Genomic DNA, 57,259 nt, shown 5'->3' with positions numbered 1-57,259 from the left:
GTGATCTTCGCGCACGACGTCCCCGTACGCGACAAGGACCGCTTCGCCGGCAAGCCGACGGTCGACGTCGGCGTGAAGGCGGGCATCAACCGCCCGGCGGAACTCATCACGGAGGTGCGCGGGAAGGCGGCACGCGGAGAGGTGAGCGCGGGAGCGCCCGCCGGAGCGGGCACGCCGGTGGAGCGCGCCGGTGACGCCGGCGAGGGCTATGGCACGAAGCTGCGCAAGTGGCTGATGTCCGGCGTCAGCTACATGGTCCCGTTCGTCGCAGCGGGCGGCCTGCTCATCGCCCTCGCCTTCGCGATCGGCGGCTACGAGATCAACAAGGCGCCGTCGGTGATGGACCACTTCGTGTGGACCCAGGCCGACAGCTGGGGCGCCCTGCTCTTCCAGATCGGCGGCGTGGCCTTCGGCTTCCTCGTCCCGGTGCTGGCCGGTTACATCGCTTACGGCATGGCGGACAGGCCGGGCCTGGTGCCCGGATTCGTCGGCGGCGCGATCTCGCTGACCATCAACGCGGGCTTCCTCGGCGGCCTGGCGGCCGGTCTGATCGCCGGTGGCGTGGTGCTGGCGATCCAGCGGCTGAAGATCCCGTCGGCGCTGCGCGGCATCATGCCGGTGGTGGTGATCCCGCTGATCTCCTCGGCGATCGTCGGATTCCTGATGTTCGTCGTCATCGGCAAGCCCATCGCCGAGGCTCAGAAGGCCATGACGGACTGGCTGAACGGCCTGACGGGCACCAACGCCATCCTCCTCGGCGTCCTGCTCGGCCTGATGATGTGCTTCGACCTCGGCGGCCCGGTCAACAAGGTCGCCTACGCCTTCGCCGCGGCCGGAATCGCCGTCGCCGACCCGAGCGACTCCGCGATGAAGGTCATGGCCGCGGTGATGGCCGCCGGTATGGTCCCGCCGCTGGCGATGGCGCTGGCCACCACGGTCCGCGGCAAGCTCTTCACGCAGACCGAGCGCGAGAACGGCAAGGCCGCCTGGGTCCTGGGCGCCTCCTTCATCTCCGAGGGTGCCATCCCGTTCGCCGCGGCGGACCCGCTGCGCGTGATCCCGGCCTCGATGGCGGGCGGCGCGGTCACCGGTGCGCTGTCGATGGCCTTCGACGCCACTCTGCGTGCCCCGCACGGCGGCATCTTCGTGGTCCCGCTGATCGGCAACCCGCTGCTGTACCTGGTCGCCATCGCGGCGGGCGTCTGCGTCACCACCGCCCTGGTGGTCGCCCTGAAGGGCATGCGAAAGCCCGCGCCGGGCGCAACGCCCACCGGCACCGGCGCTGCCACCGTGCCCTCGACCTCGGAGCCCAAGCAGCCCGTGGCCGCCTGAACCCGGGGGCGAGGTGCCCCTATTAAGGAGCTGTGAGTCGTTCACGGCACCTGCGAGATACGTCACGGTCCGGGGCCAAAGTCCCGGACCGTGGTGTGTACTGGGGCGCATGCCTGAGGACGTCTCGATCTTCCAGCTGCTGGGCGTCGGCCTGCTCGCCCTGCTGACTGTCGTCTGGGCGATCGGCCTGGCCCGCGTCCTGCGCGCGAGCCGCCCCGACGCCGCACGCCGGCCCACCGACCCCGCGCTGTCCGCGCTCCCGCACCAGCGGCAGGCGGGCCCGCACCTGGAGTCGGTACAGCTCACCCCGGCCGAACAGGACGCGTTCGCAGGCCTGGTACGGCAGCTCAGCGACGGGCGCTGAGCCGCGCGCGCCGGCGCACGCTACGACACCTGCGCCGCGCGCCGCTCCATCGCGTCCCGCGCCGCGTCCTCGCTGACGTACACCTCGCACATGTGCCGCCCGTCCGGCGTCGCCGTGTGCTCGACCTCCCACAGGGAGATCTCCTTGCCGTCGCGCAGCAGGAAGGCGTGCTCGTAGAGCGAGAAGCACAACCCGGCGCGCCCCGCACGGCACGGGCGCCCGAAAGCTTGCGTGATCTGGTGCGCGAACGCCGTGGTCAGCAGCGCGGCGGTGTCCGCGTCCGGCCGGTCGGCGTTCTCCGCGCGGCGCAGGAGCCGACGCGCGTGGTCGGCGGAGTCGTCCGGCACGTACGCGTGGCGCGGTGCGTGCACCGGCGACAACTGCACCGTCACCGGCAGCTCGAAGTCCGGGGCGTCCGGCGGCAACGGCAGGCGCGCGGTGGCGGCGCGCAACTCCTCCTCGTCGACGTACACCTCGTGCTGCGGCGCGCTGCCCGGCGCGGTGTTGTGAACGAGCTCCCACAGGGTGAGCGCCGAGCCGTCCGCGAGCAGCCAGGTGTGCCGGTACGTCTCACGGTGCCGGCCCGCGCTGTGGTGCGCGGAGTGCAGCGAACTGTCGTGCGCCAGCGCGCAGTCGAGTCGCCGTATCACCTCGTCGGGCAGCTCGAAGGAGTTCAGGGCGCGGCCGAGCAGTCGCGCGAGGTGCTCCTCCGGAGACTCCGGCGACTCGTGGGGTTCGTACGCTGCCGTCTCGTACGGAACGCTCAAGGCTTCTCCCGGCGTTGCTGCATGTCACCTTGTGGGTGCATACCGTAGCCCCTCGGTCGGACATCATGTCCGGGAACCGAGAAAACGTACGCACTTAAAACGTCGAGGCCGCGCGGATGGTTCCCGCGCGGCCCGACGAACCGTCAAAATGCCCTGCTCAGGCGCCACTTCCGGCAATCCACTCGCTCCACGGCAGGTTCCACCCGTTGAGCCCGTTGTCCGGTGCCACCGACTTGTCGGGGGAGTTCTTGACGATCACCACATCGCCGATGAGCGAGTTGTCGTAGAACCACTTCGCCGTTGTGTCGCCCTGCGCGCCTTGCACGTCCTGCAACCCGACACAGCCGTGACTGGTCCCCGCCTGCCCGAAGGGCGGGTTGGCCTTGTTGTACCAGTAGTTGCCGTGCAGGAACGTCCCGGAGGTCGTCAGACGCATCGCGTGCGGCACGTCCGGGATGTCGTACGCGTCGGCCAGATTCACCGTCTGGCTGTTCATCCGCGTCTCCACGAGCTTCTCGGAGATCACCATCTGCCCGTTGTACGTCGGGAACTCCGCGCTGCCCGCCGAGATCGGCACCGACTTGATCGTCTTGCCGTCCCGCGTGACCGTCATGGTCTGCGTGTTGACGTCGACCGTGGAGACCTGCGACCGCCCGATGGCGAAGGTCACGGTCTTCTTCTGCACCCCGTGGACGCCGTTCGCGCCCTCGACCCCGTCCAGGTCGATCTTCATCGTGACCTTGGAGCCGGCCTTCCAGTACTCCTCGGGCCGGAAGTCGAGCCGCTGCTCCCCGAACCAGTGCCCGACGACCTTCTGCCCGCTGCTCGACGTGACGGTGATACCCGACTGCACGGCCTTCTTGTCGCTGATCGCCTTGTCGAAGGTGAACGACACCGGCATCCCGACGCCCACCGTCGCCCCGTTGTCCGGCGTGTACGTCCCGATGAAGCTGTTCTCCGGCGACACCGTGGTGAAGCTGGACTTGGCGGCGGTGTTCTTCCCGTCCGCGCCCTTCGCCTTCGCCGCTATCTCGTACTCGGTCCCGCGCTCCAGCTGCTCCTTCGGCTTCCAGCTGCCGCCGTCCGCCGATATCGCCCCCGGCACGGCCTGGCCCGTCTCCGCCACCGTCATCTTCACGTCGGTGAGCTGGCCGCCGCTGACCTTCACGCCGGTCGAATTGATCGAGGCCCCCGACGAACCGTTCTTCGCAGAGATCACGATCTTCGCGCCCGACGTCTTGCCGGCGTCGCCACCCTTGTCGTCGTTCTCGGCGTTGGCGTTGCCACCACAAGCGGTCAACGTGAGGGCGCCGACCACCAGGACGGCACAGGTCCCCAGTACGCGCCGCGCTGTTTTGTCCGGCGTTGTCACAGGCTGCTCCATGTTCGCGTGATGTGCGTGGTCCGATCCAGTGCGTGCAGATAGAGGGAATCCCCGAGGGCTCGGGTTCCCTCCATTCGCGATGAACGCCATCGCGTGACAGAACCGGGACATTCAGGGGTGGGGGTGGGACGGATGTGACCTGGGAGGCGGGGCGCGGCGCACGCCGGTGGGCACGCAACCTGCCTGACCAGCAAGCCGGTTGGAGCACCGCTCCGCGCCGCGCACGCCACTCGCGTCGGACCCCTGTCAGCCCTGCACGCGGGGCACCCTTACGGTGCCCCGTGCTCCCTCAGTACCGCCCGCTGTCCCCGTACAACTCCCCGTACGACGGCCACACCCCACCCGGCCCGTCCACGGCCCCTGCCGCGCGCACCGCACGCACAATCGCGCGCGTCACGGCATCCGCGCCCGCGGCCAGGATCTCGTTCAGCGCGAGCGGGCTCGCGGCATCGAGCGCGCGCTCCCCGGTCGCCAGCGCGAACACCGTGTCGCCGTCGTTGAGGAGATGCACCGGCCGCACGGCGCGCGCGATGCCGTCGTGCGCCGTACCGGCCAGCTTCTGCGCCTGCGCCTTGGAGAGCGCCGCGTCGGTCGCGACGACGGCGAGCGTCGTGTTCAGCGGCGGAGGCGCGTTCTTGGCCGCGCTCTCCGCGAGGCGCAGGCGCGCGGCTTCCTGGACACGCGCCTCCGGGTACTCCACGCGCCCCTGGAAGAACTCGCCGTACAGCACGCCGGTTTCCGGATCCAGCGCGCTCCCCACCGCGTTCGTTACCACCAGCGCCCCCACGGTGATCCCCGAGCCGAGCACCATGCTCGCCGTCCCGACCCCGCCCTTCAACGCCCCGACCGCCGCCCCCGTCCCGGCGCCCACACACCCTTCCTCCACGGGGGCACCCGACGCACTGGCCGCGGCCGCCTCGACCGCCGCCCGCCCCGTCATCGCGTCCGGCCGTGCCCGGAAGTCGCCGCCGCGCCCCAGATCGAACACACACGCCGCGGGCACCACGGGCACGACGTGCGCCGGATCCGGCCCGACGCGCACCCCGCGGCCCTGCTCCTCCAGCCAGGCCATCACACCGGAAGCCGCGTCGAGCCCGTACGCGCTGCCCCCGGTGAGGACGATCGCCTCGACCTTCTGCACGACGTTGCGTGGGTCGAGGGCGTCGGTCTCCTTGGTACCGGGCCCGCCGCCCCGCACATCGACCGCGGCGACGGCCCCGCCCTCCGGGGCGAGGACGACAGTGGTGCCGGTGAGCCAACCGTCGCCGATGCGCGTGGCGTGACCCACCCGCACACCGGCGACGTCCGTCAATGCGTCAACTGTCATGGAGCCAGTGTCGTCCAGTCCCGGCCGCGGCTCCGTGACATCAGCCGGTCGGCGTCGTGGCCGAGCGTGCCGCGGGCCGGTTCTCCCGCGCGGTCATGCGCGACGTCAGCGTCGTGCCGACCGCCACCGCCAGCGCCGAGGCGACCCCGGCCGCGAGCACCGCCCAGTCGCCGAAGAAGGTGCAGGCGATGACGACCAGTGCCGTCGTCGGCAGCACCAACTGCTGGGCCGTGCCCACCTTGAAGTGCCGCGAGTGCAGCGCCCACACCGTGAGCAGATACAGCGCCGTAGGCAGCGTCACCGCCGCCGACGCTGCCAGCGTGGAGATGTGCGCCTTGCCGACCGTCTGCTCGACAGCGACCTCCAGGCCGGCGCCGATCGCGGCCGCCGACGCGAAGATCACGTAGTGGCCGTAGCCCCAGAGGAAGGACTGCCTGTTGGAGCGCAGATGGCCGTGGATCGGCACCACGAAGTAGATCCACCAGGCGGAGAAGATGATCAGGAGTCCGCCCGCGGCGATCGGCAGCAGTTCGCCGAGCGCGTCGTTCTCGTCGAGGGCGGTCTTCACGGCGACCGTGGCCGCGGCGATCGTCTCGCCGAGCACGATGATCGTGAACAGGCCGTACCGCTCGGCGATGTGGTGCGGATGCCAGGCCGTCGGCTGGTCCTTCTCCGCGTACGCCGGCACGCACATCTCCAGGATCGCCATCACCAGGAACACCCAGGGCCGGGCGTCCTCGGGCAGGATCAGCAGTCCCAGCCAGCCGATCTGACAGAGGAACACCCCGCCCGCGTACCGCAGGGCCGTCGTTCTCTCCGGGCCGTGACCACAGGAGCGCGCCACGCGCAACCACTGAGCCGTCATCGCGAGCCGCATGATCAGGTAGCCCAGCCATACGGCCAGGAATTCATGGTCCTCGAACGCCTTGGAGACCCCGGCCGCCAGGACGAGCACGCCGGAGATCTGCACCAGGGTGACGACCCGGTAGAGGACGTCATCGTTGTCGTAGGCGGAGGCGAACCAGGTGAAGTTCATCCACGCCCACCAGATCGCGAAGAAGATCATCGCGTAGTTGAGGATGCCCTCACCGGTGTGCGCCTCCGCCACGGAGTGCACCAGCTGCACGCCCGCCTGGGCGATGGCCACGACGAAACACAGGTCGAAGAAGAGCTCGAGCGGTGTGGAGGCGCGGTGCGCCTCGTGCCGGCCCCGGGCCGTGAGCCTGCGCAGGGGGCGGTTGTTTCCGGGCGCGCCGGGCGTGGGCGACGCGGGAGTCGAACTGGACGTCATGAGTCCAAGCACAGCAGATAGGACGCCGAATTTCTTGTGAACGAATTCACAAGTGCGCGAGGGGCCTAAGTCCTGTCGAAAAGGCCAGGTCAGACGACTTGGTCGCCGAGGTGACGGCGCGCGGCCGGGACCTTCGGGCCGCGATCGAGGACCAACGCGGTGCCCTGGCCGCTCCGCGCGGGCGTGCAATGGAGTTGTACCGGCGAAGCCGAGCGGAAGGTGCCCGTCATGACTGCCAGCCCTGCGGAGACCACGACCACCCCTGCCGCGCAGACGGTCCCTGAGACGGCGGCGGACGCCTGGTCCGGCTTCCGGGGCGGGCTGTGGCGCGACGCCATTGACGTGCGGGACTTCGTCCAGAGCAACTACACCCCCTACGAGGGCGACGGCGCCTTCCTCGCCGGACCCACCGAGCGCACCACCAAGGTCTGGGACAAGCTCCTCGCGATGTTCCCCACCGAGATCGAACGGGGCGTCCACGACGTCGATGTCACCACCCCGTCGCGCATCGACGCCTTCGCTCCCGGCTACATCGACCGCCGCCTCGACCTGATCGTCGGCCTTCAGACCGACGCTCCCCTCAAGCGCGCCATCATGCCCAACGGCGGCTGGCGCATGGTCGAGAGCGCCCTCAACTCCTACGGGTACGACGCCGACCCCGCCGTCCGGGAGATCTACACCAAGCTCCGCAAGACCCACAACGACGGCGTCTTCGACGCGTACACCCCCGAGATCCGCGCCTGCCGCTCCTCCGGCATCATCACCGGCCTGCCCGACGCCTACGGCCGCGGCCGCATCATCGGCGACTACCGTCGCGTCGCCCTCTACGGCGTCGACCGGCTCATCGTCGCTAAGCGAGCGGACAAAAGCGCACTCGAAGTCCAGTGGCCGAGTGCGGAGGTGATCCAGGAACGCGAGGAAGTCGCCGAGCAGATCCGGGCCCTCGACGAGCTCAAGGCCATGGCCCTCTCCTACGGTCACGACCTCACCGGCCCCGCCCGCACCGGCCGCGAGGCCGTCCAGTGGCTGTACTTCGCCTACCTCGCCGCCGTCAAGGAACAGAACGGCGCCGCCATGTCGATCGGCCGCATCGACGCCTTCCTCGACATCTACCTCCAGCGGGACATCGAACGCGGCCTGCTCACCGAGTCCCAGGCCCAGGAAATCATCGACGACTTCGTCATCAAACTCCGTATCGTCCGCTTCCTGCGCACCCCCGAGTACAACGAGCTCTACTCCGGCGACCCCACCTGGGTCACCTGGTCCATGGCCGGCCTCGGCGAGGACGGGCGCCCACTGGTCACCCGCACCACCTTCCGCGCCCTGAACACCCTCTACAACCTCGGCCCCGCCCCCGAACCCAACCTCACCGTCTTCTGGTCGCCGCGCCTGCCCGAGGGCTTCAAGCGGTACGCCGCCCAGGTCGCCATCGACACCAGCGCCCTCCAGTTCGAGTCCGACGAGCTGATGCGCCCCAAGTACGGCGACGACACCGCCATCGCCTGCTGCGTCTCCGCCATGGCCATGGGCCGGCAGATGCAGTTCTTCGGCGCCCGCGTGAACGTCGCCAAGGCCCTGCTGTACGCCGTCAACGGCGGCCGCGACGAGGTCTCCGGCAAGACGATCGTCGAGGGCTTCGAACCGATCACCGACGAGTACCTCGACTACGACACCGTCCGCGCGCGTTACGACGCCATGCTCGACTGGCTGGCCAGGACCTACGTGCACGCGCTCAACGTCATCCACTACATGCACGACAAGTACGCCTACGAACGCGTGGAGATGGCCCTCCACGACCGGCAGATCCTGCGCACCATGGCGTGCGGCATCGCGGGCCTGTCGGTGGCCGCCGACTCCCTGTCCGCCATCAAGCACGCACGCGTGAAGGTGATCCGCGACGAGACCGGCCTCGCCGTCGACTACGTCGTCGAGGGCGACTACCCGGCGTACGGCAACAACGACGACCGGGCCGACGAACTCGCGCGCGGGATCGTCCACGACTTCATGGAGAAGATCCGCCGGCACCCGACGTACCGCCACGCGGTGCACACCCAGTCCGTCCTGACGATCACCTCGAACGTCGTCTACGGCAAGAAGACCGGCCACACCCCCGACGGCCGCCGCGCCGGAGCCCCCTTCGCGCCGGGCGCCAACCCCATGAACGGCCGCGACGAACACGGGTACATCGCCTCGGCGCTCTCCGTCGCCAAGCTCCCGTACGACGACGCGGAGGACGGTATCTCGCTGACCAACACCATCACCCCGGACGCCCTGGGCCGCACGCCCGAGGAGCGCGTCGCCAACCTCTCCGGCGTGCTGGACGGCTTCATGGCGAGCGACGGCTTCCACATGAACGTCAACGTGCTCGACCGGGCGACCCTGGAGGACGCGATGGAGCACCCCGAGAAGTACCCGCAGCTGACCATCCGGGTCTCCGGCTACGCGGTCAACTTCATCCGCCTCACGCGCGAGCAGCAGCTCGACGTCATCAACCGCACCTTCCACGGCTCGCTGTAAGGGAGCTGGGCGATGACCACGCTTCTTCCGTCCGCGCCGGCCACGCCGACGCTGGCCGGGACCGCCGCCGCGACGACCACCCCGCGCACCCCGGCCGCCGCGGCGACCCGCCGCCCGGCCGTGGGGTCGGTCCACTCGTGGGACCTTTCGACCGGTGTCGACGGGCCCGGCACCCGCTTCGTCACTTTCCTGTCCGGCTGCCCGCTGACCTGCCTGTACTGCCATAACCCCGACACCTGGCGGATGCGTGACGGCAAGCGCACCACCGCCGACGAGATCGTCGCCGAGGCTGGCAAGTACACGCGGTTCATCGCGGCCGCGGGCGGCGGAGCCACCGTCAGCGGGGGAGAGCCCCTGCTCCAGTCGGTGTTCACCGGCGAGCTGCTGCACCGGTTCAAGCACGAACTCGGACTGCACACCGCCCTGGACACCTCCGGCTTCCTCGGTGTCCGGGCCACCGACTCGCTGCTGCGCGACACCGACCTGGTCCTGCTCGACATCAAGTCCTGGGACCGCGCCACCTACCGCAAGGTCACCGGCCGCCCTCTGGCACCCACCCTGGACTTCGCCCGGCGGCTGGCCGATCTCGGCAAGGAGGTGCACGTCCGGTTCGTCCTCGTGCCCGGGCTCACCGACGACCCGGCCAACATCGAGGGCGTCGCCGCATTCGCCGCCTCGCTCGGCAACGTCGCGCGCGTCGACGTCCTGCCCTTCCACAAACTCGGCGAGGCCAAGTGGCAGGCCCTCGGGCGCCCCTTCACCCTGCACGACACCCCCTGCCCCACCCCGGAGCAGACCGCCCTGGCCAGGGGATTCTTCTCGGCGCGCGGCCTGTACGCCGTCTGATCCCCCGCCCGCCCCGCCACGGACGTCGCCGCCAGGGCCGTACTCTGGAGGCATGGACACCGCCCCCGCCCCCGAGCCGCGCGAGCCGAAGGCCGCGCTGATCTTCGACGACCCCCTGGACCAGCAGTCCGCCGACGACACGGACCACGGGTGGGGCGAGCGGCCGAGCGCCACGAGCGACAGCGCGGCCGACCTGAAGCGCTTCCTCGACGAGAAGCCGCCCCACCACATCTGAGCCCGGCGGGCCCAGGGGGCACCCGCCCGCAGAGCCCCCTGGAGCGCCGCTACGACTCGTTGTGCCCCGACCCGCGCTGCGCGACCAGCGCGTCGCGGATCTCCTTCAGCACCTCCAGCTCGGTCACCTCGATGACCTCGTGCGTGCCTTCCTTCGCCTTCCGGCGGGCCTCCTGCCGCGCCAGGTACTTCGCCATCGGCAGGACCATCAGGAAGTAGACCACCGCCGCGGTGATCACGAAGCTGAGCGTCGCTCCCAGGACCGAGCCCCAGAGGATCATCACGCCGCTCGAGACCGTGCCGTCCGCGGCCTTCTCGCAGGGGCCCTTCAGACACGAGCTGTAGCTGTCGAGGTTCTTGGTCCCGATCGCCCCGACGAGCGGGTTGATGACGCCCCTCACCACCGAGTTGACGATGTTGGTGAAGGCGGCGCCGATGACCACCGCTACTGCCAGATCGACGACGTTCCCGCGCATCAGGAAGGCCTTGAAGCCGTCCAGGAGGTTCGGTTCCTTCTTCTCGCTCACCTGGGGGACTCTCCTCGCACGCGCAAGTTGTGGAACAGATCGCTCCGCAACCTACGTCAGGGTTGAACCGTCCCGTCCAATCCGATAGCTCGGACAAGCGACTTGACAGGCGGTCACGCAGCAGACGGAACATACGGCTCAGCACAGCGTCACCGCCAGCCGCGCCGTCGCACTCGCGCCCACCAGACGCGCCGCGGTAGTACGCGGCACCGTGAGGACGACCAACGCGCCGCTGTCGACCGCGTCGTCCAGGGCCTCGGGCACCTTCGTCACCCGCACTCCGCGCGCGACCACGCGTGCGTCCCCGCCCGACGCCGCCGCGGCCGCGATGACGTCCACCCGGTCACCGGGCCGCAGCAGCCGTACCGTCGCCCCGTCGGCGATGCGCACCGGCGCGGTCACCATCTCGACGGCGCGCCGCTCGCGTACCGGCTCGGCCGCCGGATGACCGCGCGCCCGATCCGCGTCCCGGGGGCCCGCCGCCACCAGCGCGGCCGCCGTGACCGCCAGCCCCGCGGCGACAGCCCGCCGCCGATGCCGGATGAGGCGGCTCAGTGAGAACCGTCCGCCGCGCACCCGCACCGGTGCGAAGTGTGGCACCTCGCACGTCGGAGGCGTGTCCGCGCCGAGCGGGCGCGGAGGGAGGGAGGAGGCGGACGAAGGTGAGAAGGGGGAAGGGAACGGAGACGGACCGTAGGACATGAGCAACCACCACCTGCCACGAGAGAACGGCTTGCGAGGCCCACGATGAGGCTTCGTGCCGACACCCGCTGAGGCAGGTGGAGGGGCGAGAGGTTGTGGACAACTGCCTCACCCGAACGGGAGGTTCCGCCCATGAGAAGTGCCCCGCGAATCCACAAGGACCCGCTCTTCGGCCCTACGGCAGCTCGAACCCGGGGTCCATCCCGCCGAGCGCGGACGTGCACATGCAGTCCCGCTCCTCGTTCGAGGGCAGCGCGGCCACCGCGTCGAACAGCACACCCCGCAGCCGGTCCACGTTCGCGGCGAACACCCGCAGCACCTCGTCGTGCGAGACGCCCTCGCCGGTCTCGGCGCCCGCGTCGAGGTCGGTGACCAGCGTCATCGACGTGTAGCAGAGCTCCAGTTCACGGGCGAGCGCCGCCTCGGGGTGACCGGTCATGCCCACCACCGACCAGCCCTGCGACTGGTGCCACAACGATTCAGCACGAGTGGAGAAGCGCGGCCCCTCGATCACGACCAGCGTGCCGCCGTCCACCGGCTCCCAGTCCCGCCCGCGCGCCGCCTTGAGCGCAGCGGCCCGACCGGCCGGGCAGTAGGGGTCGGCCAGCGACACGTGCACCACGTTCGGCACGGCACCGCCGGGCAGCGGCAGCCCGTCGAAATACGTCCCCGTCCGGGACTTCGTACGGTCGACGAGCTGATCCGGCACGAGCAGCGTGCCCGGACCGTACTCGGGGCGCAGTCCGCCCACCGCGCACGGTCCCAGGACCTGGCGCACACCCACCGAACGCAGCGCCCACAGGTTGGCCCGGTAGTTGATCCGGTGCGGCGGCAGATGGTGGCCGCGTCCGTGCCGGGGCAGGAAGGCGACCCGTCGGCCGGCGATCTCGCCGAGGAAGAGGGAGTCACTCGGCGGCCCGTAAGGGGTGTCCACCTGGATCTCGGCCACGTCCTCGAGGAACGAGTAGAAGCCGGAGCCGCCGATTACACCGATCTCTGCGTTCGCCATGCGGTCACACTAGCTGGCCGCCGTTCGCCCCCGAGAGGGCCTCCGGGAAACACGGAGAACCCCGCCGTCCTACGACGGCGGGGTCCCGTGAGCGAGGTGTTACGCGGCGGAGCTGCTGCTGGTCGAGGTGCCCGAGCTCGACGGCTTCGAGTCCGAGGACGAGGAGGACGACGAGGAGGTGGACGTCGACGACTTCGACGACGACGCCGGCGAGCTGCTCGACGAGGAGCCGCGGCTGTCGTTGCGGTAGAAGCCGGAGCCCTTGAAGACAATGCCGACCGCGGAGAACACCTTCTTGAGGCGGCCGCTGCAGTTGGGGCACTCGGTCAGGGCGTCGTCGGTGAACTTCTGCACCGCCTCGAGGCCCTCGCCGCACTCGGTGCACTGGTACTGGTAGGTAGGCACTGTCTTCCTCCTGGCACTCTCACTCAATGAGTGCTAACGACGGTCCATAGTGACGTATTCCTTCGGATCAGTCCACCGTGACCGGCACGCGGTGACCGACGCCACGTGCGACGGTACGGCTGCGGGGGCGCGCCGAGAGCCGCGAGCGCAGCGCCAGCAGTGTCGCCAGGGCGATCAGCGTGCCGCCCATCGGCACGAGGAATCCGGCGCCGTCCCAGAAGCGGTCCTCCAACTGTCCGGCGACCGTGACGGCGGCCGCCTGGCCGAGCGCGACCGCACCGGTCAGCCAGGTGAAGGCCTCGGTGCGGGCGCCGGCCGGGACCAGGCCCTCCACCAGCGTGTAGCCGGTGATCAGCGCGGGCGCGATGCTCATGCCGACGAGGAGACCGAGACCGGCGAGGACCAGCACCGAGTGCGCGGCCCACAGCCCGGACGCGGCCAGCGCGAGGGCCACGTAGCCGAGGACGAGGCGCCGCTGAGGGGCGATCTTCCACGCGATGGCGCCGCACGCGATGCCGGAGAGCATGTTGCCCGCGGCGAAGACGCCGTAAAGGACGCCGTTCAGGCCGGGCTCGCCGATGGACTCGGTGAAGGCGGCCAGCGACACCTGCATACCGCCGAAGACGGAACCGATGCCCAGGAAGGTCACGATCAGCACGCGCACCCCGGGGACCCGCAGCGCCGAAACGTGCTTCACACGCGCGTGCCCATCGACGGTGACCGAGGGCTGCGTACTCTTCTGCGCGGCGAACAGCAGACCGCCGACCAGCGTCAGAGCGGCCTCCGTGACCAGGCCCGCGGCCGGGTCGACGGCGGTGCACAGCGCGGTCGCGAGCAGCGGGCCGACGACGAAGGTCAGCTCGTCGGTCACGGACTCGAAGGCCGCGGCGGTGGTCATCAGGGGTGAGTCCTGGAGCTTCACGCCCCAGCGGGCGCGGACCATGGGGCCGACCTGGGGGACCGAGGCGCCGGTGGGCACGGCCGCCGCGAACAGCGCCCACAGGGGCGCGTCCGCCAGCGCGAGCGCCGTCAGGGTCAGACCCGCGAGCGTGTGCACCAGAACGCCGGGGATCAGGACGGTGCGCTGCCCGTACCGGTCGGCGAGGCGCCCGCTGTAGGGAGCGAACAGCGCCATCGAGACGCCGGTGACGGCCGCGGCGGCGCCGGCGGCGCCGTACGAGCCGGTGGTGTGCTGCACGAGCAGCACGATGGAGATGGTGAGCATCGCGAACGGCTGGCGCGCCGCGAAGCCGGGGAGCAGGAATGTCCAGGCGCCGCGGGTGCGCAGCAGCTGTCCGTATCCGGGGCGGGAGGAGGCCGGCGAGGTCTTCGACGGCTCTGTGGTGACCGTGGACTCCACGGCCCGTGCCTTTCTGCCACCTGGTAGCGCGCCCTGTGCGGGGGGCGCCGAGAGCTGTCCTCTTGCGCGGAACTGCGGTAGATACCGGCGCCTACTGAGGAGAGGGTCCCGGCCGCCATACGGTCGCGCCAGCTCTGCGTCAGGCAGAGTTGGTTCGATCAAGGTGCGCCTTCATCGTACAGGGATCACTAGCTAGTGCACCTGTGAAAACGAGCACCATGGAGCCGGAGCGCCTGTGAATGAATGGGGTGTGAACGGTACGAAACGCGCCCTTAATGACGGGGTGCGCCGTGGCCCCGCGCCGTCCCCGCGCCGCCCCCGTCCCCATTCGCCCCCAGCCACCCGGCCAGCTTGCCCCCGCGCCCCACGGCCCGCAGTCGTCGTTCCGTGGCATCCCGAACCGGATCCGTGGCGACCACGAGCAGTTCGTCCCCACGTCGCAGCACCGTCGTCGGCAGCGGCACGAAGGACGTTCCTTCCCGCACGACCAGGGTGACGGCGGCGCCTGCGGGCAGCCGGAGCTCGTTGATCTCGACGCCGTGCATCTTCGAGCCCTTGGGGATCACGACCGACAGCAGGTGCCCCCGCAGCCGCTCCAGCGGCGCCGACTCGATGCCGAGGTCGGATGCCGCGTCCGCGTCCTCGCCGAGCTTCAGCTTGCGGGCGAGCCAGGGCAGCGTCGGCCCCTGGACGAGGGTGTAGACGACGACCAGGACGAAGACGACGTTGAAGATCCGGCGGCTGTCCTGGACGCCGCCGACCATGGGGATCGTGGCCAGGATGATGGGGACGGCGCCGCGCAGGCCGGCCCAGGACATCAGTGTCTGTTCCTGCCACGGCACCCGGAACGGCGTCAGGCAGAGCACGACACTCAGCGGCCGGGCGATCATCGTCAGGGCCAGGCCGATGACGAGCGCGGGCAGGATGTCGTCGCCCAGTTCGTGCGGGGTGACGAGCAGGCCGAGCAGGACGAACATGCCGATCTGGGCCAGCCAGCCGAGCCCCTCGGCGAACCCGCGCGTGGCCGGCCAGTGGGGCAGCTTGGCGTTGCCCATCACCATGGAGGCGAGGTAGACCGCCAGGAACCCACTGCCGTGGGCCAGTGCGCCCGCCGCGTACGCGACGACGGCGATGGCCATGACGGCGATCGGGTAGAGGCCCGAAGCGGGCAGCGCCACGTGCCGCAGGCCCCAGGAGCCCAGCCAGCCCACCGCGAGGCCGATGGCGACGCCGATGGCCAGTTCCAGCAGTATCTCGCCCACCAGCACGTACCAGTGCTCGATGGGGCCGGTGTGCGAGAAGGCGACCACCAGGATGACCACGGGGGCGTCGTTGAAGCCGGACTCCGCCTCCATCGTCCCCTTCACGCGCGCGGGGAGGGGGATTTTCCGCAGCACGGAGAAGACCGCGGCGGCGTCGGTGGAGGACACCACCGCGCCGATGATCAGCGACTGGCGCCACTCAAGACCCGTCAGGTAGTGCGCCGCGGAGGCCGTGACGCCCACGCTCACCGCGACGCCCACCAGTGCCAGCGCGGTGGCGGAGGGCAGGGCCGGTTCGATCTCTTTCCACTTCGTGCTCAGACCGCCCTCGGCCAGGATCACGACCAGGGCCGCGTACCCGATGACCTGCGTCAGCTCGGCGTTGTCGAACTTGATGTCGCCGATGCCGTCCTGGCCCATGAGGACGCCGATGCCCAGATACACGAGCAGGCTGGGGAGCCCGCTGCGCGAGGAGATCCGGACCGCGACGACGGCGACGAGCAGGACGAGCGAGCAGACGAGGAGAAGCTGGTTGAGGTCGTGGACAGTCAGCGGCCGTTCCCTTCCCTGGCTCACGGGCACGCGCGCGTGAGCTCACGTACATAGGACACGAAGTGGTGGAACTTCGTACCCAACTACTTCGTTACCTTACCTAACTCTTGACGATTTCTTGACGCTCGTCCGGGCATGATCGAACGCTCGTGCGCGCGGGTTCCCTACTCCGCGTCAAGTGCCACCGGGCCCTGCGCCTATGGTTGCTCCAGCACTCCAGGACCGCCTGCCGCTCGCGTTAGGACAGCAAGGACAGCGATGCCCCCCAACACCACCGCCTCTACGGGTCAGCAGCCCGGCAAGTCCGGCAGGAAGAAGGGGCGCAGAGCCCGCCTGATCGTCATCGTCCTCGTGCTGGCCATCATCGGAGGCGTCGCGTACGGGGCCTACTGGTCCATCAGCACCGTCCGCGCGTCCTTCCCGCAGACCACGGGATCGATCACGCTCGAAGGTCTGTCGGGCCCGGTCGACGTGAAGCGCGACGGCTACGGCATCCCGCAGGTCTACGCCTCCTCCGACGAGGACCTGTTCATGGCGCAGGGCTACGTCCAGGCGCAGGACCGGTTCTACGAGATGGACGTGCGCCGTCACATGACCTCCGGGCGCCTGTCGGAGATGTTCGGCGAGGGCCAGGTCGACAACGACGAGTTCCTGCGCACCCTGGGCTGGCACCGGATCGCCAAGGAGGAGTACGACAGCAAGCTGTCGGACGAGACCAAGAAGTACCTCCAGGCCTACGCAAAGGGCGTCAACGCCTACCTGGAGGGCAAGTCGGGCGAGGAGCTCTCCCTGGAGTACGCCGCCCTCGGTTTCGCCAACGACTACAAGCCCGAGGAGTGGACCCCGGTCGACTCCGTGGCGTGGCTGAAGGCGATGGCCTGGGACCTGCGCGGCAACATGGAGGACGAGATCGACCGCGCCCTGATGACCAGTCGTCTGGGCCCGAAGCAGATCGATGACCTCTACCCGCAGTACCCGTACGACCGGAACAAGGCGATCGTCCAGGAGGGCCAGTACAACGAGCTCACCGGGACGTTCGAGCAGGGCGGCACCTCCACCGGCGGTGCGTCCACCGGAGGCACGTCCACGGCCGGAACATCCACGGGCGACGCCACGGGCCTCCAGAGCCAGCTCTCGGGCCTCTACGGCGTCCTGGAGGACCTCCCGACGGCCGTCGGCGTAAACGGCAACGGCATCGGCTCCAACTCCTGGGTCGTCTCCGGCAGTCACACCATCACCGGCAAGCCCCTGCTGGCCAACGACCCGCACCTGTCGGCCTCGCTGCCGTCCGTCTGGTACCAGATGGGCCTGCACTGCCGCAGCGTCTCGGACAAGTGCCAGTACGACGTCTCGGGCTATACGTTTGCCGGCATGCCCGGTGTGATCATCGGCCACAACAAGAGCATCTCCTGGGGCATGACCAACTCCGGTGTCGACGTCACCGACCTCTACCTGGAGAAGCTCACCGGCAGCGGCTACCAGTACGACGGCAAGGTCAAGCCGTTCACCACGCGCGAGGAGACCATCAAGGTCGCCGGTGGCGACCCCAAGACGATCGTCGTTCGCGAGACGAACAACGGCCCCTTGCTCTCCGACCGCAGCGACGAGCTGGTGAAGGTGGGCAAGAAGGCCGAGGTCGACACCTCCGCACCCGACCGCGGTGACGGCTACGGCATCTCCCTGCGCTGGACCGCCCTGGACCCGGGGACCTCCATGGACGCCGTCTTCGCCATGGACAAGGCCGCGAACTGGGATGACTTCCGCGACGCGGCCGCCCTGTTCGACGTGCCCTCGCAGAACCTGATCTACGCCGACACCGAGGGCCACATCGGCTACACCCTCCCCGGGAAGATCCCCACGCGCGCGGGGAGTGTCGACGGGTCGATCCCGCAGCCCGGCTGGGACTCCAAGTACCGCTGGACCGGCTACATCCCGCAGAACAAGCTGCCCTTCGAGTTCGATCCCGCGCGTGGGTACATCGTCACCGCCAACCAGGCGGTGATCGACAAGGACAAGTACCCCTACACGCTCACCGAGGACTGGGGTTACGGCACGCGCAGCCAGCGCATCACCGACCTGATCAAGTCGAAGATCGACGACGGCGGCAAGATCTCCACCGACGACATGCGCCAGATGCAGCTCGACAACAGCAGTGAGATCGCCAAGCTGCTGGTGCCGAAGCTGCTGAAGATCGACATCGACGACCCGGACGTCCGTGAGGCGCAGAAGCTCCTGGAGGGCTGGGACTACACCCAGGACGCCGACTCGGCGGCCGCCGCCTACTTCAACTCGGTCTGGCGCAACATCCTCAAGCTCGCCTTCGGCAACAAGCTGCCCAAGGAGCTGCGGGTCAAGGGCCAGTGCCTGTGGGTCGACCCGATCAACATCACCGGTCCCGCGGACGAGGTGGAGAAGGTCCGCGAGTGCGGTCAGCGCGACGCCGACCAGGCGCAGCCCGACGGCGGCGACCGCTGGTTCGAGGTCGTGCGCAACCTCATGGACGACGAGGACAGCGACTGGTGGCAGACGCCCAAGTCGGGCACCCGCCCAGGCGCCGACAACCGTGACGAGCTGTTCGAGCGGGCCCTGATCGACGCCCGCTGGGAGCTGACCGCGAAGCTCGGCAAGGACATCGACACCTGGAGCTGGGGCCGGCTGCACCGCCTGTTCCTGAAGAACCAGACCCTCGGCACCGAAGGCCCCGGTTTCCTCCAGTACATCCTCAACCGCGGCCCCTGGAAGCTCAGTGGCGGCGAGGCGACGGTCAACGCCACCGGCTGGAACGCCGCCGGCGGCTACGGCGTCGTCTGGGTGCCGTCGATGCGGATGGTCGTGAACCTCGGCGACCTCGACAAGTCGAAGTGGATCAACCTCACGGGCGCCTCCGGCCACGCCTACAACGCCCACTACACCGACCAGACGGACAAGTGGGCCGATGGTGAGCTGCTCGACTGGTCCTTCTCCAAGGACGCGGTCGAGGACAGCACGAGCGACACCCTGGTGCTGCAGCCGTGAGCCACTGACGGCGCGAACGACGAAGGGGCCCTCCACGCACGCGTGGAGGGCCCCTTCGCGTGCGGTGAGGCTCAGGTCGCGTGGAAGCGGCGTACGGCCGACGGCGTCACCACCGCGTGCACCGGCCGGTCGTGCTCCTCCGACGGCACGCGCTCGACGACCTCCGTGTCGTACAGCAGCACCACCAGCGCTGGGTGGGCATCCGCGCGTTCCAGGCGCGCGAGCACGCGGTCGTACGAGCCCCCGCCGCGCCCCAGGCGCATGCCGCGCGCGTCGACCGCGAGCCCGGGCAGGAGCACCACGTCGGCGGCGGTCACGGCGTCCGGTCCGAGGCGTTCGCCGGCCGGCTCGAAGAGGGCCATCTTCCCGCCGTGTTGGACCCGCGCGAGGGAGTCCTCGCCGGTGTAGGCGCCCCAGTCGAGGTCGTTGTCGGGCAGGAGCGCGGGGAGCAGGACGTGCACGCCCCGCGCGCGCAGCGCGTCCAGCAGCGCGAGCGTGCCCGGTTCGCTCCCCACCGAGACGTACGCCGCCACCGTGCGCGCCCGCGCCAGTTCGGGCAGGTCGAGCGCGCGCCCCGCCAACGCGAGCGCCGCCACCCGCACGTCATCGGCCGTCAACCTGCTTCTCACCGCGAGGAACTCTCGCCGCAACATCCGCTTGTCAGGCTCGGCCGAACGTCCGATGTGACTCATTGGTCGCACCCGTACCCCTTCAATGTGCTCATATGAGAGCCAATTAACCGGAGCCACAGATTCCCTACAAAGGCACCGGATAAGGTTGCGGGCATGACTCAGTCGCACCCTCGGATCAGCAAGGCTGTCATCCCCGCAGCAGGCCTCGGCACCCGGTTCCTGCCGGCCACCAAGGCCACTCCCAAGGAGATGCTGCCGGTCGTCGACAAGCCGGCGATCCAGTATGTGGTCGAGGAGGCCGTCTCCGCGGGCCTCGACGACGTCCTCATGATCACGGGCCGGAACAAGCGTCCCCTTGAGGACCACTTCGATCGCAACTACGAACTGGAGTCTGCCCTTCAGAAGAAGGGCGACGCCAGTCGGCTCGCCAAGGTGCAGGAGTCCAGCGACCTCGCGACCATGCACTACGTCCGCCAGGGCGACCCCAAGGGCCTCGGCCACGCGGTGCTCTGCGCGGCCCCGCACGTCGGCCACGAGCCCTTCGCCGTCCTCCTCGGCGACGACCTCATCGACCCGCGCGACCCGCTGCTCAAGCGCATGGTCGACGTCCAGGAGCAGCACGGCGGCAGCGTCATCGCGCTCATGGAGGTCGCGCCCGAGCAGATCCATCTCTACGGCTGCGCCGCGGTCGAGCCCACCGAGGACGGCGACGTCGTCAAGGTGACCGGCATGGTGGAGAAGCCCGACGCCGCGGACGCCCCGTCCAACTACGCGATCATCGGCCGCTACGTCCTCGACCCACACATCTTCGACATACTGCGCAAGACCGAGCCCGGCCGCGGCGGCGAGATCCAGCTCACCGACGCCCTCCAGCAGCTCGCGGCGGACGAGAAGGTCGGCGGCCCGGTGCACGGCGTCGTCTTCAAGGGCCGCCGCTATGACACCGGGGACCGTGGCGACTACCTGCGTGCCATTGTCAGACTCGCATGCGAACGTGAAGACCTGGGCCCGGACTTCCGGACCTGGCTTCGCAGTTACGTAGCCGAGGAGATGTAGCCACTTTGAGCAGCGCCGCGCCCCGCACCACCGGCCAGGACCACCTCTGGTCGGTGGACGAACACCTGGAGGACATCCTCGCGACCGTCCGTCCCCTCGAACCCATCGAGCTGCAACTGCTCGACGCCCAGGGCTGCGTCCTGGTCGACGACGTCACGGTGCCGGTCTCCCTGCCGCCGTTCGACAACAGCTCCATGGACGGGTACGCGGTAAGGGTCGCCGATGTCGCGGGCGCGAGCGAGGAGTTCCCGGCGGTCCTGGAGGTCGTCGGGGACGTTGCGGCGGGGCAGGCGGAGCTGGTCCAGGTGGGCCCCGGCCAGACCGCGCGCATCATGACCGGCGCTCCGCTGCCGCCGGGCGCGGAGGCGGTCGTCCCCGTCGAGTGGACCGACGGCGGACTCGGCGAGGGCCCGGTGGCCGGGATGCGCGCCCGCAGTCTCGCCCCCGAGGGCGCCTCCGGGCAGGTGCACGTGTACCGGCCCGCCGAGGCACGCGCGCACGTGCGCGCGAAGGGCAGCGATGTGAAGGCCGGTGACCGCGCCCTGGAGGCCGGTACCGTCCTCGGCCCGCCGCAGATCGCCCTGCTCGCCGCGATCGGCCGCGGCACGGTACGCGTACGCCCACGCCCGCGCGTGGTCGTGATGTCCACCGGCAGCGAACTCGTCCAGCCCGACGAGGAGTTGCGCAGCGGCCAGATCTACGACTCCAACAGCTTCGCCCTCACCGCGGCCGCCCGGGACGCCGGTGCCATCGCCTACCGCGTGGGCGCCGTCGCCGACGACGCCGAGATCCTGCGCTCCACCATCGAGGACCAGCTGGTGCGCGCCGACCTCATGGTCACGACCGGCGGCGTCAGCGTCGGGGCGTACGACGTCGTGAAGGAAGCGCTGGAGTCCGTCGGCGACGAGGACGAGGCCGGCAGCGGCATCGACTTCCGCAAGCTCGCCATGCAGCCGGGCAAGCCCCAGGGCTTCGGTTCCATCGGCCCGGACCACACCCCGCTGCTGGCCCTCCCCGGCAACCCGGTCTCCTCGTACGTCTCCTTCGAGCTGTTCGTGCGCCCCGCGATCCGCACCCTCATGGGGCTGCGGGACGTCCACCGGCCGCGCACGACCGCGACCCTAACGGCGGACAAGGCGCTGACCTCGCCGAAGGGGCGCAGGCAGTTCCTGCGCGCGACATACGCCGACGGCGCCGTGACCCCGGTCGGCGGGGCCGGATCGCACCTGGTCGCGGCCCTCGCGCACGCAGACGCGCTGATCGTCGTCCCCGAGGACAGCGAGTCCGTCGAGCCCGGTACCGAGGTCGAGGTCGTGCTGCTCGGCTGAGCCCACGCGCGCGTGCCGGTCCTGCTCCGGTGCGCGCGCCTTCTTGGCGGTACCGTGTCGCGCACAGCAGGCCCAGCGCCGCACCGCCGAGGGCCCGGACCGGGAGCGCCACACAGCATGAGTACGCAGGACCGACTGACGCACATCGACGAGGCGGGCGCCGCGCGCATGGTCGACGTATCGGAGAAGGACGTGACCGCGCGCACCGCTCGCGCCAGCGGGCGGGTCCTGGTCGCGCCCCGCGTGATCGAACTGCTGCGCGGGGAGGGCGTCCCCAAGGGCGACGCGCTGGCCACCGCGCGGATCGCGGGCATCATGGGCGCCAAGCGCACCCCTGACCTGATCCCGCTGTGCCACCCGTTGTCGGTTTCGGGTGTGAAACTGGATCTGTCGGTCGCGGACGACGCGGTGGAGATCGTGGCCACCGTGAAGACCACGGACCGCACGGGCGTCGAGATGGAGGCCCTCACCGCGGTCTCCGTCGCCGCGCTCACCGTGATCGACATGGTCAAGGCGGTCGACAAGGGAGCGGTCATCACGGACGTACGCGTGGAGGAGAAGACGGGCGGCAAGTCGGGCGACTGGAGCCGGGCGTGACCGCCGGGACCCGCCGCGCCCTGGTCGTCACCGCCTCCAACCGCGCCTCCGCCGGCGTCTACGAGGACAAGGGCGGGCCGCTGATCGCCGACGGGCTGAAGGGCTTCGGGTTCGCCGTCGAGGGGCCGCAGGTCGTGCCCGACGGCGACCCCGTGGAAGCCGCGCTGAGGGCCGCCGTCGAGGCCGGCTACGACGTAGTGGTCACCACCGGCGGCACCGGCATCTCACCCACCGACCGCACGCCCGAGGCGACCCGCGCGGTGATCGACTACGAGGTGCCGGGCATCGCGGAAGCCATCCGCGCGTTCGGCCGCGAGAAGGTACCGACCGCCGTGCTCTCCCGGGGGCTGGCCGGGGTGGCGGGCGGCACGCTGATCGTCAACCTGCCGGGCTCCACCGGCGGGGTGAAGGACGGGCTCGCCGTCCTGGAGCCCCTGCTGGCGCACGCCGTCGACCAGATCCGCGGCGGCGATCATCAGAGACCCGGCGCAGGCAGTGGGGGTGCGAGCTGAACAGCCCATCCTGGCCCGTCGTGCTGGCGGACGGCGACGTCGTCCTCCGGCCGATAAAGCTGCGCGACCAGCGGGCCTGGCGCGAGGTCAACCGGCGTAACCGGGACTGGCTGCGCCCCTGGGAGGCGACCATTCCGCCGCCCACGCCGAGCGGGCCGATCGCGCACCGGCCGACCTATCGCCAGATGGTCCGGCACCTGCGCTCCGAGGCGAACGCGGGGCGCATGCTGCCGTTCGTCATCGAGTACCAGGGGCGGCTGGTCGGGCAGTTGACGGTCGCCGGGATCACCTGGGGCTCCATGTGTTCGGGGCATGTCGGCTACTGGGTGGACGAGGCGGTGGCCGGCCGCGGGGTGATGCCGACGGCCGTGGCGCTCGTCGTGGACCACTGTTTCCGCACCGTCGGACTGCACCGCATCGAGGTCTGCATTCGCCCGGAGAACGGGCCGAGCCGCCGGGTGGTGGAGAAACTCGGATTCCGCGAGGAGGGGCTGCGGCCCCGTTATCTCCACATCGACGGGGCCTGGCGCGACCATCTCGTGTTCGCGCTCACGGCGGAAGAGGTGCCCGACGGGTTGCTGAACCGCTGGCGCCGGGCAGACTCCCGGGGGAGGTCCTCCGACGGGCCGAGGAACCCGCAGAACACGCCGGGGAATCCCGCATAGCCCGGAGTAATTGAATAAATGTTCGAAATTGATCGCCTCGCGACCGACTCGGAGCCCTGAATTCGCCTCCTCTGCGGCCCGCTGATCGCATCGGTCACAAAAAAATTTCGAAATATCAGCCAGATCGTGCGACACACCGGCTCAATTGGCAGATGGCCTCACGCAAACCCCTCTACCGTGTGAGGCGTGAGCAGCAGCGGCCTCATCTACGCAGTCATTGTCGGGGCCTGGGCCGCCTACTTGGTGCCGATGTGGCTCCGTAGGCAGGACGAGCTGAACGAGGCCCGTCCGACGGAACGCTTCAGCACAGCCATCCGGTTGCTGTCCGGACGGGCGGGGATGGAGCGCCGGTACGCCAAGGACCTGCGTGCGCGCTCCGCCGACGAGGGGGAGCCCAGCGCCAACGACCCGGACGGCGTCACCGCATCGGTGGACGTCCGGGCCTTCGCCGTGCCTCCGACGCGTCCGCAGACGGTGTCGGCGCGCGCCGAGGAGCAGGAGCGGTCCGAACCGGCACGCGCACCCGCGGCCGCGCCGGCGCCCGAACCCGGACCCGTGCCGGCGCAGAAGTCACAGAAGGCGCAGGCGGCGCAGAAACCCGCCCCGGCCGCACGGCGCACGCCCCCCTCGCCCGCCGCGGAGGCGGCCGCGGCGCGCGCCCGGCGCATGAAGGTGCTCGCGCGCCGTCGGCGCACAACCGTGATGCTCTTCCTCGCCTTCACGCTGGGTGCGATCGTCGCCGCCGTCGGAGGGCTCGGGTTTCTGTGGGCGCCCGGCGTGCCCGCCGTGCTGCTCAGCGCGTACATCGCCTATCTGCGCTCGCAGGAGCGCCGCCGGTTCGCCTACCACATGGACCGCCGGCGCGCCGAGGTCGCCGCGCAACAGCTCAAGGAACGCGCGCGCCAGCCGCGTCGGCGCGTGGCCGCCGACGCTGGCGCGGACGCAGAGGAGCCCGACGAAGGCCCTGGACCACAGAGCGACCCGGGCCTTTCGACGCTCGCCGCTGACCGGCGGGCGCTCGTCGAGCAGACCGATCACGCCGAGTGGGTCGATCAGCAGCGTGAGCGTCAGCGGCGGCCGGGGCAGGGTGACAGCTGGGACCCCGTGCCGGTGCCCTTGCCGACGTATGTGACCGCGCCGGTCGCGCCGCGGGCGACCGCGGACGTAGACCTCGGGGCGCCCGACGCGTGGAGCTCGGCGCGGTCCAGCGCGGTCGCGCCGGAGCAGGAGGCGGCGGAGGACCGCGCGGCCGACGCCGGGCAGACGGAGGCGGCCGACGGCGAGGAGAAGGCGGACGGCGGCGGGCGCAGTGACGCCCGTCGGGCCGCCTCCGCCCGGCGGGCGCGTGAACGGGGGCGTACGCCGTTGTTCGACCAGTACGAGGACGGCGGGCGGCCGCGGGCGGCCAACGAGTAGGTGAGGTCCGCGCCGTCCGCCGGCGCCGGGCGCCCGCAGAAACCGCCCGCACGCCCCACCTGCACCGGGCCGGGAGCCCGGCGGGGAACGGATTTCCAAGCGGACGGATCGGGATGCTAGAGTTTCACTCGTTGCAAGGGCCTGTGGCGCAGTCCGGTAGCGCACCTCGTTCGCATCGAGGGGGCCAGGGGTTCAAATCCCCTCAGGTCCACCGCAACAACTGCACTTGAGAAATCAGGGCAGTTGATGAGATCCCGCCCGATCGGTTGATCGGGCGGGATCTTTTTTTGTTCGAACACTGGGAGTGGCGGGGGCGGATGGCCCGGTGCGGATCGAAGTGGCCCGCGCGTATGCCGCGGTCAGCTCTCTTGAACCGCCCGAATTCCGGCCCTGCCTCGTCGCAGTGCCGACGCCGCAGGGACCACCGCCGCGACAACCGCCAGAGCCGCGCACGCGGCCGTCGCCGAGCCCAGGGCCGTCCACGGGAGCACGATCGGCGTGTGCACGGACAGCAGGGACAGCGCGCCCCATATGCCGAGGAGATTGAGGACGGCGACCAGCAGGCCCAGGAGCGCGCCGACGGCGACCACCGTGAGCGCCTCCGCCGCGATCAGACGCAGGACCTGGACGGTGGTGGCTCCGGCCAGGCGCAGTGCCCTCAGGTCGCGGACCCGGTCGGGTGTGGCCATGACGAGGGTGTTGGCGAGGGAGATGCCGGTGTAGAGGAGGGCTATGCCCAGCACCAGGAGGAAGCCGAGCCGGGTGGTGCCGTCGGCCGGGGGCTGGGTGGCTTGCAGCCATGCGGTGCGGGTGTGGAGCCGGCCGCCGTGCGGCTCGATCGTTGCGCGCAGGGTCGTGGCCACGGACGTCACGTCGGCGCCGGGTGTGACCTTGACCTCGATGCGGTCCACGCGCGCGTGGGGAGCGTTCGCGGGCGTGACGTAGACGCCGTTGTCACCCGTGCCCACCGGCATCACCGCGGCGATCCGCAGCGACTTGCGCGTGCCGTCGGCCAGCCAGAGCGTCACCCGTTGGCCCACGGTGTGCCGCTCCCACTCCTGGTTGACGATGATCGAGTCGTCGTCGAGGTCCAGGACCCGGCCAGCTGTGACGGGCAGGCGGGTGGTGGCGGCCAGCGCCCTCGGGTCGGCGGCGCGGGCGGGGGAGCGGATCAGGGCTACGCCGTCCTCGAGGACGTAGACCTCGCTTGAGGAGGTCGAGGAGACCTTCGTATTCGGGATCTTCCGGATGCGCTCGAGCGTTGGTCCCTCGTAGCCGCCGGGTGGGGGTGTCACTACGAAGTCCGCGATTGTCCGGTGGCGGGTCTCCGTCGCTCGCGCCTCGTTCAGGGTCGCCGTGGCGCCGAGCAGGGAGCCGGTCAGGGCGACCGTGACCAGGACCGGGGCGGCTGTGGCCGTGGTGCGGCGGACGGCGGTGCCGGTGTTCTCGCGGATCAGCAGGCCGCTCGCGCCGGGGAGGCGGGAGGGGAGCCAGGTGAGCAGGCGGGTCAGGGGGCGTACGAGGAGCGGCGCGAGCAGGGCGAAGGCGGTGATCAGCAGCATGGGGCGGCTGACGTACGTCTTGCGGTGCAGCAGGTCGGACGGGTCGGTCGTCAGGGCCAGGAGCAGGGTGACGGTGGCCGTGGCGAGGAGGGCCGCGCCGAGGACGCGGCGGGTCCAGGGCATCGTGCCCTCGTCCACGGATGCCTCGCGCAGCGCCTGCACGGGGCCGGTCCGGCCGGCTCGCCAGGCGGCGGCCGCCGCTCCCGACAGCGCGACGAACAGGCCCGTCCAGAACGCCAGATGGTACGGCCAGACGTGGTCGCCGATGGTGAACCAGGGCGGGGCGAGACCGCCGTCGACGACCCATGCGGCGAGGTACGGCGCCGTGAACGCGCCCAGGGCGCAGCCGGTGGCCGAGGCGAGGACGCCGATCAGCAGGGCCTCCGCCAGCACCGTGCGGCGGATCTGGCCGGGCGTGGCGCCCGCCGTGCGCAGCAGCCCGAACTCGCGCCGCCGCTGGGCCACCGCGAAGGCGAACGTCGACGCCACCACGAACACCGACACGAAGCCGCTGACCCCGCCGGCGGTGCCGAACATCGCGTTCATCGCGGTCAGGGCCTCGCTGTCGCGGTCCGGGTCGGCGTCCGCGAACCGCCGGTCCGCACCGGTCAGCACCTTCGCGCCGGAATCCGCGCCGACCGCCTCGCGTACGGCCGACGCGTCCGCCTCGACGACCAGTCGGGTGCTGACCGGCGCCAACTGCGCGGCCCGCGCGGGGGTGTGGAACATGGCGTTCTCGAAGCCGAGGTCGCGCACCACGCCGACCACCGTCACGGTTCCGGAACCGGTGCGCAGGCGGTCGCCCTTGGCGGCCCAGCCCGACGTGACGACCACTTCGTCGGCCGCCCGCGGCTCGCGCCCGTCCACCGGGCCGTACGGCGCGAAGGCCGCCGTGGGCCAGGGGTGGCCCACCAGATCGGCGGGCCCGTTCTCGGCCCGTACGGCGAAGGAGCGGTCCTCGGTGACGGGGCCGAGGCGCTTCAGGGCGGCGATCGTCCGCGCGGGCACGGCGTTCGGCTGGGCCAAGGGCTGGACGCGGTCGCCGCTCGGCGTCGGTACGCGCAGCGTGTCCTGGCCCTGCACGACGACCGGGGCCGCCGCGAACCGCTCCGGTCGGCGCTCGGGGGCCTGGAGCGACGAGGCCAGGGCCAGGCCCATCACGGTGAGCAGTGCGACGCCCAGGGACAGCGCGACAAAGCTGCCGGTGAAGGTGATCCAGCGGGTGCGCAGGGTGTGCACGGCTACGGTCAGCATGGGCCGGCCTTCGGGTGAGGGGCGGACGGGAAGCGGGTGATGGTCAGCACGCCACCGTCTCCAGACCCGCCATGCGCGCGGCGACCTCCCCCGCCGACGCCGCCGTCAGCTCATCGGCCACCCTGCCGTCGACGAGGAACACCACGCGGTCCGCGCAGGAGGCGGCGAGCGGGTCGTGGGTGACCATGACGATCGTCCGGGCCTGCGTGTCGACCATGTCGCGCAGCAGGGCCAGGACCTCGCGGCCGGTGCGGGAGTCGAGGGCGCCGGTCGGTTCGTCGGCGAAGAGGACCTCGGGACGGGTGATCAACGCGCGGGCCAGCGCGACGCGTTGCTGCTGGCCGCCGGACAGCTCCGACGGGCGGTGGCCGCACCGGTCGGCGAGGCCGACCTGGCGCAGCACCTCACGGACACGCGCGCGTGCCGGGCGGCGGCCGGCGAGGCGCAGGGGGAGCGCGACGTTCTGCTCGGCGGTCAGGGACGGCAGCAGGTTGAAGGACTGGAAGACGAATCCGATGCGCTCCCGGCGCAGCCGCGTCAGGCGGGTCTCGCTGAGCGTCGTCAGCTCGGTGCCGCCCAAGGACACCGAGCCGGACGTCGGCCGGTCCAGTCCGGCGGCGCACTGGAGCAGCGTGGACTTGCCGGAGCCGGAGGGTCCCATGACGGCGGTGAACGTGCCGCGCGGGAAGGCGAGCGAGACCCCGTCGAGCGCGGTCACGGGGCTGCCGCCCGTGACGTACTGCCGTGTGACGGCGTGCAGTTGGATGGCGTGGTCGGTCATCGGGCCCCCGAGTCATGGGTCGTTGCGGTGTCCTTCAACCCAACCGCCGCACCGCGGCCCGGCGCAGTGCGGCAGGACCGAGAACCGGGGTAGGGCCAGGCATACCCCCGCTCCACCCGCTGGACCGATGGCCCGCGCGTAGGGTCGGCTTCTACGGTGAAACCGTGATCTCTACGCGTCCCGAACGACCCGCGCCCGCGGACACCGTGTGGCGGGCCCTGTCCCGGCCGGGCTTCCTGCTGTCGCCGTGGCCCTGGCGTGCCGCCGCCTATCTGCTGACCGGAGTGGCCACCGGGCTCGCGGTACTGGTGGCGATCGTGACGCTGGTGGCGGTCGGCGGGGTGCTGGCGATCGTCCTGGTCGGGCTGCCGTTGCTGGCCTGCGCGGCCCTCGCCGGGCTGCCCGTGGCGGCGGTGGAGCGGCGCAGGCTGCGGCTGATCGACGCAAGCCCCGCGCGGGGGAGGCACCACGAGCCCGCCGAGCCCGGACTGTGGTGCTGGTTCGCCACGCGGCTGAGGGAGCGGCAGACCTGGCGTGAACTCGGGTACGCGCTTGTCTTCGCCGTCCTGCTCTGGCCCGCAGAGGCGCTCGCGGTCACCGTGGCGCTGCTGTTCCCGGCGTCGATGGTCGCCACCCCGCTGCTGATGGCGACGGCCGGCGACGGCCAGGAGGCCAAGGTGCTCAAGCAGTGGACGGTCACCGACTGGCCGACCGCCTTCGGCGTGGCGCTGCTGGGGGTGCTGCTGCTCGCCGCGGGCGCCTATGTGCTCGCGGTGACGGCGGGCGCCCGCGCGGAGCTGACCCGGCTGCTGATCGCCCCGCGCGATGCGGATCTCGGCGAGCGGGTCGTCGAACTCGCCCGCTCCCGAGTGCGGCTGGTCGACGCGTTCGAGGCGGAGCGGCGCCGTATCGAACGCGATCTGCACGACGGCGCCCAGCAACGCCTCGTGGCCCTGACCATGACCCTCGGCCTGGCCCGCCTGGACGTCCCGCCCGGTCCCCTCGCCGACCAGCTCGCCAAGGCCCACGAGGAGGCCGGGCGGGCCCTGGAGGAACTGCGCGAGCTGATCCAGGGCATCCACCCGCGGGTCCTCGCCGACTACGGCCTCAACGCGGCCGTGGCCGACGCCGCCGACCGCAGCGCGATCCCCGTGGACGTCGACCTCGACCTGCCCGGACGCATGTCGCGGGCGGTGGAGAGCGCCGCGTACTTCGTGGTGTGCGAGGCGCTCGCCAATGTGGACAAGCACAGCGGGGCCCGGCGTGCCCAGGTCAGCGGGGGGCACGACGGCGGGCGGCTGGTGCTCCAGGTGCGCGACGACGGCCGGGGCGGTGCGGACGCGGGCCGGGGCAGCGGGCTGACCGGTCTCGCCGACCGGGTGTCAGTGCTCGATGGCAGACTCTCCTTGTCCAGTCCGCCGGGCGGACCGACCCTGCTGCGTGTGGAGATTCCTTGCGAGCTGAAGCGGACCGAGCGCACGGAGACCGCCGGACCCACCGGCCGCTCCGCGTAGTCCTGGCCGAGGACAGCGTGCTGCTGCGCGAAGGCCTGATCGGTCTGCTCGCCCGCTGCGGCCACGACGTGGTCGCAGCCGTCGGCGACGCTCCGGCGCTGCTCGCCGCCGTCGAGGAGCACGAGCCGGACATCGTGGTGACCGACGTCCGGATGCCGCCCGGCTTCCAGGACGAGGGGCTGCACGCGGCCGTCCGGCTGCGCGAGAAGAGCCCCGCGCTGCCGGTGCTGGTGCTCAGCCAGTACGTGCAGCGGACGTACGCCGCCGACCTGCTGGACTCCGGCGACGGATCCGGTGTCGGGTACCTCCTGAAGGACCGGGTCGGCCAGGTCGAGGAGTTCACGGCCGCGCTGGACGAGGTCGCGGCCGGCGGCACGGTCGTCGACCCGGAAGTCGTACGGCAGCTGCTGCGGCGGCGCCGGGACCCGCTGGAGCGGCTCACCCCGCGTGAGCGGGAGGTGCTGGCGCTGGTCGCCGAGGGCCGGTCCAACGGCTCCATAGCCCGCGCGCTGGTGGTGTCCGAGGCCGCCGTCGGCAAGCACATCGGGTCCATCCTCACCAAGCTGGACCTGCCGCCGGCGGAGGAGACCCACCGCCGGGTCCTCGCCGTGCTGGCCTATCTCAGAGGGTGAGCGGCTTGGCGAAGCACAGGCTCAGTTCGTGGAAGCGGTAGTAGCCGAACTTCGCGCACGTCTCGTAGCCGCTGGACTCGTACAGGGCGACGGCCTCCGGCTGCATGGTGCCCGTCTCCAGCACCATGCGCTGTCGGCCCGCCCCGCGGGCGTCCTCCTCCAGGGCGGCCAGGATGCGCCGGGCGAGGCCACGGCCGCGCATGCTGTCGATCACGTACATGCGCTTCACTTCGGCGTCGCCGTCGATGTTGCCCTCGTCGTTCGTGTCCTGGACGCGCCAGCCGCCCGAGGCGACCGGGGTGCCGTGCTCGTCGTAAGCGATGAGGTACACGCCGTTCGGCGGCTCGAAGTCGGTGGTGGTGATGACCGTGGCGTCGCCGTCGTCGCCGTAGCGGACGGCGTACTCGGCCTGGACTGCGTCATTGAGCTTCACGGCGTCGGGGTGGTCGAAGGAGACGCGGCGGATCTGCATGCAGGCAACCGTACAGTCATAAGTAGTCGGAATCTGGACTCGGTCCAGTCTGCGGGTATCGTGCCCGGGTGCTCATTGTGACCAGCGTGAATGTGAACGGGCTGCGTGCCGCCGCGAAGAAGGGCTTCGTGGAGTGGCTGGCCGAGACCTCCGCCGATGTGCTGTGCCTCCAGGAGGTACGGGCCGAGGCGCAGCAGCTGCCGGAGGCCGTGCGAGAGCCTGACGGCTGGCATGTCGTGCACGCGCCCGCCGCCGCCAAGGGGCGCGCGGGTGTCTCCCTCTACACCCGGCGCGAGCCCGACCGTGTCCAGGTCGGCTTCGGGTCGAGCGAGTTCGACGCGAGCGGGCGCTATGCCGAGGTGGATCTGCCCGGTGTGACGGTCGCCTCGCTGTACCTCCCTTCCGGGGAGGTCGGCACCGAGCGCCAGGACGAGAAGGTCCGCTTCATGGGGGAGTTCCTCGCCTACCTCAAGGGCCTGCGCGAGCGCGCCGCCGCCGACGGGCGCGAGGTCGTCGTCTGCGGGGACTGGAACATCGCCCACCAGCAGGCGGACCTGAAGAACTGGCGCGGCAACACCAAGAACTCCGGCTTCCTCCCCGAGGAGCGCGAGTGGCTCGGCCAGGTCCTCGATCCGGCGGAGGGCGGCTACGTCGACGTCGTGCGCGCCCTGCACCCGGACGTGGAGGGGCCGTACAGCTGGTGGTCGTACCGGGGGCGTGCCTTCGACAACGACACCGGCTGGCGCATCGACTACCAGATCGCGACGCCGAGGCTCGCGGGCCGGGCGGTCAAGGGCTTCGTGGAGCGCGCGGCGACGCACGAGGAGCGTTGGTCGGATCATGCGCCGGTGACAGTCGTCTACGAGTAGGCGCGCGGCGGAGTGTCCGCGCGCGGGCGTGCGCGGGCGCGGGCCTCGCATGGTGGTGCGCGGGGTGTTGCCCTGTGCGCCGGTGCGCGCGGGTGGATCTGTGAGCGGGCGTGCGCCGTGGGCGGGTTGAGCACGCCCTACGCCCCGGGTGCCGCGGGGCGCCCTCGGCGCCGCGCGCACTCTGGGGCGCCGCCGACCCCGCACGTGCCGAGAGCGCCCTCGCCCCCGCACGCGCCGACAGCGCTCTCAACCCCGCCCGCGCCTCCTCGCCACCGCCCACGCCCCCACTGTGACCGCTTGCGCCCCCGCTACGACCGCTTGCGCAGGCGGCGGTCCAGGGCCAGGGACATCTCCGCCTCCACCACGCTGCGCGCGAGGGGGCGCAGGCGGGGAAGGTCCTCCTCGGTGCCGTGGCGGAGGATCAGGTCGGCGAAGAGGTCGGCGAGGATGTCGGCGTGGGCGCGGAGTTCCTTGCCCGCGGCCAGTACCTCGGCGAGTGGGATGCCCTCGCGGACCAGCGCGGCGGAGACGTCCAGCAGGCGGCGGCTGATGTGGATGATCTCCTCGCCGTCGGTGGCGAGATAGCCGAGTTCCAGGGCGGCGGCGAAGTTCTCCGGGGTGACGTCGTCGGCGAAGTGGTCGGCGAGTTCCTCGGGGGTGAGGCGGACCGGGGTCTCCTCGGTGGGGGAGTCCATGCCGAGCAGGTCGGCGACATCGCGGCCGTGGTCGAAGGCCTCGGCGAGTTCGGCGATGCCGCTGAGGGTGTGGCCGCGTTCCAGCATCGCCGAGATCGTGCGCAGCCGGGCCAGGTGGCGGTCGTCGTACCAGGCGATGCGGCCCTCGCGGCGGGGCGGGGGGATGAGACCCCGTTCGCGGTAGAAGCGCAGGGTACGCACGGTGATGCCGGCCAGCCGGGCCAGCTCCTCCATGCGGTACTCGTGTCGGCCCTCGGGTCGTCCAGCGTCTTGTGCCACGCCGGAAGCCTATGGCGTACCAGGGGTAACTTTCCTCGGCTCACCCCCTACCCACGAGTACGGAGCTGCTCTACGCTCCCATTGCGCCAGTGTTCACTGGCAGAGTCGCACGGCTGTGGAGGGGCTTCGGGATGACCGAACACGAGCATGTACGGGTGGCGGTGATCGGATCCGGGTTCGGCGGGCTCGGAGCCGCGGTGCGGCTGCGGCGCGAGGGCGTCACCGACTTCGTCGTCCTGGAGCGGGCGTCCAGTGTCGGCGGCACCTGGCGGGACAACAGCTACCCCGGGTGCGCCTGTGACGTCCCCTCGCACCTGTACTCCTTCTCCTTCGCGCCCAACCCCGACTGGCCGCGCACCTTCTCCGGCCAGGAGCACATCCGCGCCTATCTGGAGCACGTCGCCGACGTCTTCCGGCTGCGCCCGCACATCCGCTTCGACTCCGAGGTGAAGCGGATGGCCTGGAACGCCGAGCGGCTGTGCTGGGACATCGAGACCACCGCCGGGAACCTCTCGGCCGACCTCGTGGTCTCGGCCACCGGGCCGCTGTCCGACCCCAAGGTCCCGGACGTCCCGGGCCTCGACTCCTTCCCCGGCAAGGTCTTCCACTCCGCCCGCTGGGACCACGACTACGACCTGCGCGGCAAGCGGGTCGCCATGGTCGGCACCGGTGCCTCCGCGATCCAGATCGTGCCGGCCGTCCAGCCGGAGGTCTCCCGGCTCACCCTGTTCCAGCGCACCCCGCCGTGGGTGATGCCGCGCATGGACCGCGCGATCAGCGGGGTGGAGCGCTGGCTGCACCGGCAGCTCCCCTTCACCACCCAGGCCCGGCGCGGACTGCTCTGGGGCATCCGCGAACTCCAGGTGCAGGCGTTCACCAAGCACCCGAACGAACTCGGCCTGGTCGAGAAGCTCGCCCGGCAGAACATGGCCCGCGCCATCAAGGACCCGGCGCTGCGGGCCAAGCTCACGCCGGACTACCGCATCGGCTGCAAGCGGATCCTGCTCAGCAGTGAGTACTACCCGGCGCTCGCCCGGCCGAATGTCGATGTCGTCGACAGCGGGCTCGCCGAGGTCCGCGGTTCGACGGTGGTCGCGGCCGACGGTACCGAGACCGAGGTCGACGCGATCGTCTTCGGCACCGGCTTCCATGTCACCGACATGCCCATCGCGGAGCGGGTCGTCGGCGCGGACGGGCGGACGCTCGCCGAGACGTGGAAGGGCGGCATGGAGGCGCTGCGGGGCGCGTCCGCCGCCGGGTTCCCGAACTGGATGACGATCATCGGGCCCAACACCGGGCTCGGCAACTCGTCGATGATCCTCATGATCGAGAGCCAGCTCAACTACCTCGCCGACTACGTCCGGCAGTTGGACGTCCTCGGCGGACGCGTCGCCCTGGACGCCCGCCCGAGCGCCGTGCGCGCCTGGAACCACCGCGTGCAGGAGCGCATGAAGCGCACGGTGTGGAACACCGGCGGCTGCACGAGCTGGTACCTGGACGCGAGCGGCCGCAACACCACGATCTGGCCGGGCACGACCGGCGAGTTCCGGCGCGCGACCCGGCGAGTGGATCTCGCGGAGTACGCGGTGGTGCGCGCCGCGGGCGCGGAGGACGGCGCGACCGCGACCGAGGAGCGCGAGAGCGCGAAGGGCAGCGCTGGCGCCACCAAGGAGCGCAGCAGCGTGAAGAAGAGCGCCCGCACCGCCAAGGGGCGCGAAGTCGCCGACGCACGCCCGGAGGTGGGCGCATGAGCCGCCTGACGCACGTGAGCTCTGGCCCCTACGCCCCGCCCGCCCCCGCCCGCGAACTCACCGTGATCTCCGCGGACGGCGCGCGCCTGCACGTGGAGGTGCACGGCCCCGAGAACGCGCCCCCCGTCGTCCTCGCGCACGGCTGGACCTGCTCGACCGCCTTCTGGGCGGCGCAGATACGGGAGCTGGCCACCGGCCACCGCGTCATCGCCTACGACCAGCGCGGCCACGGGCGCAGTCCGGCGAGCCGCGCCTGCGGCACCGAGGAACTCGCCGACGACCTGGAAGCCGTACTGAAGGCGACCCTCGCGCCGGGGGAGAAGGCGGTGATCGCCGGGCACTCGATGGGCGGGATGACGGTGCTGGCCGCCGCGGCGCGGCCCGCGTTCCGGGAGCACGCGGCCGCCGTGCTGCTGTGCAGCACCGGTTCGTCCCGGCTGGTCGCCGAGTCCACCGTCGTACCGATCAGGCCGGGCCGGCCGCGGACCTGGCTGACCCAGCAGATCCTCGGGTCGCGGGCGCCGCTCGGGCCGGTCACGCCGCTCGCGCGGCGGGTGCTGAAGTACGGGACCATGGGGCCCGGTTCGGCGCCGCACATGGTCGAGGCGTGCGCGCGGATCGTGCACGCCTGTCCACGGCGGGTGCGGCACGCCTGGTCGCAGGTGCTGGACCGGCTCGACCTCGACCACGGCGTACGGGAGTTGAGGGTGCCGACCGCGGTGGTCGTGGGGACCGCCGACCGGCTCACACCGCCCGTGCACGCGCGGTCGCTGGCCGCCGCGCTGCCGACCTGCGTCGGGCTCACCGAGCTGCCCGGACTCGGGCACATGACGCCGGTGGAGGCGCCGGAGCTGGTGAGCGCAAGGATTCGTGAACTCGTCGTCGCCTACGCACAGATCAAGGAGGGCGCATGAGCAGGGTGAGCCTCGAAGGACAGGTCGCCGTCGTCACCGGAGCGGCGCGGGGCGTGGGTGAGCTGCTTGCCCGCAAGCTCTCCGCGCGGGGCGCGAAGGTGGCGCTGGTCGGCCTCGAAGCGGACGCGCTCAAGCAGGTCTCCGAGCGGCTGCACAGCGAGAGTGACCACTGGTACGCCGATGTCACCGACCACGAGGCGATGGCGCGGGTGGCGCGGGAGGTCAAGGAGCGGTTCGGGAAGGTCGACATCGTCGTCGCCAACGCCGGTGTGGCCAGCGGCGGTCCGTTCGTCGACTCCGACCCCGAGGCGTGGCGGCGGGTCATCGAGGTCAACCTCATCGGCTCGGCCGTCACCGCGCGGGCGTTCCTGCCGGTGCTGATGGAGAGCCGCGGCTATCTGCTCCAGATCGCCTCCCTCGCCGCGATCACCCCGGCGCCGATGATGACCGCGTACTGCGCGTCCAAGTCGGGCGTGGAGGCGTACGCGCACAGCCTGCGCGCCGAGGTCGGCTACAAGGGCGTACGCGTGGGCGTCGGGTATCTGTCCTGGACCGACACGGACATGGTGCGCGGGGCCGATCAGGACGACGTCATGCGGGAGCTGAGGCAGCGGCTGCCGTGGCCGTCGAACAAGACGTACCCGCTGGGTCCGGCCGTCGACCGGATCGTGGCCGGGATCGAGCGGCGCTCCAGCCATGTGTACGGGCAGTGGTGGCTGCGCGGGATGCAGGGGGTGCGCGGGTATCTGCCGGCGCTCATCGGGACCGTCGGCCAGCGGGAGATGCGCAGGTTCGCGGACCGGCTCGACGGCATGCGGATCGGTCTTGTCGGAGCGGGCGGCGAGGCCGATGAGCAGGAGCGCGTCACGCACCGTAAGTGATCGACATGCGCTGCGTCACGCCGCGTGTGAATCTGGTCGGGCCCGATCCCCTCACCCATTACGGGAGTGAAACCTCATGGGCATGAAGGACCAGTTCCAGGAGAAGTCCGAGCGGCAGCAGCAGGCCAAGGAGCGGATGCAGCCGGGGCGCGAACGCGGCCAGCAGCAGCGCGGCCAGCAGGAACGCGGCCAGCAGGAGCGAGGCCAGCACCGCGGCCGCGACGAGGACACGGAGCGGATGCAGCAGGAAGAGCAGGACCGCTTCGACCAGGACTATGACGCCTGACGGTGCGCGTTGAGCGGAAAGGGTGCCCCTCACCAGGGGCACCCTTTCTCATGCGCGAGTCTCATGCGCGCGGCGGCAGCTTCGGACGCGACCTGTCCGGAACGTGCGAGTAGTCCGGCGGGATCGCCGGAGGGTTCGTCTCCAGCAGGTCCAGGGCCAGTTGTACCGCGTCGTCCAGTTGCGCGTGGCGGCCCTCGGCCCAGTCCAGCGGCGTGCGCAGGATCTCCAGGTCCGGGGTGACGCCCTTGTTCTCGATGGACCAGCCGTACGCGTCGAACCAGGCCGCGTTCATCGGCACCGTGATCACCGTGCCGTCGCCGAGTTGGTGCCGCCCGGTCATGCCGACCACCCCGCCCCAGGTGCGCTGGCCCACGACCGGGCCCAGCTTCAGGAGCTTGAAGGCGGCCGTGATCATGTCGCCGTCGGAGGAGGTCGCCTCGTCCGCGAGGGCGACGACCGGCCCGCGCGGGGCGTTGGAGGCGTACGACACCGGCTGGGCGTTCCTGGTGAGGTCCCAGCCGAGGATCGTGCGGGTCAGCTTCTCCACGACGAGTTCGCTGATGTGTCCGCCCGCGTTGCCGCGCACGTCGACGATGAGCGCGGGCCGGGAGACCTCCATGCGCAGATCGCGGTTGAACTGGGCCCAGCCGGAGCCGCCCATGTCGGGGATGTGCAGATAGCCGCAGCGGCCGCCGCTCAGCTCCCGTACGACCGCACGCCGCTTGGCCACCCAGTCCTGGTAGCGCAGGGGGCGTTCGTCGGTCAGCGGGACCACGGCGACCCGGCGCGAGCGGCCCACGCCCTCCGCCGGGACGAACGTCAGCTCCACCGTCGTACCGCCCGCCCCCGCCAGCAGCGGATACGGGCCCGTCACCGGGTCGACCTCGCGGCCGTCGACGTGGGTCAGCACCGCGCCCTCGCGGATCCCGGTGCCCGCAAGCGGTGAGCGGGCCTTGGAGTCGGAGGAGTCGCCGGGGAGGATCCGGCGTACCGTCCAGCCCGCTTCCCGGTGGACGAAGTTGGCGCCGAGCAGGCCCTGGCGCCGCTGGTAGTGGGGCGGGCCCTCGTTGCGGCGGGCCGCGGAGACATAGGCGTGGGAGGTGCCCAGCTCGCCCAGGACCTCGCGGAGCAGATCGGCGAAGTCGTCCGGGGAGGCCACCCGGTCGACCAGCGGCCGGTACTGGGCCAGCACCGCGTCCCAGTCGATGCCGCACATGCCGGGGTCCCAGAAGTAGGCGCGGATCAGCCGGCCCGCCTCCTCGTACGACTGGCGCCACTCGGCGGCCGGGTCGACCTCGTGCAGGATGCGGCGGGCGTCGATCCACACCGTGGAGTCGCTGTCGCCGCTCTCCGTGGCGGGTACGGCGCGCAGGTCCCCCTCGTCGACCACGACGAGCCGGCTGCCATCGCCGCTGACCGCGAACCAGTCCAGATGCTCTACGAGTTCGGACTTCTTGGCCTTGCTGATGCTGAAGTGCTCCAGGGTCGGCCGGCCACTGGTGTCGTCGGGGTTGGCGAAGGTCTCGCCGAGCGCCCCCGAGATCGGCCAGCGCAGCCAGACCAGGCCGCCGCCCGCGACCGGGTACAGCGCCGAGTACTTGGAGGCGGTGACCGGGAACGGCGTCACCCGGGCCTCCAGGCCCTCGATCTCCACGGTGACCGCGCCGCCCTCGCCGCCCTCGTCCTCCACCGGGTCCAGGCCCCCCGCCGCCGGACGGCCCTCCGGGTTCAGCGCGAACGGGCTCGGCGTCGCCGAGGACAGGGGCACCAGGTAGGGGCGGCAGCCGAGCGGGAAGGACAGGTCGCCGGTGTGGACGTCGTACACCGGATCGAAGCCGCGCCAGGAGAGGAAGGCCAGATAGCGGCCGTCGCTGGTGAAGACCGGGTTCTCGTCCTCGAAGCGGCCGTTGGTGACGTCGACGATCACGCGCCCCGTCTCGCCCGTCGCTCCGACACCGGAGATCCGCGCCATCTTGATCTGCCGCAGGGAGCGGCCGACGCCCGGGTGCGACCAGGTCAGCCATGAGCCGTCCGGCGAGAAGGCGAGGTCGCGCACCGGCCCGTTGATGGACCGGATCAGCTCGGTCACCTCGCCGTTGGAGTCCTCGGTGGCGTCCAGGAGCAGTACGCGTCCGTCGTGCGCGGCGATGGCCAGGCGCTCGCCCTGCGGATCGGAGACCACTTCCAGGACCCGGCCCAGCTCGCCCGAGGCCAGCCTCCTCGGCTCGCGGTCGCCGGTCGCCCGGGGCAGATAGGCGATCTCGACGGCGTCCTCGCCCTCGGCGTCGGTGACGTAGGCGACCTGGCCGACCGAGCCGAGCATCTCCGGGAGCCGGACCCGTACGCCCGGGGTGTCGGTGATCGTGCGGGCCGGGCCGTCGCGGTGGGTGAGCCAGTACAGGCTGCCGCGGACGACGACGGCGCTCGCGCGGCCGGTCTCGTCCACGGAGATGCCGTCGACGTGCTGGGCGGCCGGGACCTGGTAGCGGCGCCGCCCCGCGCGGGGGCCGCCGAGCCGGACGTCCAGCCTGCGCGGGGCGCCGGCGAGGTCGTCGACGATCCACAGCTCGCCCGCGCACTGGTAGACCACCCGGGTGCCGTCGCTGGCGGCGTGCCGCGCGTAGAAGGCGTCATGGTCGGTGTGGCGGCGCAGGTCGGAGCCGTCGTGGGCGCAGGAGTAGAGGTTGCCGACGCCCTCGTGGTCGGAGAGGAAGGCGATCCGGCCGCCGACGAACATGGGGCAGGCGAGATGGCCGTCGAGGTCGGCCAGCAGCCGTTCGCCGTGGAACCACAGGCGGCCCGTGGCGCCGCCCCGGTAGCGCTTCCAGGAGGCGGGCTCGTGCGGCGGGGTGCCGGTGAGCAGCAGGGTCTTGCGCTCGCTGTCGAGGTCGGCGACCTGGATGTCACTGACCGGGCCCCAGGGCAGCTTGCGGCCGGGGGAGCCGTCGGGGGTGACCTTGTAGGCCCAGGTGAAGTACGAGAAGGGCTCGCCGTGGGAGGCGACGGCGAGGATGTCGCCGTCCGGGGTCCAGCCGGTGACCTGGGTGTCCGCGGTGCCCCAGTGGCTGAGCTGCCGCCCCGGTCCGCCGTCCGCCGGGACCAGGTGGATCTCGGGGACGAGGCTGCGCCAGCTCGTGTACGCGAGCTGCGTGCCGTCGGGCGAGAAGCGGGGGTGGCCCGCCTTGGTGCGGTCGACGGTGAGCCGCCAGGCGCGGCCGGGTCCGTCCAGGTCGGTCAGCCAGAGGTCGTCCTCGGCCACGAAGCACAGCAGGTCACCGTTGAGATGGGGCAGGCGCAGATAGCTCACCTCCTCATGCTTTTCCGCTGGATGGGCCCGGGCAACTCGTGAGAAAGCGGACGGATGCGCGAAGGGTGACCCAGGACACGTACGAAACGGTTTCGTTTCGCATGAGCCCTGCGGTACATTCGTCCTGTACGAAACCGTGTCGTTCCCAGCGGGCGGTTCCCAGCGGAAAGGGGAGTGCATCATGGCCGAGGCAGCAACCGCGCGTCGCAGCCGGATCACGCCCGAGCGTGAGGCCGAGCTGTACGAGGCCGTGCTCGACCTGCTCCGCGAAGTCGGCTACGACGCCCTGACCATGGACGCGGTCGCCGCGCGCACCAAGTCCAGCAAGGCCACGCTCTACCGCCAGTGGGGCGGCAAGGCCGAGCTCGTCGCGAAGGCCGTACGGCACAGCAAGCCGGGCGGCATCGGCCTGGGCGACATCGATACCGGGTCGCTCAAGGGTGATCTGCACGCCCTCACCCTGCGCTCGGACGACTGCGAGATGGAGCAGAACTCCGCGCTGATGCGGGGCCTCGCCATGGCCGTGCACAGCAACCCGGATCTGCTGCGGGCGTTCCGGGAGCATCTCGTCGAACCGGAGATGGCGGAGTTCCGTCGCCTGGTGCAGCGGGCGATCGACCGGGGCGAGGTCCGAGCGGACAACCCGGCGATCGGCTACATGATGCACATGATGCTCGGCGGGTTCGCCGCCCGCACGATGATCGACGAGCTGCCGCCGACGCAGGACTTCCTCATCTCGTACATCGACGCCGTGGTCCTCCCCGCCCTCGGCGTGCCCACCACCTGACAAGTCCCCAGCAAGCCCTCCACCTGACGTCACCGCTCACGTCGCCGGGCTGATCCACCCTGCCCTGAACACCCCCACGACATGACCGGGAGTACGCCTCCGTGGCCACGTTCCTCTATCGACTGGGCCGTCTCGCCTTTCGGCGCCGGCACTTCGTCGCCCTGATCTGGGTGGCCCTGCTGACGCTCGCGGGCGTCGGCGCCGCCTCCGCGCCCGCCGCGGGCAACTCATCCTTCTCCATCCCCGGCACCGAGGCCCAGAAGGCCTTCGACCTGCTGGAGGAACGATTCCCCGGTTCCAGCGCCGACGGAGCGACCGCCCGTGTCGTCTTCCAGGCGCCGGACGGGCAGAAGCTCGCGGACGCCGACAACAAGGCCGCCGTCGAGCAGGCCGTCAAGGAACTCGGCACCGGCTCCGAGGTCGTCTCCGTCACCGACCCCTTCGAGACCGAGTCGGTCTCGAAGGACGGCGGTGTCGGCTACGCCCAGGTCCGCTACGAGGTCTCCGGCATGGAACTCGAGGACTCCTCCAAGGAGGCCCTCGAGCACGCCGCCGACGAGGCCCGCGAGACCGGCCTGACCGTGGAGATCGGCGGTGACGCGCTCCAGGCCACACCCGAGACCGGGTCCACCGAGATCATCGGTATCGCGGTCGCCGCGGTCGTCCTCGTCATCACCCTGGGCTCGCTGGTCGCGGCCGGACTGCCGCTGCTGACCGCCCTGATCGGCGTCGGCATCGGCGTCTCCACGATCACCGCGCTCGCCAACGCGCTGGAGCTGGGCTCCACCACCTCCACGCTGGCCATGATGATCGGCCTCGCGGTCGGCATCGACTACGCGCTGTTCATCGTCTCCCGCTACCGCGCCGAACTGGCCGAGGGCCGGGACCGCGAGGAAGCCGTCGGCCGGGCCACCGGCACCGCGGGCTCCGCGGTCGTCTTCGCCGGTCTCACCGTCGTGATCGCGCTGGTGGGCCTGTCGGTCGTCAACATCCCGATGCTGACCAAGATGGGCGTCGCCGCGGCCGGCACGGTCGTGATCGCGGTCCTGATCGCCCTGACGATGATCCCGGCGCTGCTCGGCTACGCAGGCCGCAAGGTCCAGCCCGCGGGTGCCAAGAGCAAGCTGTTCGGCCGGAGGAAGAAGAGCTCGGACGGGCCGGTCAAGCCCAACATGGGCACCCGCTGGGCCAGTTTCGTGGTCCGCCGTCCGGTCGCCGTGCTGCTCTTCGGCATCATCGGCCTCGGCGCCGCGGCCGTCCCGGTCACCTCGCTGGAGCTGGGCCTGCCCGATGACGGGTCACAGCCCACCTCCACCACCCAGCGCCGCGCCTACGACCTGCTCTCCGAGGGCTTCGGACCCGGCTTCAACGGCCCCCTGATGGTCGTCGGCGACGCCAAGGGCAGCGCCGACCCCGAGGCGGCCGCCACCGAGGTGGCCGACGAGATCAAGGACCTGAACGGCGTCGTCACGGTCACCCCGGCGACGTTCAACAAGTCCGGGGACACCTTCACCATCACCGTGATCCCCGACTCCAAGCCCTCCTCCACCGAGACCGAGGACCTGGTCCACGCCATCCGGGACACCGGCGCCGGCATCGAGGCCGACACCGACACCGAGGTGCTGGTCAGCGGCACCACGGCGATGAACATCGACTTCTCGCAGAAGATGAACGACGCGCTGATCCCGTATCTGGCGCTGGTGGTGGGCCTGGCCTTCCTCCTCCTCATCGCGGTGTTCCGCTCCATCCTCGTCCCGCTGAAGGCGGCGCTCGGCTTCCTGCTGAGCGTGCTCGCCGCGCTGGGCGCCGTGGTCGCGGTCTTCCAGTGGGGCTGGCTGTCCGGCCTCATGGGCGTCGAGGAGACCGGTCCGATCATGTCGATGATGCCGATCTTCATGGTCGGCGTGGTCTTCGGCCTCGCGATGGACTACGAGGTGTTCCTCGTGACCCGGATGCGTGAGGCGTACGTCCACGGCGAGAAGCCCAGCCAGGCCGTGGTGACCGGCTTCAAGCACGGCGCCCGGGTGGTCACGGCCGCCGCGGTGATCATGATGGCGGTCTTCGCGGGCTTCATCGGCTCCTCCGAGTCGATGGTCAAGATGATCGGCTTCGGCCTCGCCATCGCGGTCTTCTTCGACGCCTTCGTGGTCCGCATGGCGATCGTCCCGGCGGTCCTGGCGCTGCTCGGCAGGCGGGCCTGGTGGCTGCCGAAGTGGCTGGACCGCGCCCTGCCGAACGTGGACGTCGAGGGCGAGGGCCTCCAGCGCCTGTCCGAGGCGCGCGCGGCCGAGGACGACGAGGACAAGGAGCTGGTACGCGCCTGACGTACCGCTTCGCAGTGACCAGCCGGTGAGGGCCGACGTGGGGACGGTGGCGCCCTCACCGGCTGACTCTGTTCCTACGGCGTCCTTCGGCGTCGTACGGCGGTCCTACGTCGTCGAATCCGGTCGCATGCCTGGTACACGTACCGCTAGCGTGCCGTGCATGACGTCTGCCGATTCACCCGCCGGTTCATCCGCCGAGTCAGGAGCCCACCCCCGTTTCGCCGCCGCCCTCGACGAGTTGGGGCTCGGGGCGGTCGAGGCGCGGGTGCGGCGTTTTCCGGAGGCCACCCGGACCGCCGCCGAGGCGGCCGCCGCGATCGGGTGCGAGCTGAGCCAGATCTGCAAGTCCCTGATCTTCGCCGCCGACGGCGTGCCCGTCCTCGTTCTCATGGACGGCGCCTCCCGCGTCGACATGGAGCTGGTGCGCCGCGAACTGGGCGCCGAGAAGGTCACCCGGCCCAAGGCGGACGTCGTACGGGAGACCACCGGGTACGCCATCGGCGGCGTACCGCCCTTCGGGCACCGGACGAAGACCCGGGTCCTCGCCGACCGTTCGCTGCTCGACCACGACCTGGTCTGGGCCGCCGCGGGCACCCCGTACACCGTCTTCCCCATGGAACCCAAGACCCTGATCGCCCACGCGGGCGGCGCTCTGGTGGACGTGCGCGAGCGCACGGCGTGACGCCGCTGGTCGTCACGGCCGTCCTGCTCGCCGCGGTCACCCACGCCAGCTGGAACGCGCTCGCCCACCGCGTCCCCGACAAGCTCGTCGGGTTCGCGCTGATCTCGGGCGGCGGGATGCTGCTCGGGCTCGCGACGGTGCCGTTCACGGCGTTCCCGGCGGCCGGGGCCTGGCCGTATCTGATCGCCTCGGCGGTGATCCACATCGCCTACTACGTCCTGCTGATGACGTCCTTCCGGCTCGGTGACTTCGGGCAGGCCTACCCCCTAGCCCGCGGCACCGCGCCCCTCGTCGTCACGCTGCTCGCCGCCCTCTTCGCGCACGAGGTGCCGGACCGCTGGGCGGCCGCCGGCATTGCGGTCTCCTGCGCCGGGCTGACCGGGGTCGCCGTGTGGGGCCTGCGCGGGCACCGGCCGAACTGGGCGGCGATCGGCGCGGCGCTCGCGACCGGCCTGACCATCGCGGCGTACACGGTCGTCGACGGCCTGGGCGTACGCGCCTCCGGGTCGTCCCTCGGCTATATCGCCTGGCTGATGGCGGTGCAGGGGATGGTGATCCCGGCGTACGCGCTGCACCGCTGGCGCCGGGAGACGGTCGCGGTGCTGCGGCCGTTCGCCGCGGTCGGGCTGCTCGGCGCGGTGCTGTCCGTCGCCGCGTACGCCCTGGTGCTGTGGGCCCAGACGCGGGCCGAACTGGCGCCGATCGCCGCCCTGAGGGAATCCTCGATCATCGTGGGGGCGGCGATCGGCGCCGTGTTCTTCAAGGAGAGGTTCGGGGCGCCGCGGGTCGTCGCCGCGGCGCTGCTGGTGGTGGGTATCGGGCTGATGCTGCGGACGGGTTAGGGGGCGCGGGTCAGCTCCCGCTGTCGCCGGAGCCCGTCGGCCGTACGGCGACCGCGTCGACCTCGAAGAGCATGCCCGGGAGGGCGAGGGCGGCGACTCCGCTGAGGGTCTGGGCGGGCAGACGGTCGCTGAACCGGGCGCCGAGCGCCCTGCCGAGCACCTGGAGCTTGGCGGGCTCGTGGTCGACGATGAACGAGCCGAGCCGCACCACGTGCTCGAAGCCGAGACCGACGCCCGCCAGCGCCGACTCCAGCCGGTCGAAGGCGAGCTCCACCTGGGCGGCGAAGTCGCCCGGCACCGGGGAGCCGGCGGAGTCGGAGGCGTACTGCCCGGCGATGTGGACGATCTCGCCGGGGGCGGAGACCGCGTGGCTGTAGCCGAAGGGGGCCGGGTCGTGGAGCGTGGCCGGGTTGGTGATCGTGCGCTCGTCAGACGTCATGATCCACTCAACGCTCCGGAAACCGCCGCCCATTCCATGTCATTGCGGTGGTGTGGAAGGTGGCTGAGGGAGCACTCTGGAAGCAAGCGTTCCGGAGGTGATCGTCATGATGCACACCACAGTGGGATGGCACGTCGAGATGGAGTTCAGCGAGGACGACCAGCACACGCGCTCGGCAGCGCTGGTACGCCTGCCCGACGGCACCGAAGTACGGTCCCAGGGCCACGCCAGCCGCCACCACACCGACGCGAATCAGCCACGGGTCGGTGAGGAGATCGCGGCGGCTCGGGCGCTGAACGAACTCGCCATGCAGCTGCTGACGAAGGCGCACGGGGAGATCGACGCGGCGTCGGGACGGACCTCGCACCCGATTCATGTGTGAAGAGGCGCCGGGGCGCGCGGGGCGGCTCGCGCGCCTGGCGTGATTGACGAGCGCGGGGCGCGCGCGAAGGGTTACGCGCCCTGCGTGAGGGATTGCCGTACCGCGCGCACCAGTGCCTGCGCGCGGGGGTCCGCCGTGACCGTCTTGCGGAAGCCGTTGGTGACATAGCCGAAGGCGATGCCCGACGCGGGGTCGGCGAAGCCGAGGGAGCCGCCGCGGCCCGGGTGGCCGAAGGAGTCGGGGGAGAGGAACGGGGACGCGCTGCCGTGCAGCATGAACCCGAGGCCGAAGCGGGTGTTCACGACCAGGACCCGGTCCGGACCGGCCGACTCCTCCGCGCGGGCGAGCCGTGCCGTGGCCTCGTCGAAGAGGCGCACACCGTCGACCTCGCCGATGAGCGCCGCGTACACACGGGCGAGTCCGTCGGCGGTGGCTATGCCGTTGGTCGCGGGCAGCGCCGTCGCGCGGTAGGCCGGTTCGTTCTGGTCGGGGAAGGGCGTGATCGCGGCGAAGGCGCGGCGGGTGAGGGAGTCCGGATCGGCGTAGGCGTCGGTGACCGAACGCTTGGGGCGGGCGCGCAGGACCGCTCCGGAGGAGGGCTCGGGGCCCTCGACCTTGCCGACCCGGCCCGCCCGGCCCGCGGTTTCCTCGGCGGCCGGCAGTCCGAGCCAGAAGTCGGCGCCGAGCGGCCCGGCGATCTCCGCCGCGATCCACGCGCCGGCGCCCTGCCCGGTGACCCGGCGCACGAGTTCGTCGAGCATCCAGCCGTAGGTCAGAGCGTGGTAGCCGTGCGCGCTCCCCGGCTCCCACGCGGGGGCCTGCGCGGCGACCGCCTCGGGCCCCTTGACCGGATCGAGCGCCTCCTGAGGAGTGAGCGGCCGGTCGAGCACCGGGAGCCCCGCGCGGTGGTTCAGCACGTGCCGGACCAGCACCCGCTCCTTGCCCCGCTCTTTGAACTCCGGCCAGTACTCGCCCACCGGCGCGTCCAGATCCAGCAGCCCGCGCCGGTGCAGCAGCAGCGGTACGGCGGCGGCGACGCCCTTGGTCGCCGAGCGCACGACCTGTGCGGTGCCCCGCTGCCAGGGGTCCGTGCCGTCGACGTCCTTGGTGCCGGCCCACAGGTCGACGACCTTGCGCCCGTCCCGGTACACGGCGACCGCCGCGCCCCGGTCCCCGAGCGTCTCGAAGTTCCGCGCGAACGCCTCCCCGACCGGCTCGAAGCCCTCGGCCACTGTGCCGTTCACGTCCACGCCCGTACTCCTCTACGCCCTGCTCGGTGCTGGTGTCTCCTCCTCACCCAAGCAGGATCGAGACGTCGATGTTCCCCCGGGTCGCGTTCGAGTAGGGGCAGACCTCGTGGGCGGCGTCCACCAGCTTCGTCGCCACGTCCGCGTCCAGCACCGGCAGCGAGACGCTGAGGGCGACCGCGAGCCCGTATCCGCGCTGCTTGTTGGGGCCGATGCCGACCTTCGCCGCGACCGTGGAACCGGACAGGTCGAACCCGGCCCGGCGCCCGACGAGGACCAGCGCGTTGTGGAAGCAGGCGCTGAAGCCGGCGGCGAACAGCTGCTCGGGATTGGTGCCGTTGCCGTCGCCGCCGAGCTGCGGCGGCATCGCCACGCGCAGTTCCAGATGACCGTCCTGACTGGTCACATACCCGTCCCGGCCGCCGTGCGCGGTGGCCTCGGCCACGTACATGATCTTCGTGGGACGGGTGTCGACAGCGGTGTCCTCGGTCATGGTCGTCCTCCCCCGGAAAAGCGTGTGCGTCATTACCCTGTGCGCCATTACATCGTGCACAAGGTACTGGCCGGTAGGTGTGCTGGTGAAGTCAGGGGGTGGCAACCGCCGGTAACGCGGAGAGCTCAGCGCGCGCGGTCCGCCGCCGACCGGGCCTTCGCCGTGAGCTGCCACAGCTCCTCGCGCAACCGCGCGACCTCCGGCCCGCCCAGCTCCGTCGCTGCGAGCAGCGCGCCCGGTACGCGCGCCGCGCGCTCCCTCAGTTCCTCCGCGCGCCCCGTGCACGCGACGAGCACCGAGCGCTCGTCGCCCGCCGAGCGCTCCCGGCGCACAAGACCCGCGCTCTCCAGCCGCTTGAGCAACGGCGACACCGTGCCGTAGTCCAGCCGCAGCGCCCCCGCCAGCTCCTTCACCGTCGTCTCGCCCCGCTCCCACAGCACCAGCAGCACCAGGTACTGCGGATACGTCAGGCCGAGTTCGTCGAGCAGCGGCCGGTACGCGGCCGTCACCGCGCGCTGGGCCGCGTACAGCGCGAAGCACAGCTGCTCGTCCAGCAGCAGGGACCCGGGGGCGCCGTCCTCGTGGCTCGTCACCCGCCCATTGTCACGGACGGCCGCCGGGCACCGGGACCGAACGCGGATCGAAGCCGAACGGGAGCTCCAGCCGGTGCGCCCGCATCAGGTCCTCGTCCGAGAGCAGCTCGCCCGTCCCGCCGTCCGCAGCGATCACGCCCTCGCTGAGGATCAGCGCACGCGGGCACAGCTCAAGGGCGTAGGGGAGGTCATGGGTGACCATCAGCACGGTCACGTCCAACGAGCGCAGGATGTCGGCCAGTTCGCGGCGGGAGGCGGGGTCGAGGTTGGAGGAGGGCTCGTCCAGGACGAGGATCTCCGGCTCCATCGCCAGCACCGTCGCCACGGCCACCCGGCGGCGCTGCCCGAACGACAGGTGGTGCGGCGGCCGTTCCTTGAACTCCGCCATGCCGACCTGCGCGAGCGCCCGGTCCACGCGCTCCTCCAGCGCGGCGCCCTTCAGCCCGGCCGCCGCGGGTCCGAAGGCCACGTCCTCCCGGACCGTCGGCATGAAGAGCTGGTCGTCGGGGTCCTGGAAGACGATGCCGACCTTGCGCCGGATCTCGGCCATGTGCTCCCGCCCGACCGGCAGCCCCGCGACCCGCACCGTGCCGGTGCCCCCGGTCAGGATGCCGTTGAGGTGCAGCACGAGCGTGGTCTTGCCTGCACCGTTCGGGCCGAGCAGCGCGACCCGTTCGCCGCGTCCGACGCAGAAGTCGACGCCGAACAGGGCCTGGTGGCCGTCGGGGTAGGCGAAGGCGAGGCCGGAGACCTCCAGAGAAGCAGTCACAGCGTCCATCCCAGCAGACATACGACGAGAGCGGCGAAGGGGAGGGTGAGGGCGTACGTCCACTGCGCCCGGGACGCGGTCACCTCGTCGATGACCGGCATGGCACCGGCGTACCCGCGGCTGATCATGGCCAGGTGCACGCGCTCGCCGCGCTCGTAGGAGCGGATGAACAGCGCGCCCGCCGACTTCGCGAGCACCCCCCAGTGCCGTACGCCCCGCGCCTCGAAGCCGCGCGACTCGCGGGCGATCCGCATGCGCCGCATCTCGTCGGTGATGACATCGCCGTACCGGATCATGAAGGACGCGATCTGGACCAGCAGCGGAGGGAGCTTCAGGCGCTGCAGGCCCAGCAGGAGTTCGCGCAGTTCGGTGGTGGAGGCCAGGAGTACCGACGCGGCCACGCCGAGCGTGCCCTTCGCCAGGACGTTCCACGCGCCCCACAGGCCGCTGACGCTCAGCGACATGCCGAGGACCTCGACGCGCTCACCCTCCGCAACGAACGGCATCAGCACCGCGAACGCGACGAACGGCACCTCGATCAGCAGGCGTTTGAGCAGGAAGCCGGCGGGCACACGCGCGGCGTACGCGACACCGGCGAGCAGGACGGCGTACAGGCCGAACGCCCACATCGCCTCGCGCGGGGTGGAGACCACTACCACCACGAAGCCGAAGGTGGCGGCGAGTTTGGTGTGCGGCGGCAGTCCGTGCACGGGGGAGTGCCCGTGCCGGTAGAGCCTGTGCGCGTGCCCGGCGCCCATCTCAGACGCTCGTGCTCGCGGGCGAGACCGGCGCGGAGTCCTCCTGCGTACGCCGCCTGCGCACCGTCCAGAACACCGCGCTGCCCGCGACGACCGTGACGCCGACGCCGATGACGCCCGCCAGCCCCCCGGACAGGCGGGCGTCATCCACGTCCTTCACGCCGTAGTCCGCAAGCGGGGAGTCGGCGTAGGCGTGGTCCTCGGTCTTCTCGTCGATGCCGTGGTCCGCGGCGACCTTCTCCAGGCCGTCGGGGTTGGCGGAGGCGTAGAAGCTGACGAAGCCGGCGAGGACGAACGAGGTGACCAGACCGGTGATCCACAGCGTGCGCCGGGAGGCGCGCGCCGCGACAGGCGCGCCACTCGGCGATCCATGCGCCCCTTCGGGCGCCGGAGCGTCCACCAGCGCGCCGTTCACGCGCAGTTGCAGGCGCTGACGCAGGTCGCGCGCGCCGTACACGAGATCCGGGCGCACGGCGATCACCGCGCCCACCGTCAGCGCCGTGATCGCCGCCTCGCCGATGCCGATGAGGAGGTGCACGCCGACCATCGCGCCCGCGACCTTGCCGATCGAGACATCGGTCGTGCCGCCGATCGCGTACATCAGCGTGAAGGCGAGCGCCGCCGCCGGGACCGAGACCACCGCGGCGACGAAGCTCGCGACGGTCACCGAACGGCGGGTGCGCGGCAGCACCTTCACCAGGCCGCGGAAGAGGCCGTAGGCGACGACGGTCGTGACGACCGCCATGTTGGTGATGTTCACACCGAGCGCGGTCAGCCCGCCGTCGGCGAAGAGGATGCCCTGCATCAGCAGGACCACGGACACGCACAGCACACCCGTGTAGGGGCCGACGAGGATCGCGGCGAGCGCGCCGCCGAGCAGATGGCCGCTGGTCCCCGCCGCGACAGGGAAGTTCAGCATCTGCACCGCGAAGATGAACGCGGCCACCAGGCCGGCCAGCGGCGCGGTGCGTTCGTCGAGCTCGCGGCGCGCGCCGCGCAGGCTCACGGCGACCGCGGCCGCGGCGACCGCTCCGGTCGCGAGAGAGGTCGGGGCGTCTATGAATCCGTCAGGCACATGCACCGTTCGATGATAGTGGCTTGTTGCGAATGGCTTGCAAGAGCGTGGGAGAAAGAAGAACCGGCGCGGGCACTTTGTTCGTGGGAGCGCTCCACGGGAAATGTGCGACATTGGAGGGAAAGCGGATTTACAGCTTTCACATAGGTCGCTCAGCGTAAAGGGGTCGTCCGATGTCCGTAGTCGAGCAGTACGCGCGAGCCCACATCGTCACGGACCACGACGTCCGCATACAGGAAGAGCGCGACGCCGTCCCCGTCGTCCTGCGCTACGACCCCGACCTCGATCCCCGCGCGGTGCGGTTCGGACTGCCCGGAGCCCACGAGTGGACCTGCGACCGGTCCCTGCTGGAGCAGGGCCTGCGCGCCCCGACGGGCAGCGGCGAGGTACGGGTGTGGCCGTGCGGCCGGGTGCAGGCGGTGGTGGAGTTCCACTCCGCGCAGGGCGTCTCCGTCGTGCAGTTCGAGAGCAAGGCGCTGCTGCGGTTCCTGCGCCGCACCTACATCGCGGCCGCCGAGCCCGTACACCACTGAGGCCCTGGCCTCAGCCCCCCAGCTTCAGCAGCGCCGCCACGATCGGCCCCGCCGTCTCGCCGCCGTGCCCGCCCGCCTGGACGACGCCGGCGGCCGCGAGATCGCCCCGGTAGGCGGTGAACCAGCCGTTGGGCTTCTTCTGGCCGTCGACCTCCGCCGAGCCGGTCTTGGCGCCGACGTCACCGCTGACCCCGGCCATCGCCTCGGCCGCCGTGCCGTAGGCCGCCGTGTAGCCCATCAGTTCGCGCAGCTGGGACAGGGTGCCCGCGGCCATCGTGCGGGAGGCCTTCGCCAGCTGACGGCCGTCCACATCGGGGGAGACCAGGTAGGGCTGGTGGAAGACACCCGCCTTCACCGTCGCCGAGACGGACGCCATGTTCAGCGGGTTCATCCGGACCCCGCCCTGGCCGATCAGCTCCGCCGCCATCTGCGCCTGCGACTGCACCGGGACGGCGCCGTCGAAGGTGGAGACACCGACGGACCAGTTGTTCAGGCCGAGGCCGAACACCTGCTGGGCCTGCTTGGTCAGGCTGTCGTCGTCCAGTTCGGGAGCCTGGCTGATGAAGGCGGTGTTGCAGGAGCGGGCGAAGCTCGCCTTGAAGGTGCCGTCCTTGATCAGGAACTTGTCGTCGTTCTGGAACTTCCAGCCCCCGTACGTGAAGTACTTCGGGCACGGATGCGTCTTGTTCACCGAGGCCAGGTCCTTCTCGATGAGCAGCGAGGAGGTGATGACCTTCATGGTGGAGCCGGGCGCGAGGGAGCCCTGGAAGGCGGTGTTGAAGCCCTTGGAGGCGTTCGCCGCGGCGAGGATCTCACCGGTGGAGGGGCGCACCACCACCACCGAGGACCGCGCCTTCTTGGCGACCTGCGCCTCGGCGGCGGCCTGGAGACGGGGGTCGAGGGTCGTCTCCACGGTGCCCGGCGTGCCCTTGCTGAGCTCCAGCACCGTCTTGTCCGCCGACTTGGACCCCTTGCCGCGGACCACCCGCAGCTCGATGCCCGCCTTGCCGCCGGCCGTCTTGCCGTACTTCTCGCGCAGGCTGTCCAGGATCGCGCCCACGGAGGCGTACTTCTTGGTCGTCAGCTCGCCGCCGTCCCGGTCCACGGCCTTGATCGGCGGAGTCCCGGCCTCGCCGGTGACCAGGGTGTCGCCGTCCTTGAGGTCGGGGTGGACCACGGACGGCTGCCACTGGACTAGGGGTTCGCCGTCGCTCTTGCGGCGTACGACGGTCAGCGCGCTGTCGTAGGCCAGCGGCTCGCTGAGCTTGTCGAACGTCACCGTGCCCGTCACGGAGAAAGGGACCTCGGCGCCCTTCGCGGTCCCGGCGGTGAGCTTGACGCTCCGTACGCGCGCGTCCTTGGTGTAGCCGGTGAGCAGCTCGCGGGCGGCGGCCGCGTCGTCGGTGGCCGCCGCGGCCTCGGAGACCTTGCCTTGCTGCCAGGCGGTGAGGAAGGCACGGGAGGCGCCGGTGACCTCCTTGGCGGACAGCGGGCCGGTCTTGACCTTGGGCTTCGTGCCGGCGGTCGCCGTCGGCGAACCGTCCTCCGACCCGCCCCAGAGCGCCCAGCCGCCGGCCCCGGCGCCCACGACGACCACGGCGATCGCCCCGCCGAGCAGTACGGCGGGGTTCGTCTTCCGTCGCTCGGCGACGCGCCTTCTCTTGCCCACTGTCTTCCGATCCTCCGAGATTCCCCAGGGTCCCCGTCAGCCCAACGACGGCACCACCCTAGAGTCCCGTCCTCAGCGGGTGACTTCAGCCACCCCTCAGCCGCCCGCCGCCAGCACGGCCCGCACGATCGGGCCCGCCGCCTCGCCGCCCCGTCCGCCGGACACGCTCATGGCCGCCGCGGCGACGTCGTCGCGGAAACCGGTGAACCAGCTGTTGGCGTCCTGCCCGTCCACCTCGGCGGAGCCCGTCTTGGCGCCGATGTCGCCGCCGAGCCCCTGCATCACCCCCTGGGCGGTGCCCTGTGTCGCGGTGAGCCGCATCATCTGCTTGAGCTGGCCGGCGGTGTTCGGCTCAAGACCCTTGGCGGTGGCCAGCTCACGGTCGTCCAGGTCGGGGGAGACGAGATAGGGCTGCCGGAAGGTTCCGGTGATCGCGGTCGCTGTGACGGAGGCCATGTTCAGCGGGCTCATCTGGATCTGGCCCTGGCCGATGGCGTTGGCCGCGCGGTCCGGCCCGGCGGAGGCGGGCACGCTGCCGTCGAAGGAGATGATGCCGGTCTTCCAGTTGTCCCGGCCGAGCCCGAACCGGTCCTGGGCCTCCGTCGTCAAGGAGGCGTCGGTGAGCGGCTTCTCGTCGACGAGCTTGATGAAGCCGGTGTTGCAGGAGCGCATGAACGTGTCGGCGAGCGTGGCGCCCGGGTTGGCGTCGAGGCCCGGGAGGTTCTTGAAGGTCTGGCTCTGCCAGGTGGCGGTGTCGGGGCAGGGCGCGGGGCCGTTCATCGAGGTGACACCGTTGTCGATCAGCATCGCCGCCGTGATGATCTTCATCGTGGAGCCCGGTGCGACCCGCCCCTCGAAGGCGGCGTTGAAGGCGTCCTTGCGGTGGTTCGCCACCGCGAGCACCTCGCCCGTGCTCGGCTTGACCGCGACGACCGACGCATCGGGGTAGCCCTTCACGGCCTTCTCGGCGGCCGCCTGCACGCCCGCGCTGAGCGTGGTGGGCAGCTTGCCCGGCTCGCCCTCGGTGAGCGTGAGCAGCGGGGTGTCGGCGACGCCCTCCGCCGCGTGCCTGATCACCAGCTCGACACCGGGGGAGCCGCCGGCCTTGTCGCCGTAGCGCTCCCGCAGGGTGTCCAGGATCGGGCCGAGGGAGGGGTACTTCGCCTTCGTCAGCACCTGGCCGTCGCGGTCCACCGCCTCGATGGGCGGGCTCGCCGACTCGCCCGTGACCAGGGTGTCGTCCTTCTTCAGCTCCGGATGGACCACCGCCGGGTCCCAGTCGACCAGCGCCCGCCCGGAGGTCTTCCCGCGCACCACCTTCAGCTCGCTGTCGTAGGCGAGCGGCTTCGACGTCCCGTCGTAGGACACCTTCGCCTTGACGGAGAAGGGCACGATCCCGCCGTTCGCCGCCTTGGGCGTGATCGTCACGTCGGTGATGCGCGCGCTCTCGCCGTACGCGGTCAGCAGCGGCTCGGCCGCCTCGGCGAAGTCCGTGTACGACGCCGCCTGGACCGCCTGTCCCTTCTCCCAGGCCGCGAAGAACTTCTCGGAGGTCTCCTGGACCTCGTCCTCGCTCGGCGGCCCGGTCTTCTTCTCCGCGGCTCCGCCCCCGTCGCCGTTCACCGCGGACACGATGTTGTAGGCGCCGTATCCGGCCCCGCCGACCATCACCGCGAACACCGCGCCGATGACGGTCGCCTTCACCCCCTTGCCCATTGGGCAATCCCTCCCCGTTTCCCCGTTGGTCCCCGCACTGTAAGCGGAGGGTGTGACAGGCGGGGGCGGAGTTTCGCGATTGGTGCCGGGGCCAGCTATCGGCCCGCCACTAGACCCAGGTATCCAGCCACATCCGCGACCGCCAGTCGTCGATCGGGATGGCGGTGCCGGTGTACAGGGGCCAGAAGTAGATGAAGTTCCAGGCGATCAGCAGGACCAGGACGCCCGCGCCGGTCGCGCCGGCCACCCTGCGGGTCTCGCTGGAACCCGGTGGACCGACGATCGCGCCGAGGAGCATCGCGACGGCCAGGCACAGGAAGGGCAGGAAGACGACGGCGTAGAAGAAGAAGATCGTGCGTTCCTGGAAGAAGAACCAGGGCAGGTAGCCGGCCACGATGCCGCAGGCGATGGCGCCCGCGCGCCAGTCGCGGCGGAAGAACCAGCGCCACAGCACGTACAGCAGGGCGAAGGCGGCCACCCACCACAGCAGGGGCGTGCCGATCGCCAGCACCTCGCGCGCGCACTTCTCGCCCGCGTCCACCGGACAGCCGTCCTTGCCGGGCGCGGGGGACTCGTAGAAGTACGACACCGGGCGGCCGGTGACGATCCAGCTCCAGGGGTTGGACTGGTAGGTGTGCGGCGAGGACAGGTCGACGTGGAACTGGTAGACCTGCGTCTCGTAGTGCCACAGGCTGCGCCACCAGTCCGGGAACAGCCACGACCAGCTGCTCTCCTTGCCGTCGGTGGCGGCCCAGTTGCGGTAGTAGCCGCCCGAGCCGTCCGTGGCGGACATGATCCAGCCCGTCCAGGACGCGATGTACGTGATGATCGCGACCGGCACCGTGGCGAGGAACGCCAGGCCCAGATCGTGCTTGGCCACCGCCAGGTACGGGCGGCTCGCGCCCGCCACCTTGCGGGAGCCGATGTCCCAGACGACCGTGAGCAGGCCGAACGCGGCCAGGAAGTACAGGCCGTTCCACTTGGTGCCGATGGCCAGGCCCAGCATCAGACCCGCCGTCCAGCGCCAGGGCCGCCAGCCGAGGCTCAGGGTGTCCGCGATGTGCGCGTCCGGCCGGACCCGTCCGTCGGCGTCGGCGGGCAGCGCCGCCGCGAGTTTCTCGCGCGCCTTGTCGCGGTCGACGACCAGGGCGCCGAACGCGGCCAGCACGAAGAACATCAGCACGCCGTCGAGCAGCGCGGTGCGGCTCATCACGAAGTGCAGGCCGTCCACCGCCATCAGCGCGCCCGCGAGGCAGCCGAGGAAGGTGGAGCGGAAGATCCGGCGGCCGATCCGGCACAGCATCAGCACCGACAGCGTGCCGAGCAGCGCGGTCATGAACCGCCAGCCGAACGGGTCGAACCCGAACATCAGCTCGCCCAGGCCGATGACGTACTTGCCGACCGGCGGATGCACCACGTACGCCGCGTCCGTCGGGATGTCGACCTTGTCGCCGAGCTGGAGCACCAGGTCGTTGGCGTTCTTGTCCCAGTTGACCTCGAAGCCGCGGTGGACGAGCGCCCAGGCGTCCTTGGCGTAATACGTCTCGTCGAATATCACCGCCTTCGGGCTGCCCAGGTTCCAGAACCGCAGCACGCCCGCGAACAGCGTGACCAGCAGCGGGCCGCCCCAGCCGGACCAGCGCACCAGCCGGTCGGCGAGCGCCGGCGGCAGGCCGAACACCGTCCACAGTCTCGGTCCGGGCTGCGCGTACGGCGGCACTAGACGGTCGCGGACATCGCTCTTGGACCCCGCCGTGTAGCCGAAGCGGCGCAGCCGCTGCTGCCACGAGGGCCGCTGGTCGTGCGGCGCCTGGGCCTGCCGGGTGTCCGTGGAGTCCATGGACGACGCTGTACTGGTCACCGCGCCATCGTAGGGAACCGTTCTGTGGGAGTCCCGTGCATGGCGCCTGCGAGGATGGAAACGTGACAGTTACGCCCGGAACCCTGGTCCTCGCCGGCACCCCCATCGGGGAGATCGCCGACGCCCCGCCCCGGCTCGCCGAGGAGCTCGCCGGCGCCGATGTCGTCGCGGCCGAGGACACCCGGCGGCTGCGCCGGCTGACCCAGGCGCTGGGCGTCACCCCCAAGGGCCGGGTGGTGTCGTACTTCGAAGGCAACGAATCCGCCCGTACGCCCGAACTCGTCGACGAACTCCTCGGCGGTGCGCGCGTGCTCCTCGTCACGGACGCGGGCATGCCGTCGGTGTCGGACCCCGGGTACCGGCTGGTCGCGGCGGCCGTCGAGCGGGACGTACGGGTCACCGCGGTGCCCGGTCCGTCCGCCGTGCTCACCGCGCTGGCGCTGTCGGGGCTGCCCGTGGACCGGTTCTGCTTCGAGGGGTTCCTGCCGCGCAAGGCGGGCGAACGGCTCTCCCGGCTGCGGGAGGTCGCCGAGGAGCGGCGCACGCTCGTCTACTTCGAGGCCCCGCACCGGCTCGACGACACCCTCGCCGCGATGGCCGAGGTGTTCGGCGAGCAGCGGCGGGCCGCGGTGTGCCGGGAGCTGACCAAGACGTACGAGGAGGTCAAGCGCGGTCCGCTGGCCGAGCTGGCCACGTGGGCGGCCGAGGGCGTGCGCGGGGAGATCACCGTCGTCGTCGAGGGCGCCCCGGAGAAGGGGCCCGAGGAGATCGGCCCGGAGGAACTGGTGCGGC

Annotated in this window: 52 protein-coding genes and 1 tRNA gene (2 of these 53 only partly in view); 27 read left to right on the top strand and 26 right to left on the bottom strand. The window is 71.2% G+C overall.

Going from position 1 to position 57,259, the window contains the following annotated elements; all coding sequences use genetic code 11:
- Positions 1-1,332, top strand: partial view of a PTS fructose transporter subunit IIABC gene (locus STRCI_RS17845; RefSeq protein ID WP_269659948.1) — the 3' portion only. 999 nt of this gene lie to the left of the window's left edge; the window shows 1,332 of its 2,331 coding nt (coding positions 1,000-2,331); its start codon lies beyond the left edge, outside the window; its stop codon occupies positions 1,330-1,332.
- 109 nt (positions 1,333-1,441) lie between these two features.
- Complete coding sequence (locus tag STRCI_RS17840; protein WP_269659947.1) at positions 1,442-1,696, top strand: hypothetical protein; 255 nt, start codon at positions 1,442-1,444, stop codon at positions 1,694-1,696.
- Between the two features lie 20 nt (positions 1,697-1,716).
- On the opposite strand, the gene STRCI_RS17835 is transcribed toward STRCI_RS17840, so the two are convergent.
- The 4 genes from STRCI_RS17835 to STRCI_RS17820 form a co-directional block, all read right to left on the bottom strand.
- Positions 1,717-2,463: a DUF6227 family protein gene (locus STRCI_RS17835; RefSeq protein WP_269659946.1), complete on the bottom strand. Its 747-nt coding sequence runs from the start codon at positions 2,461-2,463 to the stop codon at positions 1,717-1,719.
- A gap of 157 nt (positions 2,464-2,620) precedes the next feature.
- Entirely contained in the window at positions 2,621-3,835 is a 1,215-nt protein-coding gene (locus STRCI_RS17830; protein ID WP_269659945.1) for a L,D-transpeptidase, read from the bottom strand.
- Positions 3,836-4,136: 301 nt separating this feature from the next.
- Complete coding sequence (locus STRCI_RS17825; RefSeq protein WP_269659944.1) at positions 4,137-5,174, bottom strand: P1 family peptidase; 1,038 nt, start codon at positions 5,172-5,174, stop codon at positions 4,137-4,139.
- A gap of 40 nt (positions 5,175-5,214) precedes the next feature.
- Positions 5,215-6,465, bottom strand: a complete 1,251-nt coding sequence (locus tag STRCI_RS17820) for a low temperature requirement protein A (RefSeq protein ID WP_269659943.1) — start codon at positions 6,463-6,465, stop codon at positions 5,215-5,217.
- A gap of 228 nt (positions 6,466-6,693) precedes the next feature.
- On the opposite strand from STRCI_RS17820, the gene pflB reads away from it, so the two are divergent.
- From pflB to STRCI_RS17805, 3 genes are read left to right on the top strand one after another with little or no spacing between them, the layout of a single operon-like run.
- Positions 6,694-8,982 carry a formate C-acetyltransferase gene (gene pflB, locus STRCI_RS17815; protein ID WP_269659942.1) on the top strand — a complete coding sequence of 763 codons (2,289 nt, stop codon included), beginning with the start codon at positions 6,694-6,696 and terminating at the stop codon, positions 8,980-8,982.
- Positions 8,983-8,994: 12 nt separating this feature from the next.
- Positions 8,995-9,828, top strand: coding sequence for a pyruvate formate-lyase-activating protein (pflA, locus tag STRCI_RS17810; RefSeq protein WP_269659941.1), 834 nt, complete (start codon positions 8,995-8,997; stop codon positions 9,826-9,828).
- A gap of 52 nt (positions 9,829-9,880) precedes the next feature.
- Positions 9,881-10,063 (top strand): hypothetical protein, encoded by a 183-nt coding sequence (locus STRCI_RS17805; protein ID WP_269659940.1) that lies wholly within the window; start codon positions 9,881-9,883, stop codon positions 10,061-10,063.
- 49 nt (positions 10,064-10,112) lie between these two features.
- On the opposite strand, the gene mscL is transcribed toward STRCI_RS17805, so the two are convergent.
- From mscL to STRCI_RS17775, 6 genes are all read right to left on the bottom strand, one after another.
- Entirely contained in the window at positions 10,113-10,589 is a 477-nt protein-coding gene (mscL, locus tag STRCI_RS17800) for a large conductance mechanosensitive channel protein MscL (RefSeq protein ID WP_269659939.1), read from the bottom strand.
- 138 nt (positions 10,590-10,727) lie between these two features.
- The gene (locus STRCI_RS17795; protein WP_269659938.1) at positions 10,728-11,291 is read right to left on the bottom strand and encodes a CpaB family protein; all 564 of its coding nucleotides are present in this window, start codon (positions 11,289-11,291) and stop codon (positions 10,728-10,730) included.
- Between the two features lie 175 nt (positions 11,292-11,466).
- Entirely contained in the window at positions 11,467-12,300 is an 834-nt protein-coding gene (locus STRCI_RS17790) for an S-methyl-5'-thioadenosine phosphorylase (RefSeq protein ID WP_269659937.1), read from the bottom strand.
- 99 nt (positions 12,301-12,399) lie between these two features.
- Positions 12,400-12,705: an FmdB family zinc ribbon protein gene (locus STRCI_RS17785; protein WP_269659936.1), complete on the bottom strand. Its 306-nt coding sequence runs from the start codon at positions 12,703-12,705 to the stop codon at positions 12,400-12,402.
- A 67-nt stretch (positions 12,706-12,772) separates the two neighbouring features.
- Positions 12,773-14,065, bottom strand: a complete 1,293-nt coding sequence (locus STRCI_RS17780; protein ID WP_269659935.1) for an MFS transporter — start codon at positions 14,063-14,065, stop codon at positions 12,773-12,775.
- A 272-nt stretch (positions 14,066-14,337) separates the two neighbouring features.
- Positions 14,338-15,909, bottom strand: a complete 1,572-nt coding sequence (locus tag STRCI_RS17775; protein WP_269659934.1) for a potassium/proton antiporter — start codon at positions 15,907-15,909, stop codon at positions 14,338-14,340.
- Between the two features lie 228 nt (positions 15,910-16,137).
- On the opposite strand from STRCI_RS17775, the gene STRCI_RS17770 reads away from it, so the two are divergent.
- Complete coding sequence (locus STRCI_RS17770; protein WP_269659933.1) at positions 16,138-18,894, top strand: penicillin acylase family protein; 2,757 nt, start codon at positions 16,138-16,140, stop codon at positions 18,892-18,894.
- A gap of 71 nt (positions 18,895-18,965) precedes the next feature.
- Here STRCI_RS17770 and STRCI_RS17765 read toward each other — a convergent pair whose 3' ends face one another.
- Positions 18,966-19,586, bottom strand: coding sequence for a 5-formyltetrahydrofolate cyclo-ligase (locus tag STRCI_RS17765; RefSeq protein ID WP_269659932.1), 621 nt, complete (start codon positions 19,584-19,586; stop codon positions 18,966-18,968).
- A gap of 93 nt (positions 19,587-19,679) precedes the next feature.
- On the opposite strand from STRCI_RS17765, the gene galU reads away from it, so the two are divergent.
- From galU to STRCI_RS17730, 7 genes are all read left to right on the top strand, one after another.
- Complete coding sequence (galU, locus tag STRCI_RS17760; protein WP_269659931.1) at positions 19,680-20,582, top strand: UTP--glucose-1-phosphate uridylyltransferase GalU; 903 nt, start codon at positions 19,680-19,682, stop codon at positions 20,580-20,582.
- Positions 20,583-20,587: 5 nt separating this feature from the next.
- Positions 20,588-21,910 (top strand): molybdotransferase-like divisome protein Glp, encoded by a 1,323-nt coding sequence (gene glp, locus STRCI_RS17755; RefSeq protein WP_269659930.1) that lies wholly within the window; start codon positions 20,588-20,590, stop codon positions 21,908-21,910.
- Between the two features lie 117 nt (positions 21,911-22,027).
- The gene (gene moaC / locus STRCI_RS17750) at positions 22,028-22,507 is read left to right on the top strand and encodes a cyclic pyranopterin monophosphate synthase MoaC (RefSeq protein WP_269659929.1); all 480 of its coding nucleotides are present in this window, start codon (positions 22,028-22,030) and stop codon (positions 22,505-22,507) included.
- Positions 22,504-23,019 carry a MogA/MoaB family molybdenum cofactor biosynthesis protein gene (locus STRCI_RS17745; protein WP_269659928.1) on the top strand — a complete coding sequence of 172 codons (516 nt, stop codon included), beginning with the start codon at positions 22,504-22,506 and terminating at the stop codon, positions 23,017-23,019. The genes moaC and STRCI_RS17745 overlap by 4 nt, the downstream gene beginning before the upstream one ends.
- A gap of 20 nt (positions 23,020-23,039) precedes the next feature.
- Positions 23,040-23,684 carry a GNAT family N-acetyltransferase gene (locus STRCI_RS17740; protein ID WP_269659927.1) on the top strand — a complete coding sequence of 215 codons (645 nt, stop codon included), beginning with the start codon at positions 23,040-23,042 and terminating at the stop codon, positions 23,682-23,684.
- Positions 23,685-23,870: 186 nt separating this feature from the next.
- Entirely contained in the window at positions 23,871-25,100 is a 1,230-nt protein-coding gene (gene sepX, locus STRCI_RS17735; protein ID WP_269659926.1) for a divisome protein SepX/GlpR, read from the top strand.
- 137 nt (positions 25,101-25,237) lie between these two features.
- A tRNA-Ala gene (locus STRCI_RS17730) sits at positions 25,238-25,311 on the top strand.
- Between the two features lie 148 nt (positions 25,312-25,459).
- Here the strand turns inward: STRCI_RS17730 and STRCI_RS17725 are convergent.
- Positions 25,460-27,916 carry an ABC transporter permease gene (locus STRCI_RS17725; RefSeq protein ID WP_269659925.1) on the bottom strand — a complete coding sequence of 819 codons (2,457 nt, stop codon included), beginning with the start codon at positions 27,914-27,916 and terminating at the stop codon, positions 25,460-25,462.
- Positions 27,917-27,959: 43 nt separating this feature from the next.
- Positions 27,960-28,697, bottom strand: a complete 738-nt coding sequence (locus tag STRCI_RS17720) for an ABC transporter ATP-binding protein (RefSeq protein ID WP_269659924.1) — start codon at positions 28,695-28,697, stop codon at positions 27,960-27,962.
- 218 nt (positions 28,698-28,915) lie between these two features.
- Here STRCI_RS17720 and STRCI_RS17715 point away from each other — a divergent pair, with 218 nt between their 5' ends.
- A complete protein-coding gene (locus STRCI_RS17715) occupies positions 28,916-30,211 on the top strand; it encodes a sensor histidine kinase (RefSeq protein WP_269664574.1) in 1,296 nt (431 codons plus the stop codon).
- Entirely contained in the window at positions 30,151-30,843 is a 693-nt protein-coding gene (locus STRCI_RS17710) for a response regulator (protein WP_269659923.1), read from the top strand. Before STRCI_RS17715 ends, STRCI_RS17710 begins: the two co-directional genes overlap by 61 nt.
- Here the strand turns inward: STRCI_RS17710 and STRCI_RS17705 are convergent.
- Positions 30,833-31,315, bottom strand: a complete 483-nt coding sequence (locus STRCI_RS17705) for a GNAT family N-acetyltransferase (RefSeq protein WP_269659922.1) — start codon at positions 31,313-31,315, stop codon at positions 30,833-30,835. The two genes, STRCI_RS17710 and STRCI_RS17705, sit on opposite strands and share 11 nt — an antisense overlap.
- A 68-nt stretch (positions 31,316-31,383) precedes the next feature.
- Here STRCI_RS17705 and STRCI_RS17700 point away from each other — a divergent pair, with 68 nt between their 5' ends.
- Entirely contained in the window at positions 31,384-32,184 is an 801-nt protein-coding gene (locus STRCI_RS17700) for an exodeoxyribonuclease III (RefSeq protein ID WP_269659921.1), read from the top strand.
- Between the two features lie 308 nt (positions 32,185-32,492).
- Here the strand turns inward: STRCI_RS17700 and STRCI_RS17695 are convergent, their stop codons facing one another.
- Positions 32,493-33,113, bottom strand: a complete 621-nt coding sequence (locus STRCI_RS17695) for a MerR family transcriptional regulator (RefSeq protein ID WP_269664573.1) — start codon at positions 33,111-33,113, stop codon at positions 32,493-32,495.
- A gap of 176 nt (positions 33,114-33,289) precedes the next feature.
- Here STRCI_RS17695 and STRCI_RS17690 point away from each other — a divergent pair, with 176 nt between their 5' ends.
- The 4 genes from STRCI_RS17690 (at position 33,290) to STRCI_RS17675 (ending at position 36,990) form a co-directional block, all read left to right on the top strand.
- Complete coding sequence (locus STRCI_RS17690; RefSeq protein WP_269659920.1) at positions 33,290-34,909, top strand: flavin-containing monooxygenase; 1,620 nt, start codon at positions 33,290-33,292, stop codon at positions 34,907-34,909.
- Positions 34,906-35,823 carry an alpha/beta fold hydrolase gene (locus STRCI_RS17685; protein WP_269659919.1) on the top strand — a complete coding sequence of 306 codons (918 nt, stop codon included), beginning with the start codon at positions 34,906-34,908 and terminating at the stop codon, positions 35,821-35,823. The genes STRCI_RS17690 and STRCI_RS17685 overlap by 4 nt, the downstream gene beginning before the upstream one ends.
- Positions 35,820-36,704, top strand: a complete 885-nt coding sequence (locus STRCI_RS17680) for an SDR family oxidoreductase (RefSeq protein ID WP_269659918.1) — start codon at positions 35,820-35,822, stop codon at positions 36,702-36,704. The genes STRCI_RS17685 and STRCI_RS17680 overlap by 4 nt, the downstream gene beginning before the upstream one ends.
- Positions 36,705-36,786: 82 nt before the next feature.
- Positions 36,787-36,990, top strand: a complete 204-nt coding sequence (locus tag STRCI_RS17675; protein WP_418953351.1) for a hypothetical protein — start codon at positions 36,787-36,789, stop codon at positions 36,988-36,990.
- 61 nt (positions 36,991-37,051) lie between these two features.
- Here the strand turns inward: STRCI_RS17675 and STRCI_RS17670 are convergent, their stop codons facing one another.
- On the bottom strand, positions 37,052-40,297 hold the full coding sequence (locus STRCI_RS17670; RefSeq protein ID WP_269659916.1) for a S41 family peptidase: 3,246 nt from the start codon (positions 40,295-40,297) through the stop codon (positions 37,052-37,054).
- A gap of 181 nt (positions 40,298-40,478) precedes the next feature.
- On the opposite strand from STRCI_RS17670, the gene STRCI_RS17665 reads away from it, so the two are divergent.
- From STRCI_RS17665 to STRCI_RS17650, 4 genes are all read left to right on the top strand, one after another.
- Positions 40,479-41,084, top strand: a complete 606-nt coding sequence (locus STRCI_RS17665) for a TetR/AcrR family transcriptional regulator (RefSeq protein ID WP_269659915.1) — start codon at positions 40,479-40,481, stop codon at positions 41,082-41,084.
- A gap of 101 nt (positions 41,085-41,185) precedes the next feature.
- Positions 41,186-43,408, top strand: coding sequence for an MMPL family transporter (locus STRCI_RS17660; protein WP_269659914.1), 2,223 nt, complete (start codon positions 41,186-41,188; stop codon positions 43,406-43,408).
- A 160-nt stretch (positions 43,409-43,568) separates the two neighbouring features.
- Entirely contained in the window at positions 43,569-44,090 is a 522-nt protein-coding gene (locus tag STRCI_RS17655) for a YbaK/EbsC family protein (protein ID WP_269659913.1), read from the top strand.
- Positions 44,087-44,932, top strand: a complete 846-nt coding sequence (locus STRCI_RS17650) for a DMT family transporter (protein ID WP_269659912.1) — start codon at positions 44,087-44,089, stop codon at positions 44,930-44,932. The genes STRCI_RS17655 and STRCI_RS17650 overlap by 4 nt, the downstream gene beginning before the upstream one ends.
- Before the next feature lie 10 nt (positions 44,933-44,942).
- Here STRCI_RS17650 and STRCI_RS17645 read toward each other — a convergent pair whose 3' ends face one another.
- Positions 44,943-45,371 carry a RidA family protein gene (locus STRCI_RS17645; RefSeq protein ID WP_269659911.1) on the bottom strand — a complete coding sequence of 143 codons (429 nt, stop codon included), beginning with the start codon at positions 45,369-45,371 and terminating at the stop codon, positions 44,943-44,945.
- A 106-nt stretch (positions 45,372-45,477) separates the two neighbouring features.
- On the opposite strand from STRCI_RS17645, the gene STRCI_RS17640 reads away from it, so the two are divergent.
- Positions 45,478-45,753 carry a DUF1876 domain-containing protein gene (locus tag STRCI_RS17640; RefSeq protein WP_269659910.1) on the top strand — a complete coding sequence of 92 codons (276 nt, stop codon included), beginning with the start codon at positions 45,478-45,480 and terminating at the stop codon, positions 45,751-45,753.
- Positions 45,754-45,824: 71 nt separating this feature from the next.
- On the opposite strand, the gene STRCI_RS17635 is transcribed toward STRCI_RS17640, so the two are convergent.
- The 6 genes from STRCI_RS17635 to STRCI_RS17610 form a co-directional block, all read right to left on the bottom strand.
- A complete protein-coding gene (locus STRCI_RS17635) occupies positions 45,825-47,003 on the bottom strand; it encodes a serine hydrolase domain-containing protein (RefSeq protein WP_269659909.1) in 1,179 nt (392 codons plus the stop codon).
- A 43-nt stretch (positions 47,004-47,046) separates the two neighbouring features.
- Positions 47,047-47,493 carry an organic hydroperoxide resistance protein gene (locus tag STRCI_RS17630; RefSeq protein ID WP_269659908.1) on the bottom strand — a complete coding sequence of 149 codons (447 nt, stop codon included), beginning with the start codon at positions 47,491-47,493 and terminating at the stop codon, positions 47,047-47,049.
- 125 nt (positions 47,494-47,618) lie between these two features.
- Positions 47,619-48,086, bottom strand: coding sequence for a MarR family winged helix-turn-helix transcriptional regulator (locus STRCI_RS17625; protein WP_269659907.1), 468 nt, complete (start codon positions 48,084-48,086; stop codon positions 47,619-47,621).
- A gap of 10 nt (positions 48,087-48,096) precedes the next feature.
- Complete coding sequence (locus STRCI_RS17620; RefSeq protein ID WP_269659906.1) at positions 48,097-48,864, bottom strand: energy-coupling factor ABC transporter ATP-binding protein; 768 nt, start codon at positions 48,862-48,864, stop codon at positions 48,097-48,099.
- Positions 48,852-49,613 carry a cobalt ECF transporter T component CbiQ gene (gene cbiQ, locus STRCI_RS17615; RefSeq protein WP_269659905.1) on the bottom strand — a complete coding sequence of 254 codons (762 nt, stop codon included), beginning with the start codon at positions 49,611-49,613 and terminating at the stop codon, positions 48,852-48,854. The genes STRCI_RS17620 and cbiQ overlap by 13 nt, the downstream gene beginning before the upstream one ends.
- Position 49,614: 1 nt before the next feature.
- A complete protein-coding gene (locus STRCI_RS17610; RefSeq protein ID WP_269659904.1) occupies positions 49,615-50,694 on the bottom strand; it encodes an energy-coupling factor ABC transporter permease in 1,080 nt (359 codons plus the stop codon).
- 167 nt (positions 50,695-50,861) lie between these two features.
- Here STRCI_RS17610 and STRCI_RS17605 point away from each other — a divergent pair, with 167 nt between their 5' ends.
- Entirely contained in the window at positions 50,862-51,221 is a 360-nt protein-coding gene (locus tag STRCI_RS17605; protein WP_269659903.1) for an SsgA family sporulation/cell division regulator, read from the top strand.
- Between the two features lie 10 nt (positions 51,222-51,231).
- On the opposite strand, the gene STRCI_RS17600 is transcribed toward STRCI_RS17605, so the two are convergent.
- The 3 genes from STRCI_RS17600 to STRCI_RS17590 all read right to left on the bottom strand — a co-directional run bounded on the left by STRCI_RS17600 (position 51,232) and on the right by STRCI_RS17590 (position 56,467).
- Complete coding sequence (locus STRCI_RS17600) at positions 51,232-52,890, bottom strand: penicillin-binding transpeptidase domain-containing protein (protein ID WP_269659902.1); 1,659 nt, start codon at positions 52,888-52,890, stop codon at positions 51,232-51,234.
- A 96-nt stretch (positions 52,891-52,986) separates the two neighbouring features.
- Positions 52,987-54,606 carry a penicillin-binding transpeptidase domain-containing protein gene (locus tag STRCI_RS17595; protein WP_269659901.1) on the bottom strand — a complete coding sequence of 540 codons (1,620 nt, stop codon included), beginning with the start codon at positions 54,604-54,606 and terminating at the stop codon, positions 52,987-52,989.
- Between the two features lie 109 nt (positions 54,607-54,715).
- Positions 54,716-56,467, bottom strand: a complete 1,752-nt coding sequence (locus STRCI_RS17590; RefSeq protein WP_269659900.1) for a dolichyl-phosphate-mannose--protein mannosyltransferase — start codon at positions 56,465-56,467, stop codon at positions 54,716-54,718.
- Between the two features lie 62 nt (positions 56,468-56,529).
- On the opposite strand from STRCI_RS17590, the gene rsmI reads away from it, so the two are divergent.
- A protein-coding gene (gene rsmI / locus STRCI_RS17585; RefSeq protein WP_269659899.1) for a 16S rRNA (cytidine(1402)-2'-O)-methyltransferase crosses the window boundary here: on the top strand, positions 56,530-57,259 show its 5' portion. Its footprint extends 122 nt past the window's final position; the window shows 730 of its 852 coding nt (coding positions 1-730); the start codon lies at positions 56,530-56,532; the stop codon falls past the right edge of the window.

Source organism: Streptomyces cinnabarinus, from assembly GCF_027270315.1.
Lineage (GTDB): Bacteria > Actinomycetota > Actinomycetes > Streptomycetales > Streptomycetaceae > Streptomyces > Streptomyces cinnabarinus.
The sequence above is the reverse complement of the archived record's forward strand: the minus strand, read 5'-3'. Positions and strand labels throughout refer to the sequence as shown.

Excerpts from the sequence above, each read along its gene's own strand:
- STRCI_RS17685 (WP_269659919.1), top strand. The coding sequence starts at position 34,906 with ATGAGCCGCCTGACGCACGTGAGCTCTGGCCCCTACGCCCCGCCCGCC.
- STRCI_RS17770 (WP_269659933.1), top strand. The coding sequence starts at position 16,138 with ATGCCCCCCAACACCACCGCCTCTACGGGTCAGCAGCCCGGCAAGTCC.
- STRCI_RS17695 (WP_269664573.1), bottom strand. The coding sequence starts at position 33,113 with ATGGAGGAGCTGGCCCGGCTGGCCGGCATCACCGTGCGTACCCTGCGC.
- STRCI_RS17725 (WP_269659925.1), bottom strand. The coding sequence starts at position 27,916 with ATGCTGACCGTAGCCGTGCACACCCTGCGCACCCGCTGGATCACCTTC.
- STRCI_RS17665 (WP_269659915.1), top strand. The coding sequence starts at position 40,479 with ATGGCCGAGGCAGCAACCGCGCGTCGCAGCCGGATCACGCCCGAGCGT.
- STRCI_RS17640 (WP_269659910.1), top strand. The coding sequence starts at position 45,478 with ATGATGCACACCACAGTGGGATGGCACGTCGAGATGGAGTTCAGCGAG.
- STRCI_RS17705 (WP_269659922.1), bottom strand. The coding sequence starts at position 31,315 with ATGCAGATCCGCCGCGTCTCCTTCGACCACCCCGACGCCGTGAAGCTC.
- STRCI_RS17765 (WP_269659932.1), bottom strand. The coding sequence starts at position 19,586 with ATGAGTCACATCGGACGTTCGGCCGAGCCTGACAAGCGGATGTTGCGG.
- STRCI_RS17655 (WP_269659913.1), top strand. The coding sequence starts at position 43,569 with ATGACGTCTGCCGATTCACCCGCCGGTTCATCCGCCGAGTCAGGAGCC.
- STRCI_RS17820 (WP_269659943.1), bottom strand. The coding sequence starts at position 6,465 with ATGACGTCCAGTTCGACTCCCGCGTCGCCCACGCCCGGCGCGCCCGGA.
- STRCI_RS17690 (WP_269659920.1), top strand. The coding sequence starts at position 33,290 with ATGACCGAACACGAGCATGTACGGGTGGCGGTGATCGGATCCGGGTTC.
- STRCI_RS17605 (WP_269659903.1), top strand. The coding sequence starts at position 50,862 with ATGTCCGTAGTCGAGCAGTACGCGCGAGCCCACATCGTCACGGACCAC.
- STRCI_RS17680 (WP_269659918.1), top strand. The coding sequence starts at position 35,820 with ATGAGCAGGGTGAGCCTCGAAGGACAGGTCGCCGTCGTCACCGGAGCG.
- STRCI_RS17630 (WP_269659908.1), bottom strand. The coding sequence starts at position 47,493 with ATGACCGAGGACACCGCTGTCGACACCCGTCCCACGAAGATCATGTAC.
- STRCI_RS17795 (WP_269659938.1), bottom strand. The coding sequence starts at position 11,291 with ATGTCCTACGGTCCGTCTCCGTTCCCTTCCCCCTTCTCACCTTCGTCC.
- STRCI_RS17595 (WP_269659901.1), bottom strand. The coding sequence starts at position 54,606 with ATGGGCAAGGGGGTGAAGGCGACCGTCATCGGCGCGGTGTTCGCGGTG.
- cbiQ (WP_269659905.1), bottom strand. The coding sequence starts at position 49,613 with ATGGGCGCCGGGCACGCGCACAGGCTCTACCGGCACGGGCACTCCCCC.
- STRCI_RS17620 (WP_269659906.1), bottom strand. The coding sequence starts at position 48,864 with ATGGACGCTGTGACTGCTTCTCTGGAGGTCTCCGGCCTCGCCTTCGCC.
- moaC (WP_269659929.1), top strand. The coding sequence starts at position 22,028 with ATGAGTACGCAGGACCGACTGACGCACATCGACGAGGCGGGCGCCGCG.
- STRCI_RS17840 (WP_269659947.1), top strand. The coding sequence starts at position 1,442 with ATGCCTGAGGACGTCTCGATCTTCCAGCTGCTGGGCGTCGGCCTGCTC.
- STRCI_RS17825 (WP_269659944.1), bottom strand. The coding sequence starts at position 5,174 with ATGACAGTTGACGCATTGACGGACGTCGCCGGTGTGCGGGTGGGTCAC.
- STRCI_RS17805 (WP_269659940.1), top strand. The coding sequence starts at position 9,881 with ATGGACACCGCCCCCGCCCCCGAGCCGCGCGAGCCGAAGGCCGCGCTG.
- pflB (WP_269659942.1), top strand. The coding sequence starts at position 6,694 with ATGACTGCCAGCCCTGCGGAGACCACGACCACCCCTGCCGCGCAGACG.
- galU (WP_269659931.1), top strand. The coding sequence starts at position 19,680 with ATGACTCAGTCGCACCCTCGGATCAGCAAGGCTGTCATCCCCGCAGCA.
- STRCI_RS17720 (WP_269659924.1), bottom strand. The coding sequence starts at position 28,697 with ATGACCGACCACGCCATCCAACTGCACGCCGTCACACGGCAGTACGTC.
- STRCI_RS17675 (WP_418953351.1), top strand. The coding sequence starts at position 36,787 with ATGAAGGACCAGTTCCAGGAGAAGTCCGAGCGGCAGCAGCAGGCCAAG.
- STRCI_RS17645 (WP_269659911.1), bottom strand. The coding sequence starts at position 45,371 with ATGACGTCTGACGAGCGCACGATCACCAACCCGGCCACGCTCCACGAC.
- STRCI_RS17790 (WP_269659937.1), bottom strand. The coding sequence starts at position 12,300 with ATGGCGAACGCAGAGATCGGTGTAATCGGCGGCTCCGGCTTCTACTCG.
- pflA (WP_269659941.1), top strand. The coding sequence starts at position 8,995 with ATGACCACGCTTCTTCCGTCCGCGCCGGCCACGCCGACGCTGGCCGGG.